53 protein-coding genes and 1 pseudogene are annotated in these 55424 nt (G+C 73.2%); 30 read left to right on the top strand and 24 right to left on the bottom strand.

Features of this window, described 5'->3' with window-relative positions; genetic code table 11:
* Nucleotides 1–140: 140 nt before the first annotated feature.
* Nucleotides 141–1106 carry an RNA polymerase sigma factor RpoD/SigA gene (locus JT721_RS17545; RefSeq protein WP_205474559.1) on the bottom strand — a complete coding sequence of 322 codons (966 nt, stop codon included), beginning with the start codon at nt 1104–1106 and terminating at the stop codon, nt 141–143.
* A 224-nt stretch (nt 1107–1330) separates the two neighbouring features.
* The gene (locus JT721_RS17540; protein ID WP_205474558.1) at nt 1331–3496 is read right to left on the bottom strand and encodes a S9 family peptidase; all 2166 of its coding nucleotides are present in this window, start codon (nt 3494–3496) and stop codon (nt 1331–1333) included.
* 34 nt (nt 3497–3530) lie between these two features.
* Here JT721_RS17540 and JT721_RS17535 point away from each other — a divergent pair, with 34 nt between their 5' ends.
* The 3 genes from JT721_RS17535 (at nt 3531) to JT721_RS17525 (ending at nt 6115) form a co-directional block, all read left to right on the top strand.
* Nucleotides 3531–4220 (top strand): 5-oxoprolinase subunit PxpA, encoded by a 690-nt coding sequence (locus JT721_RS17535; RefSeq protein ID WP_307828115.1) that lies wholly within the window; start codon nt 3531–3533, stop codon nt 4218–4220.
* Nucleotides 4221–4646: 426 nt separating this feature from the next.
* Complete coding sequence (locus JT721_RS17530; protein ID WP_205474557.1) at nt 4647–5240, top strand: allophanate hydrolase subunit 1; 594 nt, start codon at nt 4647–4649, stop codon at nt 5238–5240.
* Nucleotides 5237–6115 (top strand): biotin-dependent carboxyltransferase family protein, encoded by an 879-nt coding sequence (locus JT721_RS17525; protein WP_205474556.1) that lies wholly within the window; start codon nt 5237–5239, stop codon nt 6113–6115. Before JT721_RS17530 ends, JT721_RS17525 begins: the two co-directional genes overlap by 4 nt.
* Here JT721_RS17525 and JT721_RS17520 read toward each other — a convergent pair.
* Nucleotides 6069–7388: a DNA polymerase IV gene (locus JT721_RS17520; RefSeq protein WP_205474555.1), complete on the bottom strand. Its 1320-nt coding sequence runs from the start codon at nt 7386–7388 to the stop codon at nt 6069–6071. The genes JT721_RS17525 and JT721_RS17520 overlap by 47 nt on opposite strands.
* 247 nt (nt 7389–7635) lie before the next feature.
* Here JT721_RS17520 and JT721_RS17515 point away from each other — a divergent pair, with 247 nt between their 5' ends.
* A complete protein-coding gene (locus tag JT721_RS17515) occupies nt 7636–8526 on the top strand; it encodes a DUF4192 domain-containing protein (RefSeq protein WP_205474554.1) in 891 nt (296 codons plus the stop codon).
* 9 nt (nt 8527–8535) lie between these two features.
* Entirely contained in the window at nt 8536–10008 is a 1473-nt protein-coding gene (locus JT721_RS17510; protein ID WP_205474553.1) for a glutamate--cysteine ligase, read from the top strand.
* Between the two features lie 2 nt (nt 10009–10010).
* On the opposite strand, the gene JT721_RS17505 is transcribed toward JT721_RS17510, so the two are convergent.
* Nucleotides 10011–10466: a hypothetical protein gene (locus tag JT721_RS17505; protein ID WP_205474552.1), complete on the bottom strand. Its 456-nt coding sequence runs from the start codon at nt 10464–10466 to the stop codon at nt 10011–10013.
* Between the two features lie 136 nt (nt 10467–10602).
* On the opposite strand from JT721_RS17505, the gene JT721_RS17500 reads away from it, so the two are divergent.
* Nucleotides 10603–11172 carry an HhH-GPD-type base excision DNA repair protein gene (locus JT721_RS17500; protein WP_205474551.1) on the top strand — a complete coding sequence of 190 codons (570 nt, stop codon included), beginning with the start codon at nt 10603–10605 and terminating at the stop codon, nt 11170–11172.
* A 148-nt stretch (nt 11173–11320) separates the two neighbouring features.
* Nucleotides 11321–12760: an RNA polymerase sigma factor gene (locus JT721_RS17495; RefSeq protein WP_307828114.1), complete on the top strand. Its 1440-nt coding sequence runs from the start codon at nt 11321–11323 to the stop codon at nt 12758–12760.
* 95 nt (nt 12761–12855) lie between these two features.
* On the opposite strand, the gene JT721_RS17490 is transcribed toward JT721_RS17495, so the two are convergent.
* Complete coding sequence (locus tag JT721_RS17490; RefSeq protein WP_205474549.1) at nt 12856–13107, bottom strand: hypothetical protein; 252 nt, start codon at nt 13105–13107, stop codon at nt 12856–12858.
* 198 nt (nt 13108–13305) lie between these two features.
* Here JT721_RS17490 and JT721_RS17485 point away from each other — a divergent pair, with 198 nt between their 5' ends.
* Nucleotides 13306–13848 carry a hypothetical protein gene (locus JT721_RS17485; RefSeq protein ID WP_205474548.1) on the top strand — a complete coding sequence of 181 codons (543 nt, stop codon included), beginning with the start codon at nt 13306–13308 and terminating at the stop codon, nt 13846–13848.
* A gap of 57 nt (nt 13849–13905) precedes the next feature.
* On the opposite strand, the gene JT721_RS17480 is transcribed toward JT721_RS17485, so the two are convergent.
* On the bottom strand, nt 13906–14382 hold the full coding sequence (locus tag JT721_RS17480; protein WP_205474547.1) for a DUF456 domain-containing protein: 477 nt from the start codon (nt 14380–14382) through the stop codon (nt 13906–13908).
* Between the two features lie 342 nt (nt 14383–14724).
* On the bottom strand, nt 14725–14955 hold the full coding sequence (locus JT721_RS17475) for a hypothetical protein (RefSeq protein WP_205474546.1): 231 nt from the start codon (nt 14953–14955) through the stop codon (nt 14725–14727).
* 267 nt (nt 14956–15222) lie between these two features.
* On the opposite strand from JT721_RS17475, the gene JT721_RS17470 reads away from it, so the two are divergent.
* Both JT721_RS17470 and JT721_RS17465 read left to right on the top strand, forming a co-directional pair.
* Nucleotides 15223–17355: a type IIA DNA topoisomerase subunit B gene (locus JT721_RS17470; RefSeq protein ID WP_374220894.1), complete on the top strand. Its 2133-nt coding sequence runs from the start codon at nt 15223–15225 to the stop codon at nt 17353–17355.
* A 28-nt stretch (nt 17356–17383) separates the two neighbouring features.
* Nucleotides 17384–17656, top strand: a complete 273-nt coding sequence (locus JT721_RS17465; RefSeq protein WP_205474545.1) for a hypothetical protein — start codon at nt 17384–17386, stop codon at nt 17654–17656.
* Between the two features lie 8 nt (nt 17657–17664).
* Here JT721_RS17465 and JT721_RS17460 read toward each other — a convergent pair whose 3' ends face one another.
* The 4 genes from JT721_RS17460 to JT721_RS17445 all read right to left on the bottom strand — a co-directional run bounded on the left by JT721_RS17460 (nt 17665) and on the right by JT721_RS17445 (nt 23210).
* On the bottom strand, nt 17665–18165 hold the full coding sequence (locus JT721_RS17460) for a carbonic anhydrase (protein ID WP_205474544.1): 501 nt from the start codon (nt 18163–18165) through the stop codon (nt 17665–17667).
* 74 nt (nt 18166–18239) lie between these two features.
* Nucleotides 18240–20015, bottom strand: a complete 1776-nt coding sequence (locus JT721_RS17455; protein ID WP_205474543.1) for an MFS transporter — start codon at nt 20013–20015, stop codon at nt 18240–18242.
* Nucleotides 20012–20734 carry an LppX_LprAFG lipoprotein gene (locus tag JT721_RS17450; RefSeq protein ID WP_205474542.1) on the bottom strand — a complete coding sequence of 241 codons (723 nt, stop codon included), beginning with the start codon at nt 20732–20734 and terminating at the stop codon, nt 20012–20014. The genes JT721_RS17455 and JT721_RS17450 overlap by 4 nt, the downstream gene beginning before the upstream one ends.
* 4 nt (nt 20735–20738) lie before the next feature.
* Complete coding sequence (locus JT721_RS17445; protein WP_205474541.1) at nt 20739–23210, bottom strand: DNA topoisomerase (ATP-hydrolyzing) subunit A; 2472 nt, start codon at nt 23208–23210, stop codon at nt 20739–20741.
* Between the two features lie 89 nt (nt 23211–23299).
* Between JT721_RS17445 and JT721_RS17440 the strand changes: the two genes are divergently transcribed.
* The 3 genes from JT721_RS17440 to JT721_RS17430 are packed head-to-tail and all read left to right on the top strand — an operon-like array spanning nt 23300 to nt 27730.
* Nucleotides 23300–25981, top strand: coding sequence for a bifunctional GNAT family N-acetyltransferase/acetate--CoA ligase family protein (locus tag JT721_RS17440; protein ID WP_205474540.1), 2682 nt, complete (start codon nt 23300–23302; stop codon nt 25979–25981).
* A gap of 28 nt (nt 25982–26009) precedes the next feature.
* Nucleotides 26010–26591, top strand: coding sequence for a DUF5998 family protein (locus tag JT721_RS17435; protein ID WP_205474539.1), 582 nt, complete (start codon nt 26010–26012; stop codon nt 26589–26591).
* A 2-nt stretch (nt 26592–26593) separates the two neighbouring features.
* Nucleotides 26594–27730, top strand: a complete 1137-nt coding sequence (locus tag JT721_RS17430; RefSeq protein WP_205474538.1) for an alkaline phosphatase family protein — start codon at nt 26594–26596, stop codon at nt 27728–27730.
* 363 nt (nt 27731–28093) lie between these two features.
* Here the strand turns inward: JT721_RS17430 and JT721_RS17425 are convergent, their stop codons facing one another.
* Nucleotides 28094–28750, bottom strand: coding sequence for a thymidine kinase (locus JT721_RS17425; protein ID WP_205474537.1), 657 nt, complete (start codon nt 28748–28750; stop codon nt 28094–28096).
* Nucleotides 28751–28763: 13 nt separating this feature from the next.
* Nucleotides 28764–29207, bottom strand: coding sequence for a DUF2000 domain-containing protein (locus JT721_RS17420; RefSeq protein ID WP_205474536.1), 444 nt, complete (start codon nt 29205–29207; stop codon nt 28764–28766).
* Between the two features lie 49 nt (nt 29208–29256).
* Between JT721_RS17420 and JT721_RS17415 the strand changes: the two genes are divergently transcribed.
* The 6 genes from JT721_RS17415 to JT721_RS17390 all read left to right on the top strand — a co-directional run bounded on the left by JT721_RS17415 (nt 29257) and on the right by JT721_RS17390 (nt 34057).
* Entirely contained in the window at nt 29257–30045 is a 789-nt protein-coding gene (locus JT721_RS17415) for an AraC family transcriptional regulator (RefSeq protein WP_205474535.1), read from the top strand.
* 434 nt (nt 30046–30479) lie between these two features.
* On the top strand, nt 30480–31295 hold the full coding sequence (locus JT721_RS17410; RefSeq protein ID WP_205474534.1) for a sulfurtransferase: 816 nt from the start codon (nt 30480–30482) through the stop codon (nt 31293–31295).
* Nucleotides 31296–31318: 23 nt separating this feature from the next.
* Nucleotides 31319–31918, top strand: a complete 600-nt coding sequence (locus JT721_RS17405; protein WP_205474533.1) for a hypothetical protein — start codon at nt 31319–31321, stop codon at nt 31916–31918.
* 37 nt (nt 31919–31955) lie between these two features.
* Nucleotides 31956–33005, top strand: a complete 1050-nt coding sequence (locus JT721_RS17400; protein ID WP_205474532.1) for a hypothetical protein — start codon at nt 31956–31958, stop codon at nt 33003–33005.
* Nucleotides 33006–33256: 251 nt separating this feature from the next.
* The gene (locus JT721_RS17395; RefSeq protein WP_205474531.1) at nt 33257–33514 is read left to right on the top strand and encodes an amphi-Trp domain-containing protein; all 258 of its coding nucleotides are present in this window, start codon (nt 33257–33259) and stop codon (nt 33512–33514) included.
* 105 nt (nt 33515–33619) lie between these two features.
* Nucleotides 33620–34057, top strand: coding sequence for a VOC family protein (locus tag JT721_RS17390; protein WP_205474530.1), 438 nt, complete (start codon nt 33620–33622; stop codon nt 34055–34057).
* Between the two features lie 5 nt (nt 34058–34062).
* Here JT721_RS17390 and JT721_RS17385 read toward each other — a convergent pair whose 3' ends face one another.
* The 3 genes from JT721_RS17385 to JT721_RS17375 form a co-directional block, all read right to left on the bottom strand.
* The gene (locus JT721_RS17385) at nt 34063–34554 is read right to left on the bottom strand and encodes a hypothetical protein (RefSeq protein WP_205474529.1); all 492 of its coding nucleotides are present in this window, start codon (nt 34552–34554) and stop codon (nt 34063–34065) included.
* A complete protein-coding gene (locus JT721_RS17380; protein ID WP_205474528.1) occupies nt 34551–35105 on the bottom strand; it encodes an RNA polymerase sigma factor in 555 nt (184 codons plus the stop codon). Before JT721_RS17380 ends, JT721_RS17385 begins: the two co-directional genes overlap by 4 nt.
* 159 nt (nt 35106–35264) lie before the next feature.
* Complete coding sequence (locus JT721_RS17375; protein ID WP_205474527.1) at nt 35265–37376, bottom strand: hypothetical protein; 2112 nt, start codon at nt 37374–37376, stop codon at nt 35265–35267.
* 607 nt (nt 37377–37983) lie between these two features.
* Between JT721_RS17375 and JT721_RS17370 the strand changes: the two genes are divergently transcribed.
* Genes JT721_RS17370 through JT721_RS17360 form a run of 3 tightly spaced genes read left to right on the top strand, consistent with a single transcriptional unit; the run spans nt 37984 to nt 39989 of the window.
* On the top strand, nt 37984–38811 hold the full coding sequence (locus tag JT721_RS17370) for a hypothetical protein (RefSeq protein WP_205474526.1): 828 nt from the start codon (nt 37984–37986) through the stop codon (nt 38809–38811).
* A 10-nt stretch (nt 38812–38821) separates the two neighbouring features.
* Nucleotides 38822–39436 carry a hypothetical protein gene (locus JT721_RS17365; RefSeq protein WP_205474525.1) on the top strand — a complete coding sequence of 205 codons (615 nt, stop codon included), beginning with the start codon at nt 38822–38824 and terminating at the stop codon, nt 39434–39436.
* Nucleotides 39426–39989 carry a hypothetical protein gene (locus tag JT721_RS17360; RefSeq protein ID WP_205474524.1) on the top strand — a complete coding sequence of 188 codons (564 nt, stop codon included), beginning with the start codon at nt 39426–39428 and terminating at the stop codon, nt 39987–39989. Before JT721_RS17365 ends, JT721_RS17360 begins: the two co-directional genes overlap by 11 nt.
* A 253-nt stretch (nt 39990–40242) precedes the next feature.
* Here JT721_RS17360 and JT721_RS17355 read toward each other — a convergent pair whose 3' ends face one another.
* On the bottom strand, nt 40243–42252 hold the full coding sequence (locus tag JT721_RS17355; RefSeq protein WP_205474523.1) for an SDR family oxidoreductase: 2010 nt from the start codon (nt 42250–42252) through the stop codon (nt 40243–40245).
* A 127-nt stretch (nt 42253–42379) separates the two neighbouring features.
* The gene (sepH, locus tag JT721_RS17350) at nt 42380–43435 is read right to left on the bottom strand and encodes a septation protein SepH (protein WP_205474522.1); all 1056 of its coding nucleotides are present in this window, start codon (nt 43433–43435) and stop codon (nt 42380–42382) included.
* 126 nt (nt 43436–43561) lie between these two features.
* On the opposite strand from sepH, the gene JT721_RS17345 reads away from it, so the two are divergent.
* A complete protein-coding gene (locus JT721_RS17345) occupies nt 43562–44194 on the top strand; it encodes a trimeric intracellular cation channel family protein (protein WP_205474521.1) in 633 nt (210 codons plus the stop codon).
* Nucleotides 44195–45376: 1182 nt separating this feature from the next.
* Here JT721_RS17345 and JT721_RS17340 read toward each other — a convergent pair.
* The 4 genes and pseudogenes from JT721_RS17340 to JT721_RS17325 form a co-directional block, all read right to left on the bottom strand.
* On the bottom strand, nt 45377–46474 hold the full coding sequence (locus JT721_RS17340; protein WP_205474520.1) for a hypothetical protein: 1098 nt from the start codon (nt 46472–46474) through the stop codon (nt 45377–45379).
* Nucleotides 46471–46977: pseudogene (locus JT721_RS17335) on the bottom strand (SigE family RNA polymerase sigma factor); the annotation flags it as partial. The gene JT721_RS17340 and the pseudogene JT721_RS17335, both read right to left, overlap by 4 nt.
* Nucleotides 46978–47065: 88 nt before the next feature.
* A complete protein-coding gene (locus JT721_RS17330; RefSeq protein WP_205474518.1) occupies nt 47066–48367 on the bottom strand; it encodes a D-arabinono-1,4-lactone oxidase in 1302 nt (433 codons plus the stop codon).
* The gene (locus JT721_RS17325) at nt 48364–49608 is read right to left on the bottom strand and encodes an MFS transporter (RefSeq protein ID WP_205474517.1); all 1245 of its coding nucleotides are present in this window, start codon (nt 49606–49608) and stop codon (nt 48364–48366) included. The genes JT721_RS17330 and JT721_RS17325 overlap by 4 nt, the downstream gene beginning before the upstream one ends.
* A gap of 68 nt (nt 49609–49676) precedes the next feature.
* On the opposite strand from JT721_RS17325, the gene JT721_RS17320 reads away from it, so the two are divergent.
* The 3 genes from JT721_RS17320 to JT721_RS17310 all read left to right on the top strand — a co-directional run bounded on the left by JT721_RS17320 (nt 49677) and on the right by JT721_RS17310 (nt 52107).
* On the top strand, nt 49677–50795 hold the full coding sequence (locus JT721_RS17320) for a ferrochelatase (RefSeq protein WP_205474516.1): 1119 nt from the start codon (nt 49677–49679) through the stop codon (nt 50793–50795).
* On the top strand, nt 50792–51601 hold the full coding sequence (locus JT721_RS17315) for an inositol monophosphatase family protein (RefSeq protein WP_307828112.1): 810 nt from the start codon (nt 50792–50794) through the stop codon (nt 51599–51601). The genes JT721_RS17320 and JT721_RS17315 overlap by 4 nt, the downstream gene beginning before the upstream one ends.
* Before the next feature lie 215 nt (nt 51602–51816).
* Entirely contained in the window at nt 51817–52107 is a 291-nt protein-coding gene (locus JT721_RS17310) for a DUF4193 domain-containing protein (protein ID WP_205474514.1), read from the top strand.
* A gap of 109 nt (nt 52108–52216) precedes the next feature.
* Here the strand turns inward: JT721_RS17310 and JT721_RS17305 are convergent, their stop codons facing one another.
* Nucleotides 52217–52507, bottom strand: coding sequence for a DUF4235 domain-containing protein (locus JT721_RS17305; protein ID WP_205474513.1), 291 nt, complete (start codon nt 52505–52507; stop codon nt 52217–52219).
* A gap of 58 nt (nt 52508–52565) precedes the next feature.
* Complete coding sequence (locus tag JT721_RS17300; RefSeq protein ID WP_205474512.1) at nt 52566–53033, bottom strand: DUF3093 domain-containing protein; 468 nt, start codon at nt 53031–53033, stop codon at nt 52566–52568.
* Between the two features lie 142 nt (nt 53034–53175).
* Between JT721_RS17300 and dut the strand changes: the two genes are divergently transcribed.
* The 4 genes from dut to JT721_RS17280 are packed head-to-tail and all read left to right on the top strand — an operon-like array spanning nt 53176 to nt 55281.
* Nucleotides 53176–53604, top strand: coding sequence for a dUTP diphosphatase (dut, locus tag JT721_RS17295; RefSeq protein WP_240340982.1), 429 nt, complete (start codon nt 53176–53178; stop codon nt 53602–53604).
* Nucleotides 53601–54227: a DUF3710 domain-containing protein gene (locus JT721_RS17290; RefSeq protein ID WP_205474510.1), complete on the top strand. Its 627-nt coding sequence runs from the start codon at nt 53601–53603 to the stop codon at nt 54225–54227. Before dut ends, JT721_RS17290 begins: the two co-directional genes overlap by 4 nt.
* The gene (locus JT721_RS17285) at nt 54227–54586 is read left to right on the top strand and encodes an OB-fold nucleic acid binding domain-containing protein (protein WP_205474509.1); all 360 of its coding nucleotides are present in this window, start codon (nt 54227–54229) and stop codon (nt 54584–54586) included. The genes JT721_RS17290 and JT721_RS17285 overlap by 1 nt, the downstream gene beginning before the upstream one ends.
* On the top strand, nt 54583–55281 hold the full coding sequence (locus tag JT721_RS17280; protein WP_307828111.1) for a DUF3159 domain-containing protein: 699 nt from the start codon (nt 54583–54585) through the stop codon (nt 55279–55281). Before JT721_RS17285 ends, JT721_RS17280 begins: the two co-directional genes overlap by 4 nt.
* Nucleotides 55282–55424: the final 143 nt, after the last annotated feature.

Here is a 55424-nt window from a genome sequence, read left to right as displayed (position 1 = left end):
CCCCCCCCCCCCCCGCCCCCCCCCCCCCCCCCCCCCCCCCCCCCCCCCCCCCCCCCCCCCGGGGCCCGGAGACGCCAAGAGCCCCCGTCGGCGTGCGACGAGGGCTCCCGGGAGACGGTCCCGGCGGCGGGGGTCGGGGCTCAGGCCGCCAGGTCGGGATCGGCGATGCGGCGCAGCTTCTGCAGCGCCTCCCGCTCGAGCTGGCGCACCCGCTCGGCGGAGATGCCGTGCTTGGCCCCGATGTCGGCGAGCTTGTGCTGGCGGCCGTCGGTGAGGCCGTAGCGGGAGCGGATGATGTCGGCAGCGCGCTCGTCGAGGTGGGCGACCAGGTCGTTGAGCCGGTCGCGCGACTCGACGTCGAGCACCTCGAGGTCGGGCCCCGGCGAGGTCTCCTGGGCCATCAGGTCGCCCAGCGAGGTGTCGCCGTCCTCGTCGACGGGGGAGTCGAGGCTGACGTGCTCGCGGCCCCACGCCATCAGGTCGAGCACCCGGTCGAGGTCCATGCCGAGCTCCTCGGCGATCTCCTGCGGCTCGGGGTCGCGGCCGAGCTGGCGCTCGAGCGTGCGACGGGCGCCGCCGACCTGGTTGAGCTCCTCGACCACGTGGACGGGCAGGCGGACGACGCGCGCCTGCTGCGCGATGCCGCGGGTGATCGCCTGACGGACCCACCAGGTGGCGTAGGTGGAGAACTTGTAGCCCTTGGTGTAGTCGAACTTCTCGACCGCACGGATCAGGCCGGTGTTGCCCTCCTGGATCAGGTCGAGCATCGGCATCTGCGCCCGGCCGTACTTGCGCGCGATGGAGACGACCAGCCTCAGGTTGGCGGTGATGAACGTGTCGACGGCCTTGCGGCCCTCCTCGGCGAGCCACTCCAGCTCGGCCTCCGTGGCCGACATGGGGGCGCCGCCCTTCTTGCGACCCACCCGGCCCTCGGCCAGGAGCGCCTCGGCCATCAGGCCGGCCTCGATCGTCTTCGAGAGCTCGACCTCGGCGGCGGCGTCGAGGAGGGGGTTGCGCGCGATCTCGTCGAGGTAGAGGCCAACGCTGTCGCGGCCCTCGATCTCGCGCGTCGCGCCGGCAGTGCGTGTGGTGGTGCGAGCAGCCATGGGGAACCCTCCTTCTGCGTCGATCGCTGAGAGCGATCCACGCTGGTCACAACGCCCACGGTGACCGCGGGATTCCCCGGCCATACGTGCGCCTTCAGGAGGTAAGGACGACCGGGCGCACGGCGGAGTTGCCTCCGGCCCGTACTCTCAGGGACTTCTCAGGGCCGCCGGGGTTTGGCCGGGCGCCGGGCGGAGGTCCCGCCCGTCCGGGAGGACGGGGGACCTCAGGACGGCTCGGTTTCGGCCAGCCCCATCCGGTCCAGGATCCAGGCCAGCGAGAAGGCCCGGTCGTGCCAGGCCTTGTAGCGCCCGGAGACGCCGCCGTGGCCGGCCGACATCTCGGTGCGCAGCAGCACGTCCGCGCCGTTGACGGCCCGCTCGCGCAGCCGGGCCACCCACTTCGCGGGCTCGACGTAGAGCACCCGGGTGTCGTTCAGGGAGGTCTCGGCGAGGATCGCCGGGTAGCGCTGCTCCGCGACGTTGTCGTACGGCGAGTACGACGCCATGTAGTCGTAGACCGCCGGGTCGTCCTCGGGGTTGCCCCACTCGTCGTACTCGGTGACGGTCAGCGGCAGGCTGGCGTCGAGCATGCTGGTCAGCGCGTCGACGAACGGCACCGCGGCCACGACGCCGCCGAACAGGTCGGGTGCCTGGTTGGCCACCGCGCCCATCAGCAGCCCGCCGGCGCTGCCGCCCTCGGCCACCAGCACCTCGGGCCGGGTCCAGCCGGTCTCGACGAGGTGGCGCGCGCAGGCGATGAAGTCGGAGAAGGTGTTCTGCTTGGCGTAGAGCTTGCCGCCCTCGTACCAGCGCCGGCCCATCTCGCCGCCGCCGCGCACGTGGGCGATCGCGAACGCCGCACCGCGGTCGAGCAGCGCCAGCCGGGCGACGGAGAAGTAGGGGTCGATCGAGACCTCGTAGGCGCCGTAGCCGTAGAGCAGCACCGGCACCGGCCCGGCGTCGGCGGCGCCCTTGCGCGCCACCAGCGAGATCGGCACCCGCTCGCCGTCGTCGGCGGTGGCCCAGAGCCGGTGCTCCTCGTAGTCGTCGGGGTCGTAGCCACCGAGCACCGGCGTCTGCCGCAGCAGGGTCAGCTCGCGGGTGCGCACGTCGTAGTCGTAGACCGAGGCGGGCTTGGCCATGGTGGTGTAGCCGAGCCGGACCGTCGGCTGGCCGAAGCCGGGGTTGCTGCCCGAGCCGACGGTGTAGACCTCGTCGTCGAACTCCACGAGGTAGTCCTCGCCGAGCCCGCGCTCGTCGACCTCCCCGCCGAGCTCGATGATCCGCAGCTGGGTGAGCCCCTCGCTGCGCTGGTGGACGACCAGGTGGCCGGCGAAGGCGTCGACGTCCTCGAGCCGGACGCCGGAGGTGTGGGCCAGCAGGGGGGTCCACTCCTCGGGCGGCGTGGGGGAGACGGGCGCCCGGCCGAGCTCGAAGTCGGGGCCGGCGTGGTTGTGGAGCACCAGGAAGCAGTCCTCGCCGCCGATGACGGCGTGGTCGATGGAGTACTCCAGGCCCTCTCGGCGCGGGCTGAAGAGCTGGAGGCCGAGCTCGGGGTGCTCGGCGTCGAGGTAGCGGTACTCGCTGGTGACCTTGGAGCCGCTCACGACCACGATGAAGCGGTCGGTGCGGCTGCGGCCCACGCCCACGAAGAACCGGCCGTCGGTCTCGTGGTGCACCAGCTCGTCGTCGGCCTGGGCGGTGCCGAGCCGGTGCCGCCAGACCTTGTCGGCGCGCCAGGACTCGTCGACGGTCGTGTAGTAGAGGTGCTCGCCGGCACGGTCCCAGGTGCCGCCGCCGAGCGCGCCGGTGATCTCGTCCTCGCGCAGCTCGCCGGTGGTGAGGTCCTTGACCCGGATCGTGTAGCGCTCGTCGCCGACCGTGTCGGTGGCGTAGGCCAGCAGGTTGCCGTCGGGGCTCACGCTGGAGCCGCCGAGGGAGAAGAACTCGTGGCCCTCGGCCAGCGCGTCGAGGTCGAGCAGCACCTGCTCGCCGGGGAGCGCGGGCTGGTCGGGAGCGCAGTCCTCCGCGGGCCGCGGCGGCGTCCAGTCGTCGGGGTCGGCGACCGGCACCCGGCACGACGCGCCGTACTCGCGGCCCTCGAAGGAGCGGCCGTAGTACCAGTGGCCCCGGCTGCGGGTCGGCACCGACAGGTCGGTCTCGCGGGTGCGGGCCTTGATGCCGTCGAAGATCGCCTGGCGCAGGTCGGCCAGGTGGGCGGTGCGGGCCTGGGTGTAGGCGTTCTCGGCCTCGAGGTGCGCGCGGACCTCGGGGTCCTCCTTGTCGCGCAGCCACTCGTAGTCGTCGGTGCGCACGTGCCCGTGGATCTCGCGGGTGGTGGGTCGACGGTCGGCGACGGGCGGTCGCGGGGCGGGGTCGGCGTCAGGCATGGCCCGAACGTACCCACCCGGCTAGCGTCGTCCCGTGGCAGCCCGGACGATCGACCTCAACGCGGACCTCGGCGAGGAGGTCACCGACGACTCCGCCTTGCTGGCGGTGGTGACCAGCGCCAACGTCGCCTGCGGCTACCACGCCGGCTCGGCGGCGATCATGCGCGCCGTGTGCGCGGAGGCGGCCGAGCGCGGGGTGTCGGTGGGCGCCCAGGTGTCCTACGCCGACCGCGCGGGCTTCGGCCGGGTGGCGCGGGACGTCGCGCCCGACCTGCTGCGCGAGCAGGTCACGGACCAGGTCGGCACGCTGGCCGAGATCGCCGCGGCGGCGGGCACCGCGGTGCGCTACCTCAAGCCGCACGGCGCGCTCTACCACCGGGTGCTCGACGACGCCGAGCAGGCCGCCGCGGTGCTGGCGGGCTCGGGCGCGCTCCCTGTGCTCGGCATGCCGGGCGAGCTGCTCACGCAGGCCGGGGCCGTCGGCCGCACGGTCCACCACGAGGGCTTCCCCGACCGGGGCTACGGCGACGACGGGCGGCTGCTGCCGCGCGACCACCCGGACGCGCTCGTCGGCGACCCTGACGAGGTGGCGACCCGGGCGCTGCTGCTGGCCGAGAACGTCGACTCGCTGTGCGTGCACGGCGACTCCCCGGGGGCGGTCGAGCACGCTCGTGCCGTACGCCGGGCGCTGGCCGACGCCGGGGTGGAGCTGCGCGGCCTCTGAGGTCCAGACCGGATCTCCACAGCGGCGCCGGCGTGCTGTGGAGAACGGCCCGTGCCTGTGGACGACAGCCGCCGGGTTGTGGACCGGCCTGTGGGAACGCGGGAATGTCGGGGCATCGCCCCGAAACCCTTGCGCGGCGCCGCCAGGCCGCCGTAGAACTCTCCCTACCGATTCACCCGGCGGCTCGCCGGCGGGGGAGTCGGGACCAGGCAGGAGCAAGGATCCGCACCCCGGGGAGACCCGGGGCGTCGGCCCGGTGACGGGGTCGGCGGGGTCGGAGCGGCGGCCTGGTCGAGGCGGACGTCACCGCAACTGCCTCGAGCCGAGGGCCTCTTGACGCTCATACCGTCAAGAGGCCCTCACCCATTCGTGCCCACCTCGGCGCCGGTCCATCCGTGGGCGCCTCCTGACCGCCACACTGGTGGGGTGCAGGCCCTCCCGTTCGGTGAGCGCTCCTTCCTGGTGGAGGTGCCCGACGCCGTGGCCGCGCTCTCGCTCGCCCGTTGGGTACGGGCGAGCGGGCTCGCCGTGGTCGACGTGGTGCCGGCCGCGCGCACGGTGCTGCTCGACGGGGTGGCCGACCCCGACGGCGTCGCCGCGGTGCTGGGCGCGTGGCGCCCCGAGGAGCGGGCCGAGCCGGGTCCGCTGGTCGAGCTCGCGGTCGTCTACGACGGCGCCGACCTCGACGACGTGGCGCAGCGCTGGGGCACCGACGCTGCTGGTGTGGCCGAGCGGCTGGCCGGCACCGAGCTGGTCGCGGCGTTCAGCGGGTTCGCCCCCGGCTTCTCCTACCTCGCCGGGCTGCCGGACCGGCTCGCGGTGCCGCGGCTCGCGACGCCGCGCCCGCGGGTGCCGGCCGGCTCGGTGGCGGTGGCCGACACGTGGTGCGGCGTCTACCCCACCGCCTCGCCCGGCGGCTGGCGGTTGCTCGGGCACACCTCGGCCGAGCTCTGGGACCCCAGCCGCGACTCCCCGGCGCTGCTCGCGCCCGGCACTCGGGTGCGGCTGGTGCCGGCATGAGCGGGCTGCTCGTCCTCGACGCCGGGGTGCTGACCACGGTGCAGGACCGCGGCCGCCCCGGCCTCGCCCACCTGGGCGTGCCGCGCGCCGGACCGCTCGACGCCCCGGCCGCCGCGCTGGCCAACCGGCTGGTCGGCAACCCCCCGGACGCCGCGCTGCTCGAGGTGACCCTCGGCGGGCTGGCGGTCCGGGCCGACGCGGGCCGCTGGGTGGCGGTGACCGGCGCCCCGGCGCCGGTGACCGTCGACGGCCGTGCCCGGGGGAGCGCCCGCCCCGAGTGGCTGCCGGCCGGCGCGGAGCTGCGGCTGGCGGCACCGCCCTCCGGGGTGCGCACCTACGTCGCCGTCGCCGGCGGGATCGAGGTCGAGCCGGTGCTCGGCTCGCGCGCCACCGACACCCTGGCCTGGGTCGGGCCACCGCGGGTCTCGTCGGGCGCCGTGCTGCCGCTGGGACCGGCGGTCGGGCGACCCGAGCCGGTCGACACGCCCCGCGAGCCGGTGCCCGGCCCGGTGCGGCTGCTGCCCGGGCCGCGGGCCGACTGGTGCGGGCCCGACCCCGTCGGGTCGCTGTGCGCGGCGTCGTACGTCGTGACGGATGACTCCGACCGGGTGGGGCTGCGGCTCGACGGGCCGCCGCTGCCGCGCACCCGCGAGGGCGAGCTGCCCAGCGAGGGGATGGTGCTCGGCGCGGTGCAGGTGCCGCCCGACGGGCGCCCGGTGGTGTTCCTCGCCGACCACCCCGTGACCGGCGGCTACCCGGTGGTGGCGGTGGTGCACCCCGACGACCTGTGGGTCTGCGGGCAGCTGCGGCCCGGCGACCCGCTGCGGTTCACGCGGGCGGGGCGTCCTCCGGCGCGGGGTGGCGCCACGCGCTGAGCGCCGGGTCGTCGAGCGGGAGGCTCAGCACCGGCCCGGCCGGCGACTCGGCGGTCTCGAACCGCACGGTCACCACGCCCCGGCCAGAGCCCCACACCCACCCCCGGCCGTGCTCCTCGTGCACGACGTCCATCCCGGGCGACCAGGTGGGCCGCGACGACGGCGGCAGCTCGACCGCGACCGGCTCGTCGTCGTCCTCGGTCTCGCCGAAGAGGTCCTCCTGCACCCAGTCGGCCAGCCCCGAGACGCCCACGCCGAGCAGGCGTACGCCGCCGCTGGTGTCGAGGTCGGCGAGCAGGCCGCGGGCCAGCTTGGCGATCGTCGCCGTCTGGTCGGTGGGGGAGGAGAGCGTGGTCGACCGGCTCAGCGTGGTGAAGTCGTGCAGCCGCACCTTGATCGACACGGTGCGGCCGGACAGCCCGCTCTTGCGCAGCCTGGTCGCCACCTCGCCGGCCTGGCGGGTGAGCAGGTGGGCCATCAGCGAGCGGTCGGCGAGGTCGGTGTCGTAGGTGCCCTCGACGCTCACCGACTTGGCCTCGCGCTCGGCCACCACCGGCCGGTCGTCCTGGGCGCGGGCCAGCTGGTGCAAGCCGGTGCCGTGGGCTCTGCCGACCAGGCCGACCAGCTCGTCGAGGCCGACCGCCTCGAGGTCGGCGACGGTGTGGATGCCGGCCCGGCGCAGCCGCTCGGCGGTGGCCGGCCCCACGCCGGGGATCACCGAGACGTGCATCGGGTGCAGCAGCGCGCGCTCGGTGCCGGGCGGCACCACCGTGAGCCCGTCGGGCTTGTGCAGGTCGGAGGCGACCTTGGCGATGAACTTCGAGGTGCCCACCCCGACCGAGGCGGTCAGCCCGCCGGTGGCCTCGCGCACCCGCCGCCGCAGCTCCTCGGCCACGGCGGTGACCGTCTCGACCTCGAGGTCGGGCAGCCCGGCCTGCGCGAGGTCGACGAACGCCTCGTCGAGCGAGAGCGGCTCGACGAGCGGCGAGAGCGCACGCAGCTCGGCCATCACCCGGGCGCTGGCCTCGCGGTAGGCGTGGAACCGGCCGCTGAGGAACGCCGCGTGCGGGCAGCGGGCCCGGGCCTCGCGGGTCGACATCGCCGACCGGACGCCGTAGGTGCGGGCCTCGTACGACGCCGTGGCCACGACCCCGCGACCGCCGACCCCGCCCACCACGACCGGCTTGCCGCGCAGCGACGGCTTGTCGCGCTGCTCGACCGCCGCGAAGAAGGCGTCCAGGTCGAGGTGGAGCACGGAGGCCTGGGCACGCACAGGCGGAACCTACCTCGCGGCACCGACGGGCCACCTGGCCTCCACAGCGACCCCCCGGACGCCGTCCTCCACAGGCGCGACCCGGCCGGGTGCGCCGGTCGGCGCGACCGGGGAGCGTCGGGCCATGACCACGCCTCCGCCGCCCTCGTCCTCCCGCCGTCCGTCCCCGGCCCGCCCGCCCTCCCAGTCGGGCGGTCCGGCCCGTCCGAGTCGTCCTGCGCGTCCACCAGACCGGCGCGCGACGCTGGTGCTGCGCTCGCCCGACGACGTGCTGGCTGCCGTGCCTGTGCTGCTCGGCTTCGTGCCACGCGAGTCGGTGGTGCTGCTGACCTTCGGCGGCACCGACGCCTTCCACGCGCGCATCGACCTGCCGGCCGGCCCCGAGGAGGTCGAGCCCACCGTGGAGCTGCTGCTCGAGCCGGCCCGGCGGCACCGGGTGGAGCGCGCGATCCCGGTGCTCTACACCGACGACGAGGCGCTCGCCCGCACGACCAGCGACGCACTCGGCGAGGCGCTGGAGGCGGCCGGCGTCGACGTCCCCGACCGGCTGCGCTGTGCAGGTGGCCGGTGGTTCCGGCTGCTGCCGGGCTCGACGGTGCCTGCCGAGGGGGTCGCGCTCGACCCCGCCGTCCACCCCTTCGCCGCCCAGGCGGTGCTCGACGGTCGGGTCACCCACTCCTCCCGCGAGGAGCTGGCCGCCACCCTCGACCCGCTGCCCCGCCGGCCGGTGCGTGGACTGACCGCGCTCACCGTGCCGTTGGCCCCGGCCGGCGTCGAGCAGGCGGTGCGGTCCGCGCTCGACGACGGCCGGTTCAGCGACCTCGACCTCGCCTCGGTGCTCGTCTCGCTCGACGACCCCGCCGCCCGCGACGCCGCCTGGGGCTGGGTGTCGCGCGACGAGGCCCGCGACCACGTGCGGCTGTGGGGCGACGCCGTGCGGCGCGCTCCCGACGACCTGGTCGCCGGGCCGGCGGCGGTGCTGGGCCTGGTGGCCTGGCTGGCCGGCGACGGCGCCCTGGCCTGGTGCGCGGTCGACCGGTGCCTGGCCGTGCAGCCGCGCCACTCGCTCGCGCTGCTGGTCGCCGACCTGCTCGGCCACGCGGTGCCGCCGTCGACCTGGTCACCGATGCCGCCGTAGGGTCGGGCCATGGGAGCCGAGGTCGACGCGCAGGAGTTCTCCCGGGCCGATCGCACGCGGCACCGCGAGAAGGTGCGGCGCTGCCTCGACGTGTTCGCCCGGATGCTGCGCGAGGAGCGCTTCGACACCGACGACCCGCTCACCGGGCTGGAGGTCGAGCTCAACCTGGTCGACGAGGCCGGCGACCCGGCGCTGCGCAACAGTGAGGCGCTCGAGGCGATCGCCGACCCCGACTTCCAGACCGAGTTGGGCCAGTTCAACATCGAGATCAACGTCGCGCCCGCGTCGCTGCGCGAGGGCGGCCTGACGACGTTCGAGGAGAGCCTGCGCCGCAGCCTCAACGACGCCGAGACGAAGTCGGCCGCCGTCGGCGCCCACCTGGTGATGATCGGCGTGCTGCCCACCCTGGCCGAGGGCCACATGGGCGTGCACTCGATCAGCGCCAGCTCGCGCTACCTGCTGCTCAGCGAGCAGATCCTCGACGCGCGCGGCGAGGACATCAGCATCGACATCGCCGGCACCGCACCCGGTGAGCGGCTGCGCACCACCGCCGACTCGATCGTGCCGGAGGCCGCCTGCACCAGCACCCAGTTCCACGTGCAGACCTCCCCGGACGACTTCGCGGCGTACTGGAACGCCTCCCAGGCGATCTCGGCGATCCAGCTCGCCCTCGGCGCCAACTCGCCCTACCTGCTCGGCAAGCAGCTGTGGCGCGAAACCCGGATCCCGCTGTTCGAGCAGGCCACCGACACCCGCAGCGAGGAGCTGAAGGCGCAGGGGGTGCGGCCGCGGGTCTGGTTCGGCGAGCGGTGGATCACCTCGGTCTTCGACCTCTTCGAGGAGAACGTGCGCTACTTCCCCGCGCTGCTGCCGATCACCGAGGAGGAGGACCCGCTCGCGGTGCTCGAGTCCGGGGGCACGCCCGAGCTGGCCGAGCTGCGCCTGCACAACGGCACGATCTACCGCTGGAACCGACCGATCTACGACGTCGCCGACGACGTCCCCCACCTGCGCGTCGAGAACCGGGTGCTGGCCGCCGGGCCGACCGTGGCCGACACGATCGCCAACGCGGCGTTCTACTTCGGGCTGGTGCGCAGCCTGGCCGCGAGCGAGCGCCCGATCTGGTCGCAGATGTCGTTCAGCGCCGCCGAGGAGAACTTCCACGTCGCCGCCCAGCACGGCATCGACGCCCAGGTCTACTGGCCCGGCGTGGGGCAGGTGCCGGCCACCGAGTTGGTGCTGCGCCGGCTGCTGCCGCTGGCCCACGAGGGGCTGGCCGAGTGGGGTGTCGAGACCGAGGTCCGCGACCGGCTGCTCGGCATCATCGAGCAGCGCTGCCTCCAGCACACCAACGGCGCCGACTGGTTCGTGCGACGGATGGCCGAGCGGGCCGACCAGGAGCGCTTCGACGCGCTGCGCGCCACGCTGCTCGACTACCGCGACCGGATGCACTCCAACGAGCCGGTCCACGCCTGGGACTGACCTCAGCGGCGTCGCAGCCGCTGCCAGCGGCGCTGGGTCCCCGACCGCGGGTCGCGCCAGCCGTGGCGGTTGACCACCACGAAGACCAGCGCCAACCCGGCCTCGAGGTGGGCCGCCCGCGCGGCGGCCAGCCACCGCGCGTCGACGTCCTGCACCTCCTCGAGCGGGCCGGTGCGGGTCAGCCAGACCAGCGGCCCGGGCGTCGGCAGCGTGGGCGCCCGCACCCGGCGCAGCATCGCGGCCAGCACGTCGGTGCGCAGGGCGTGGTCGGTCGGCTCGTCGGGACGGACCGCGACCACCGCCTCCGCGGTGCGCGGCTGCCCGACGTGCACCAGCGGGGGGTGCACCCGTCGCGGCTCCGAGGTCGCCAGGTCGTAGGCCGCGGTGCGCAGCAGCCGGGCCAGCGGCCGCGGCAGCGGCTCGACCAGCCCGTCGTCGTACGCACCAGGGAGCGGCATGGCGCCAGCCTCGCCCAGTCCGGGCGCGCGGGCGCCGCTCCTCCACAGGCCGTGACGTCGCGTCGCGGAGCGATGAGTCCGCGGCCGGAGCCCGGTCGGCCTCACCGACCACCCCACCGGCAGGCAGGATGGAGCCATGGCGATCCACATCACCGGCGACGCGAGCGCCGACCAGGTGCTGACCGACTCACCGTTCGCGCTGCTGGTCGGCATGATGCTCGACCAGCAGTACCCGATGGAGCACGCCTTCCGCGGGCCCGCCAAGGTGCTGGAGCGGTTCGGCTCGATCGAGCCCGCGGCGATCGCCGCGGCCGACCCCGAGCAGTTCACCGCCCTCTGCTCCACCCCGCCGGCGATCCACCGCTTCCCGGGCTCGATGTCGGCGCGGCTGCAGGAGCTGGCGCGGGTCGTGGAGGAGACCTACGACGGTCGCGCGGAGCGGCTCTGGACCGAGGCGGACGACGGCAGGGACCTGCTCAAGCGGGTGATGGGGCTGCCCGGCTTCGGCAAGCAGAAGGCCCAGATCTTCGTGGCCCTGCTGGCCAAGCAGCTCGGCGTCCGGCCCGACGGCTGGGAGAAGGTCGTTGGTGACTACGCGCTCGAGGGGCACCGGTCGGTCGCCGACGTCGTCGACCCGGACTCGCTGCAGAAGGTGCGCGACTTCAAGAAGCAGAAGAAGGCCGCGGCCCAGGCCCAGGCCGGCTGACCCGCCGGGGGAGTGCCCGAGTTGCCTTGGCGGCATGGCAGAATGACGACCAGGCCTTGACGACACCGGGCCTTGTTGCGCCCTGAGGCGCAGAACCCCCGGTGTCCGAATGGTCGTCCGGCGCAGGCTTCCAGGCAAGTTACGAGAGGTGTTCGTGTCCTCGAACGCACGCAAGCTCCCCACCGAGGTGCTCAGCCACCCCGCGATCGTGTCCCTGGTCCAGCAGGGGACCGCCACCGGCAGCCTCACCCCCGACCAGGTACGGCGGGCCAGTGACGAGGCCGCGGTCGAGCCGCGTCACCTCAAGGCGCTGCTCGCCCACGTCTCGGCGCTCGGCATCGTCGTGCAGGTGCCGGTCGTGACCGGCAAGGTCGCTGCGGCGCGGGCGTCGACCCCGGCCAAGACCGCCAAGGCCGCCCCCGCCAAGAAGGCCGCGCCGGCCAAGAAGGCGGCGGCGAAGAAGACCGCGGCCGCACCGGCCGAGCCCGCGGTGGAGGTGCCGGTGGCGCCCGCGGTCGGTCCCGACGGCAAGAAGCTGCTGCCCGACATCCCGGACGAGCAGTTCGAGAAGGACGTCAAGGCCGACCCCACGATCGTGGAGGACGAGAAGGAGGCGACGTTCGTCGTCTCCCAGGCCGACGAGACCGACGAGCCGGAGCAGCAGGTCACCGTCGCTGGCGCGACCGCCGACCCGGTCAAGGACTACCTCAAGCAGATCGGCAAGGTCTCGCTCCTCAACGCCGAGATGGAGGTCGAGCTCGCCAAGCGGATCGAGGCCGGCCTGTTCTCGGAGGAGAAGCTGGCCAAGGGCGGCAAGATCTCGCCGAAGACGCTCGAGGAGCTCGAGTGGATCGCCGAGGACGGCCGCCGGGCCAAGAACCACCTGCTCGAGGCCAACCTGCGCCTCGTGGTCTCGCTGGCCAAGCGCTACACCGGCCGCGGCATGCTCTTCCTCGACCTGATCCAGGAGGGCAACCTCGGCCTGATCCGTGCGGTCGAGAAGTTCGACTACACCAAGGGCTACAAGTTCTCGACCTACGCGACGTGGTGGATCCGCCAGGCGATCACCCGCGCGATGGCCGACCAGGCCCGCACCATCCGGATCCCGGTGCACATGGTCGAGGTCATCAACAAGCTCGCCCGCGTGCAGCGGCAGATGCTCCAGGACCTGGGCCGCGAGCCCACCCCGGAGGAGCTGGCCAAGGAGCTCGACATGACCCCCGAGAAGGTCATCGAGGTCCAGAAGTACGGCCGCGAGCCGATCTCGCTGCACACGCCGCTCGGCGAGGACGGCGACTCCGAGTTCGGTGACCTGATCGAGGACTCCGAGGCCATCGTCCCGGCCGACGCCGTGTCGTTCACGCTGCTCCAGGAGCAGCTGCACGCCGTTCTCGACACGCTCTCGGAGCGCGAGGCGGGCGTGGTCAGCATGCGGTTCGGCCTCACCGACGGCCAGCCCAAGACCCTCGACGAGATCGGCAAGGTCTACGGCGTGACCCGCGAGCGGATCCGCCAGATCGAGTCGAAGACCATGTCGAAGCTGCGGCACCCGTCGCGCTCGCAGGTGCTGCGCGACTACCTCGACTGAGCACCCGTCCCGACCTACGACGAGGGCCCGACCGCACGCAGCGGTCGGGCCCTCGTCGTACGTCCGGAGGCGGCCGGACGCCGGGTCTCAGCGGGTCAGGGGAGCAGGTCGACGCCGCGGCACAGCCGCAGCTCGTCGCGGAGCTTGTAGGGCACCGGGCGGCCGCTGCGGGCCAGGGCGGTGGCGTACGCCTCCAGCGCCACCGTCAGCCGGTGGTGGGCGTCGCGGACCTCGCTGCGCTGGCGCTGCGGCCGCGAGCGGACCTCGGCGAGCGAGCGGCGGGCCCGCTGCAGCTCGTCGAGCAGGCGACCCAGGGAGGGCGCCTCACGTGCGTCGGTCGTGGTCACGGCCAGCCTCCCCGTCCGCCGGCGACCCGGGCGGAGTGCTCGGGCTGGCGGGGCACCACCGTACCCCGGATCGCGGACCCCGGGGGGTCGCGCGGACGACGCGCCGCTGCGCCACGCTGCAACCATTGCGTGACCGCGAACGTCTTCCGTGGTGACATCGATCCAGCACCCAGAGTTCCGTCCACCGAGGAGAACCCCGTGATCACCACCCTCCGCCGCGTCGCGCTGGGCGCGACCGCCGTCATCGCCCTCACTCTCGGCGCGACCGGCGTCGCGTCCGCCGAGCAGGTCGTCCTCGACGACCCCGCCGACGCCACCGCCTCGCCCACCGACATCCGTCGGGTCTCGGCCGACCACACCGCCAAGGAGCTGTTCGTCAAGGTGCGGTTCGCCGCGCTGCCGAAGAAGGGCGCCTCCGGCATCTCGGTCTACGTCGACACCGACCGCGCCCGGAAGGGCCCCGAGCTCCGGCTCGTCGGCGGCCTCTTCGACGGCACCGACTACCAGCTGGTGCGGGTCAAGGCCTGGAAGGACGCTTCCAACCCGCTCTCGTGCCCCCACATCATGCGGCTCGACCGCGGCACCAAGCAGGCCAAGGTGCGCATCTCCGCCAAGTGCCTCGGCGGTGCCGACGAGGTGCGGGTCGGCGTGCGGATGACCGACGACAGCGACGGCTCGCACCCGGTCACCGACTGGCTGAAGAAGCCGCGCGGCTGGACCCGCTGGCTCGCGACCGACTGACCCCCCTTCGTCGTACGACCGCGCAGGCCCGGGCCCAGCGGCCCGGCCCTGCGCCGTTCAGGTCGCGAGGACGCCGACGACCCAGGTCGCGGCGGCCAGCAGGCCCGCCGCCAGCTCGATCAGGATGCTCAGCCCCACCGCGCGCAGCGCCGCCTTGGTGGACGGCCAGGCCCGCGCGGCGCCGACCCGGCGTCGTTCGGCGAGGTAGACGCCCAGCACGAACCCGAGGAAGAGCCCCACCACCGGGACGACGAAGAAGCCCACCACGGCCAGGAGCGCCCCCGCCCACTGCGTGGACGCCGGGATGCCCTGCTCCTTGAGGCGCCGCCCCGGCACGAGGTACTTGACCACGGTGCCGACAGCCAGCAGCGCGGTCACGATGGCGAAGACCGCCCACGCCGTACCGCTGCCCACCTCGATCGCCCAGACCAGCACCGCTCCCAGCACCAGCACCGACCCCGGCAGCACCGGCACCAGGATCCCGACCAACCCGATCGCGATCACGACCGCGACCAGGACCTCCGTGACGCTCATGGCCCGACCCTTCCACAACCCGCAGCGTCGGAGGACCAGGTGCCGGCGGCGGGATAGTCCCTGACGTTTCCGGGCCCTCGCGGGCCCTTCGACCCCGAGAACGTCAGGGACTATCCCGGTGGGCCGCCCGGGGAGGGGCTGGGAGGAGCGGCCGGGGGCGCGGTAGTCCCTGACGTTCTGGTCGCCTGCAGGGCCCTGAGGGGGCCATTTCGTCAGGGACTATCCCGTGGGCCGGCCGGAGTGCGACCACAGGTGGGTGACGGCCAGGCCGGAACGCAGGGAAATGACGACGACCCCGGACCGTGGAGGTCCGGGGTCGTGCGAGTCGTCGGGGTGGTCTGGTCAGCGCTCGTCGTCGGGCGCGGGGGCGGGGGTGTCGCCGAGCTTGTGCGTCTCGTCGACGATGGTGGCGGCGACCTGCTTCAGCTTGTCACCGTGCTCGCGGGCGTGGTGGGCGCAGAAGAGGAGCTCGCCACCGGACTGGAGCTCCACGCGGAGGTAGGCCTGGGCTCCGCAACGGTCGCAGCGGTCCGCCGCGGTGAGCGGAGTGCTGGGTGCAACGGCAGTAGTCACATCGGCCTTCTTTCTCGATCTTCTCGGTATCGGGTGCAACGTAGCCCGAGGCCCCAAGATTCCCCGTGCTGCGTGTCACCTGACACGTTGATCCAATCACGGAGTCAGGTATCCCGTGGTCAGGTTTTCATGCCGCGAACAACCTCGTTCCCGAACCGTGACCTGGACCACGGATGCTGCGGTGCTGCCGGTGGTGCTTGGTGCGCCCACCGTAGACCCGGGCACCTACAGGCGTGCCTCCATGTCGCTGCGGCGTGTCGCGGGTAGATTCGGGGACGTACCCGAGGACCGCGTCCGACCCACGTCCCACCCCGCACCGACGCCCGCAGGAGCCCCCCGATCGACAACACCTACAACGCAGCGCACCTACTGGTCCTGGAGGGCCTGGAGGCCGTCCGCAAGCGGCCGGGCATGTACATCGGCTCGACCGACACGCGCGGGCTCATGCACTGCCTGTGGGAGATCATCGACAACGGCGTCGACGAGGCGCTGGCCGGCTCCGCGCAGCGGGTCGAGGTCACGCTGAACGCCGACGGCTCGGTCGAGGTCTACGACGACGGGCGCGGCATCCCCACCGACAAGGAGCCCAAGACCGGGCTCCCCGGCGTGGAGGTGGTGGCGACGAAGCTGCACGCCGGCGGCAAGTTCGGCGGCGGCTCCTACGTCGCCACCGGCGGCCTCCACGGCGTCGGCCTCTCGGTCGTCAACGCGCTGTCGTCGCGGATGGACATCGACGTCGACCGCTCGCCGAGCCAGCAGGGGATCAGCTTCCGCCGTGGCGTGCCGGGCGTCTTCGACGGCGACGGTCCCGACGCGCCGTTCACGGCGAGGTCCGGCCTGACCCGCAAGGGCAAGCGGGTGGCCAAGGGCCGCAGCGGCACCCACATCCGGTTCTGGCCCGACCGGCAGATCTTCACCCCCGACGCCACCTTCGAGCTCGAGGGGCTGCTGGGCCGGGCCCGGCAGACGTCGTTCATCGTCCCCGGCCTGGAGCTGGTGATCCGCGACCTGCGCGGCGACACCCCCACCGAGGAGAAGTTCCGCCACGACGGCGGCATCGCGGAGTTCGCGGAGTTCCTGGCCGCCGACGAGCCGGTCACCGAGGTGCTGCGGCTGCAGGGCACCGACACGTTCAAGGAAACCGTGCCGCTGCTCGACGAGCAGGGCCACATGACGCCGCAGGAGGTCGAGCGCGAGCTCGCCGTCGACGTGGCGCTGCGCTGGGGCACCGGTTACGACACCGAGCTGCGCTCGTTCGTCAACGTCATCGCCACCCCCAAGGGCGGCACCCACGTCAGCGGGTTCGAGCAGGCCGTGACCCGCACCTTCAACGACGTGATGCGCGCCGGCAAGGTGCTCAAGGTCAACGACGACGACGTGGTCAAGGACGACGTGCTCGAGGGGATGACCGGGGTGGTCACCGTCCGGCTGGCCGAGCCGCAGTTCGAGGGCCAGACCAAGGAGATCCTCGGCACCCCCGCGGCCCGCACCGTCGTACGCCGGGTGGTGGCCGCGGAGCTCAAGAAGTTCCTCACCTCCAGCAAGCGCGGCGAGAAGGCCCAGGCCAAGCTGGTGATGGAGAAGGTCGCCGGCGCCGCCAAGACCCGGATCGCCGCCCGCCAGCACAAGGAGACCCAGCGCCGCAAGAACGCCCTGGAGTCCTCGGCCCTGCCGGCCAAGCTCGCCGACTGCCGGGCGGCCGACAACGAGCGCACCGAGCTGTTCATCGTCGAGGGCGACTCCGCGCTCGGCACCGCCAAGCTCGCGCGCAACTCCGAGTTCCAGGCGCTGCTGCCGATCCGCGGCAAGATCCTCAACGTCCAGAAGGCCTCGGTGGCCGACATGCTCAAGAACGCCGAGTGCGCCTCGATCATCCAGGTGGTCGGCGCCGGGTCGGGTCGCACCTTCGACCTCGAGGCGACCCGCTACGGCAAGATCATCTTCATGGCCGACGCCGACTCCGACGGCGCCCACATCCGCTGCCTGCTGGCCACGCTGTTCTTCAAGTACATGCCCGACCTGATCGCCGAGGGCCGCGTCTACTCCGCAGTGCCGCCGCTGCACCGGATCGAGATCTCCAACCCCAAGAAGGGGATGGACAAGTACGTCTACACCTACTCCGACGACGAGCTGCAGCGCCGCCTGGCGGAGCTGAAGAAGAAGAACGTCGCCTGGAAGGACCCCGTGCAGCGCTACAAGGGTCTCGGCGAGATGGACGCCGACCAGCTGGCCGAGACCACCATGGACCCGCGCCACCGCACCCTGCGCCGCCTCACCGTCGACGACGCCGAGGCGGCCACCACCGTCTTCGAGCTGCTGATGGGCAGCGAGGTCGCGCCGCGCAAGGACTTCATCGTGCAGGGTGCCTACGCCGTCGACGTGGAGAGCCTCGACGCCTGACCGGCCGTCGACCTGCCAGGAGGGCCACGTGACCCACCACCCCGACGACAGCGACTGGGGCGCCCGCACCGCTGCATGGGCGCTCGGCACGGCCGCCGTCACGACGGCGCTGGGGGCGTGGGCGCTGTGGAGCCGCGGCGCGGAGGCGCGCGAGCTCCACGAAGTGGGTCGCTACGACTCCGGCGCGATGGTGCTGCTGGTCCTGGCGGTGGCGCTGGCGATCGCCGCGATCACGGTCGCGGCGAGGGTCACCATGGCCGAGTCCCCGGCCGAGGAGCCCCAGGTCGACGACTTCCCCTGAATACGGGGTCAGATCTTGCGGTCGAGGCGGCCGGTGTCGACGTCGTAGACGAAGCCGCCGACCCGCACGGCGCCGCCGACGAACGGGTTGGCCCGCACGGCGGCGACGTCCTGCTCGAGGCGGGCGTACTGGTCGCCCACCGACGGGAAGTGCTGCCCGGAGGCGTCGACGCCGGAGGCCTCCTCGACGGCGGCCCGCAGCTCCTCCTCGGTGTTGCTCGCCACCGCGCACTTGGTGTGCTCGACGATCAGCACCCGGGAGACGTTGAGTAGGTTCACGCCGAGGATGATCCCCTCCATCGTGTGCTCGGTGACCCGGCCGCCCGGGTTGCGCAGGATCTTGGCGTCGCCGAGGTCGAGGCCGAGCATCCGCAGCGGCTCGATGCGGGAGTCCATGCAGGTGACGATGAGGACGCCGGCCCGGGCGCGGCCGCTGAGCCCGGTGGGGACGAAGGTCTCGGCGTACTCGGCGTTCGCGGCCAGCAGGTCGTCGAAGTCGGTGTCGGGCACGTCAGGAAGGTAGCGGAGCCGGGCGGTCGGCGGCGCGGCGTCCCACGTGAGGTTCCCCACGGCCTCCGCCACGTTTACGGAACGACGAAACGGGCCACGGGCCCCGTCGCTCGGGTCTCCGCGCCGCGGAACAGCAGCAGCGCCAGCACCGCCGCGACGAGCGCGCAACCCATCGCGCCCAGGAACACGGTGTGCTCCTGGGCGATGCCCGCCGCCTGCTGGAGGTCGCGGTAGCGGTCGCACATCGTCGGGCGGCCGCACTCCTCGAGCACGGTGCCGAGCGAGTCCTGCTCGGCGTAGAACCGGCGCAGGCCGAGGGTGGTGAGTGCCGAGATGCCGACCAGCATGCCGACCATCCGGGCCACCACCACCATCGCCGACGCCAGGCCGTGCACGGCGGCGTCGGTGGTGGCCAGCACCGCGGCGTTGACCGGCGCGAGCGCGAGGCCGAAGCCCAGGCCGCACAGCACCAGCGCAACGTTGACCGAGGGGCTCTCGAGCGCGTCGGCGTCCCAGCGCGACATCAGCAGGAAGCCCACCGCCGAGAGCACCATCCCGGCCGCCGTGATCACCCCGGCCGGCACCCGGCGGGTGAGGTAGCCGCCGACCACCGCACCCACCGGGAGGGCGACCAGGAAGCGCACCAGCACCAGCGCGGCCAGCAGCTGGGAGTCGCGGTACGTCGTCGTGCGGGCGAAGATCGGGATGTCGATGAGGGCACCGATCAGCGCGGCCCCGATGAAGAAGCTGACCAGCACCGCGCCCCAGGCCGGCGTGCGGGCCAGCGCGCCGCGGGGCACCAGCGGCGACTCGGCGCGGCGCAGGTGGAGCGCGAAGGCGAGCGCGGCGAGGGCGGCTCCGGCGAGGTACCAGAGCCCCCGGTCGGAGAAGACCTGCACCTGCGGGTCGGCGGTGGCGAAGGCCAGGATCACGCCGCCGAGGGCGATGCCGAGGAAGAGCGCGCCGGTGAGGTCGGCCTCCCGGCTGCTGCGCCACCAGCCGCGCAGGTCGACCACCGGGCGCCGGGCGGTCAGGCAGCGGACGACGAACAGCGCCAGGCCCAGCGCCATCACGACCCCCACCGGCGTGAACCAGCGGTTGGAGCCGGCGAACGGGATGAACAGCCGGCCCCAGTCGAGGTCGCGCACCAACGACGGCGGCCGCACGAACAGCAGCCCGCCCGCGAGCGCGGCGAGCGCCAGGAACAGCCAGCCGGCGACGTCGGGCGGCGCGTCCGGGCGGTCACCGGCGGTGCCCGCCGGATCGGCCCGGCGCAGCGACCGGATGGCCACGGCCAGCACGCCGCCCACCAGCATGTTGATGCCGAAGATCACCTGCCAGTCGGCGAACGCCAGCACCGCGGCGCCGAACAGCGGGCCCAGCACGCTGCCGATCTCCTGCACCGCCGAGACGATGCCCAGCGGCACGCCGCGGCGCTCCGCGGGGTAGAGGTCGGCGACCAGCGCGAGCGTCGCCGGCACCAGCCCGCCCCCGCCCACGCCCTGGAGGAACCGCCCGGTCACCATCGTCGGCAGGTCGAAGGCCAGCGCGGTCACCAGCGACCCGAAGGTGAAGACCACCAGCGCCGCGACCAGCACCGGCAACCGCCCCCGCAGGTCGGCGATCCGTCCGATCAGCGGCAGGATCGCGACGTAGCCGAGCAGGAAGCCGGAGATGATCGGGGCCGCCTGCTGGAGGTGGTCGACCGGGATGCCGACCGCGCCCATCATCTCGGGCAGGGCGAGCACGACGACGTAGGTGTCGGCGGCCGCGAAGGCCACGGCGACCGCCGCCAGGCCGAGCAGCAGCCGCGAGCCCGACCGCAGCCCCTCGACCGCCCGGTCGCTCACGGGGCGGCGATGTCCTTCTCGGTGCCGTAGTCGCTGAGGCCGAGCACGTAGGTGAACGGCTCCTCGCCCTCGACGAACGCCCCCGTCACGGCCGCCTCGCGCAGCTCGCCGGCGTCGGTGATCGTGTAGACGACCTCGAAGTCGCCGGTGGCGGTGGGGATCACCGGTGCGACCGCGGTGCCCGGCACGCTGCCGGTGTACTCGGTGAGGATCTCCTTGTTGTCGCTGCCGCCGCGCACCGAGTCGCCCTTCTCCAGGCCGGTGGTCGCGGCGAACATCGCCGAGAAGCCCTCGCCCGGGGTCATCAGCACCGTGGGGTCGGGGGCGCCGTACTCGGCGGGGTCGATGGCCGTCCAGTCGGGGAGCAGCAGCGAGTTGCGGGCGTACGTCGTGCCGTCGACCGCGATCACCTCGGCGTCGGCCGGGAGGCCGTTGACGCTCAGCTTGAAGGTGCCCTCGAACGCCGCCGGGTGGACGCCGACGCCGGTGGCCGAGGTGACGCCGGTGGCCCCGGACGGCAGGTCGTCGGTGGTGAGGCTGACCTCGACCCCGCTGGTCTCGTCGAACGTCCGCTGGGCGGTGGCGATCGCCTCCTCGGCGCTGAGCCCGCCGCCACCACCACCGTCGCCCCCGTCGTCGCCGCTGCAGGCCACCAGGGCCGGGGTCAGGAGCAGGGCGGCGGCCAGCGCGAGCCGGCCGCGCGACGGGGGTCGCAGCATGCGGTCAGCCTTGCACACCGGTGCCCGCCACCAGGCTGGCGACCGGCCCCGCGCAGGCCGCGATCGGCTGGCTGCCGGGCAGACCCGAGCCGTCGCGCCGGCCGGTGGGCTCGGGCAGGTCGACCGGAGCCCCGCTGGCGGCCGAGGCCCGCGCCGGGCCGGGGCCCGCCCAGGCGAAGACGAGGGTGTCCTCGCCCTTGAGGAACCGGTGGGCGCGGACGCCGCCGGTCGCGCGGCCCTTGCCGGGGTAATCGGTGAACGGCGCGACCTTGACCGCGCCCGGCTCGGTGCCGGGCAGCGCCGTCGAGGAGCCCGAGGAGGTGACGACCACCGCGTCGCCCGCGTCGAAGGCCCCGAAGAACACCACCCGCTGGCCGGCGGCCAGCCGGACGCCGGCCATGCCGCCACCCGAGCGGCCCTGGGGCCGCACGCCGTCGGCGCCGAAGTGGAGCAGCTGGGCGTCGGAGGTGATGAAGCAGAGCGTCTCGGTGCCGGTGGCCAGCTCGACCGCGCCCACGACCTCGTCGCCGTCGCCGAGCCGGATCACCTCCCACTCGTCCTTGGCCAGCACCTCGGGGTTGACCCGCTTGACGACGCCCTGGCGGGTGCCGAGCGCGAGACCGGGGCCGTCGGCGCGCAGGGCGGTGAGCGCCAGCGCGCGCTCGCCGGCGTCGAGCGAGAGCAGCTCGCTCAGCGGCACCCCGCCCTGGAGGTTGGGGTCGTTGGCCGACGGCGGGATGGCGGGCAGGTCGAGCACGCCCAGCCGTAGCACCCGGCCGCGGCTGGTGAGCACGCCGACCTCGCCGCGGGCGGTGGTGGCGACCGCCGACACCACGACGTCGTGGTTGGTACGCCCGCCGCCGCTGCCGGGGGCCTCGGCCGACGACGACCGGGCGAGCAGGCCGGTGGCCGAGAGGTAGGCGAAGCACGGGTCGTCGGCGACCTCGAGCGGCACCGCCGAGGACGTGACGGTGGTGCCGGCCGACTCGAGCAGCACGGTGCGGCGTGGGGTGCCGTAGGTCTTGGCGACCTCGGCGAGCTCGTCGGAGACCACCCGGCGCAGCAGCGCGTCGTCGTCGAGGATCGCCTGGAGCTCCTCGATCTCGCGGCGCAGGGTCTCCTGCTCCTTCTCCAGCTCCAGCCGGCTGAACCGGGTGAGCCGGCCCAGCTGCATCTCGAGGATGTAGTCGGCCTGGAGCTGGGAGAGCTCGAAGACGCTCATCAGGCGCTCCCGGGCGGCGGGGCGGTCGTCGCTCGTGCGGATCACCTCGATCACCTCGTCGATGTCGAGCAGCGCGACGAGCAGGCCGTCGACGAGGTGGAGCCGGTCGGCCTTCTTGTCGCGGCGGAACGTCGAGCGGCGGCGCACCACGTCGAAGCGGTGGGCCAGGAAGACCTCGAGCAGCTCCTTGAGGCCCAGCGTGCGCGGCTGGCCGTCGACCAGGCAGACGTTGTTGATGCCGAAGGTGTCCTCCATCGGAGTCAGCTTGTAGAGCTGCTCGAGGATCGCCTCGGGGTGGAAGCCGTTCTTGACCTCGATGACCAGGCGGGTGCCGTTGGCCATGTCGGTGAGGTCCTTGACGTCGGAGATGCCCTGCAGCTTCTTCGACTGCACCAGCACCTTGATCCGCTCGATGACCTTCTCGATGCCGACGCCGTAGGGCATCTCGGTGACCACGATGCCCTTGCGCCGGCCCATGGTCTCGACCCGCGCGGTGGCTCGCATCCGGAAGGTGCCGCGCCCGGACTCGTAGGCGTCGCGGATGCCGTCGAGGCCGACGATCTTGCCGCCGCCGGGCAGGTCGGGGCCCGGGATGAACCGCATGAGGTCGTCGAGCGTCGCCTTGGGGTGCTTGACCAGGTGGCGCAGCGCCTGGACGACCTCGACCAGGTTGTGCGGCGCCATGTTGGTGGCCATGCCGACCGCGATGCCGGTGGCGCCGTTGACGACGAGGTTGGGGATCGCCGCGGGCAGCACGCTCGGCTCGAGCTCGCGGGAGTCGTAGTTGGGTCGGAAGTCGACGGTGTCCTCGTCGATCGAGGCGGTCATCGCGACCGCGGCCGGGCCCATCCGGCACTCGGTGTAGCGCATCGCGGCCGGCCCGTTGTCGGGGGAACCGAAGTTGCCGTGACCGTCGACGAACGGCAGCCGCATCGACCACGGCTGCGCCATCCGCACCAGCGCGTCGTAGATCGCGCCGTCGCCGTGGGGGTGCAGCCGGCCCATCACCTCGCCGACGACGCGGGCGCTCTTGACGTGACCGCGGTCGGGGAGCAGCCGCATGTCGTTCATCGTGTAGAGGATCCGGCGCTGCACCGGCTTGAGCCCGTCGCGGGCGTCGGGCAGGGCCCGGGAGTAGATGACGGAGTAGGCGTACTCGAGGAACGACGCCCGCATCTCGTCGCCCACGTCGATGTCGAGGATGTGCTCCTCGAAGTCGTCGGGGACGTCCTGCTTCGTCGTACGTCGTGCCATGGCGTCATTGTCCCCTGCCCGGTCGGCCGCGGCGGCCGGGGCACGCCGGGACGACGTGGGCGCCTCGGCAGCACGGTAGATTTCGGCGCGTGACGACGACGGCCTTCCCAGCGCACTGGGAGTCCGACGTCCTGCTCCGCGACGGGCGCACCGCCCACATCCGGCCGATCGGCCCCGACGACGCCGAGCTGCTGGTCGAGTTCTACGGCCGGGTCTCCGACGAGTCGAAGTACTACCGCTTCTTCTCGCCGATGCCGCGGCTCTCCGACCGCGACGTCGCGCGGTTCACCCAGGTCGACCACGTCGACCGGGTGGCGTTCGTGCTCACCCTCCAGGGCCGGATGATCGCCGTCGGCCGCTACGACGTGGTCAGGCCGGGGGAGGCGGAGGTCGCGTTCCTCGTCGAGGACCAGCACCAGGGCCGCGGGATCGCGCAGATCCTGCTCGAGCACCTCGCCCAGGCCGGCCGCGAGCGCGGCGTCGACCGGTTCGTCGCCGAGGTGCTGCCCGACAACCGCCGGATGATCCAGATCTTCCGCGACGCCGGCTACCGGGTGGCCAGCGAGTACGAGGAGGGCGTGCTCGTGCTGGAGTTCTCGATCACGCCCACCGACACCGCGATCGGGATCATGCAGGGCCGCGAGCACGAGGCCGAGGCCGCCTCGATCCACCGCTTCTTCAACCCGCGCTCGGTCGCGGTGATCGGCGCCAGCCGCCGCCAGGACACCATCGGCCAGGCGCTGATCCGCCACCTGGTCACCGGCGACTTCACCGGCCGGGTCTACGCCGTCAACCCCACCGCCGCCGCGGTGTCGGGCATGCCGGCCTACAAGTCGGTCACCGAGATCCCCGACGACGTCGACGTGGCGGTGGTGGCGGTGCCGGCCGACGCGGTGCAGGACGTCGTGCTCGACTGCGCGGCCAAGGGCGTGCACGGGCTGGTCGTCATCTCCAGCGGCTTCGCCGAGACCGGCGAGGAGGGCCGTCGCCGGCAGCGGCGCCTGGTGGGGCTGTCGCGCTCGTACGGTCTGCGGCTGATCGGACCCAACGCGCTCGGCATCATCAACACCGACCCCAACGTCTCGATCAACGCCTCGCTGGCCTCGCTGATGCCGCCGCGCGGTCGCGCCGGGTTCTTCTGCCAGTCCGGCGCGCTGGGCTCGGCGATCCTGGAGAAGGTCAACAACCGCGGCCTCGGCCTCTCGACGTTCGTCAGCGCCGGCAACCGCGCCGACGTGTCGGGCAACGACCTCCTGCAGTACTGGGAGGAGGACGACTCGACCGAGGTCGTGATGATGTACCTCGAGTCGATCGGTAACCCCCGCAAGTTCTCCCGCATCGCCCGCCGGGTCTCGCGGCGCAAGCCGATCGTCGCCGTCCGCTCCGGTCGCACCACGCAGGGCGTGCCGATGGGCCACGCCGTACGCCGGATCGCCGCGCCGCCGCAGGCCGTCGACGCGATGTTCCGCCAGGCCGGCGTGATCCAGGTCGACACCCTCGAGGACATGTTCGACGTCGCCCAGCTGCTGGCCCACCAGCCGCTGCCCCGCGGGCGCCGGGTCGCGGTGGTCGGCAACTCCGACGCCCTCGGCCTGCTGGCCGCCGACGCCGCCGCCGCGGTGGGGCTGGTGGTCAACAAGTCGGTCGCGCTCGACGCCGAGCCCAGCGCCGAGGACTTCGAGGACGCCCTCGACGCCGCGATCGACGACCCCGAGGTCGACGCGGTGGTCGCGGTCTACATCCCGCCGCTCAACGTCTCGGGTGAGGACATCGCCAACGTGCTCGCCGCGGTGGGCGAGCAGAGCGACAAGCCGCTGGTCTCCTCGTTCCTCGGTGCCGAGGGCGTGCCCGAGCTGCTGCGGGTGCCCGACGTCGCGGGGTCGACGGCGGGGCGCGGGTCGGTGCCGTCGTACGCCGCGGTGGAGTCGGCGGTGCGCGCGCTGGCCCGGGTGGTCGACTACGCCGCGTGGCTGCGCGCCCAGGACCCCGATGTCGAGGTGGCCGAGGTCGACTCGCGCGCCGCCCAGGCGGTGGTGACCAAGGCGCTGCGCGCCCACCCCGACGGCGTCGACCTCGACAACGAGCAGCTCACCGAGCTGCTGGCCGCCTACGGCATCGAGCTGTGGCCGGTGGTGCCGGTGACGACGCTGCGCGCCGCCCAGGCCGCCGGCCGCGCGCTCGGCTGGCAGGTGGTGCTCAAGGCCACCGCCGGCCACCTGCGCGAGCGCCCCGACATGGCCCACGTGCGCCGCAACATCGAGTCGGCGGCCGCGATGCGCGAGGCCTGGAACACGCTGCGCGCCGAGATCGGCGCCCCCGAGGACGTGGGGTTCGTGGTGCAGAAGCGCGCCGCGCCCGGCGTACCCGTGACGATCCGGAGCATCGAGGACCCGCTGTTCGGGCCGGTGGTCTCGTTCGGCATCTCCGGGCCGGTGATCGAGCTGGTCTCCGACGTCGCCTACCGGGTGCCGCCGCTGGTGGGCCGCGACGCCGCCGGGATGGTGCGCGAGGTGAAGTCGTCGCCGATGCTGTTCGGCTACCGCGGCGCGGAGGTCGTCGACGTGGGGGAGGTCGAGCGGCTGATCCAGCGCGTCGCCCAGCTGCAGAACGACCTGCCGCAGGTGAGCTCGCTGGAGCTGTCGCTGGTGCTCGCCCACAGCGAGGGCGCCGCCGTGCTCAGCGCGGCGGCGCGGGTCGAGCCGGTGAGCGACCCGCGCTCCGACTCGTTCGTGCGCCGGCTGCCCGGCCCCCCTGGGGACACGCTCACCTGAGCCTGCGGGTGCGTGACAGACTGCGAGCATGCCGACCCGCACCGACGAGCAGGACCACAGCGTGGAGCTGCGCCGGGCCATCGACCGCACGGGCTACTACCCCGAGGTCGTCGCCGACGGCGTGGAGGCGGCGGTCGCGGGGGAGCGGGTGGTGCAGTTCTTCGTGCACCACGAGCCGACCTTCGAGCGCGACGAGGTGCGCCGCCACCTCAGCGTCGTGGTGCTCACGCCGTCGCGGCTGATCCTGGCCCACACCGACGAGCACGACGGCGACGACCTGCTCCCCGAGCCCTACACCTCCACCTCGACCGAGGCGGTGCGGCTCAGCGCCGTCCGCTCGGTGGTGGTCACCCGGATGGTCGCCAACCCCACCTCGGGACCGTCGCGGCCCGCCGAGGTCGTCATGACGATCGGCTGGGGCGGCGTGGGCCGCCTCGACCTCGAGCCCGCCGGGTGCAACGACCCCAACTGCGAGGCCGACCACGGCTACACCGGCGTGCTCGCCCCCGACGACTTCTCGCTGCGGGTCTCGGCCGCGGCCGACGGCACCGACGCGGTCTCCGGCCTGCTCGCCTTCGCGGAGGCCCTGTCCGCGCGCACCCAGTCCTGACCGTGGACGCCACCGGCCGCAGCGCGGGCTTCGTCGAGCCCGCCTACGGCGACCGCTCGCTCGGCGACGTGGTGCCCGCCGTGGGCCGGGCGCTCGGGGTGTCGCTCGACGGCACGACCTCGTCGTTCGAGCTGCCCGACGCGGCGGCGTACGTCGTGTTCCTGGTCGACGGGCTCGGCGCCCGGCTGCTGGAGCGCCACGGCCACGCGGCGCCGTACCTCTCGGGGCTACTAGCCTCGCAGCGGCCCGGCACGGCCGGCGTACCGTCGACGACGGCGACCAGCCTCACCTCCCTCGGCACCGGCCTGGTGCCCGGCGCCCACGGCCTGGTGGGCTTCACCAGCCGGATCCCCGGCACCGACCGGCTGCTCAACGCGCTGCTGTGGGACAAGGACGTCGACCCGCTGGCCTGGCAGCCGCACGCCACGGCGTTCGGCCGGTTGCAGGCCGCCGGACTGCCGGTGACGGTGGTCAACAAGGGCGAGTTCCGCGACAGCGGCCTGACCGTCGCGGCCCAGCGCGGCGCCGACTACGTCAAGGCCGACCGGGTCGGCGAGCGGATCGCGGCGGCCGTCGCGGCGTCGGGGCGGGGCCGCTCGCTGGTCTACCTCTACGAGGGCGACCTCGACTGGACCGGCCACCGCTACGGCGTCGCCTCGCAGCAGTGGCTGCAGGAGCTGGCGATCGTCGACGCCCAGGTCGAGCAGCTGCGCGAGGCGCTGCCGGCGTCGGTGCGGCTGGTCGTGGTCGCCGACCACGGCATGGTCGACGTGCCGGTCGAGCACCGGATCGACGTCGACGAGCACCTCGAGCTCCGCGACGGCCTGGTGCTGTTCGGCGGCGAGGCCCGCTTCCGCCACCTCTACTGCCAGCGCGGCGCCGTCGACGACGTGGTGGCGACCTGGCGCGGCTTCCTGGGCGACCGCGGCGAGGTGCTGACCCGCGACGAGGTCGTGGCGACCGGCTGGTTCGGCGACGTCGCCCCCTCGGTGCTGCCCCGCCTCGGCGACGTCGTGGTCGCGATGCGCGGCGACCACGCGGTCTTCTCCACCACCGACTTCGCCTACGAGATGACCCTGGTCGGCCTGCACGGCTCGCTCACCCGCGACGAGATGGAGATCCCGGTCCTCGTCGACTGAGCACCGGTGCGTGCGCTGGTCGAGGTGCGAAGGCCGCCAGGCCCGAGCCTCGAGACCCGGTGAGCCGAAAGCCCTCCGCCGTGGACGGAGGGCGTTCGGCCGGCGGGGGTTTCGAGGCTCGCTCCGCTCGCACCTCAACCAGCGCCGGTGGTCGAGCAGCGAGCGCCAGCGAGCGTCGTCGAGACCGGGTAGGACGAAAGCCCTCCGGTGGGGACGGGAGGGGGTTCGGCCGCCGGGGGTTTCGAGACAGTCGCTAGCGCGACTTCCTCGACCACCGGTGGGCCACCGCTGGTTGAGGAGGGACGAAGTCCCGTCTCGAAACCCCGTACGACGACAGCCCTCCCGTGACCACCGGGGACCGGGTCAGCCGAACGGCAGCGGCTCGGGGGCCATGCTGACCGCCTTGGCGCGGGCGGCGGTGAGCCGGCGGCGGTGGTGCTGGCGGCACAGCACCTCGTAGGCGACCTCGGTCTCGGCCTCGGAGGCGGACTGGTCGACGTCGCCGACGACGATCACCTCGCCCTCGACGACCATCACGCCGTTCTCGGTGCGGGCGTTGTGGGTGGCGCGCTTGCCGCACCAGCACAGCGCCTCGACCTGGAGCACGTGGGTGCGGTCGGCGAGCTCGACCAGCCGGGCGCTGCCGGGGAAGAGCTCGGAGCGGAAGTCGGTGAGGATCCCGAAGGCGAACACATCGATCTGCAGCTCGTCGACGACCTTGGCCAGCTGGTCGATCTGGTCGCGCGTGTAGAACTGGCACTCGTCGCAGATGACGTAGTCGATCCGGGCGCCGCGGGTGAGCGAGTCGACGACGTAGCGCCAGAAGTCGAACTCCCCGTCAACCTCGATCGCCTCGTGGGTCAGGCCCAGCCGGCTCGAGAGCATCGCCCGGCCGGCGCGGTCCATGGCGGTGAAGATCCGGCCCACCCGGCCGCGGGCCGCGTGGTTGTGGTTGGTCTGCAGGGCCAGGGTGCTCTTGCCGGAGTCCATGGTGCCCGTGAAGAAGTGCAGTTCCGCCACGGGCGGCATCCTGTCACGGATGCAACCGCGCGCCCTTGACGGTCTTGTCGACCGCGTTGCGGGGGCCGTGCAGAGCGACCCCGACCAGCTCGAGGTCGTCGCGACCGACGGCTGCGACCGCCGCCCGGTTGTCGCGATCGTTGCCGGTGCGGAACATGTCGCTGGTGTAGATCGCCAGCGCCAGCTCGCGCCGCAGCGCCCGCTCGTGCACGGTGCGCAGGGTCGCGGCGTTCGCCTCGAGCACGACGACCGGCTGCCGGAGCAGGGAGAGGTACGCCGTGCCGTCGGCGTCGGCATAGGGCTCGCCCATCAGCACCGGGTGGTTGCCGGCGATGCCGCTGGTGACGAACGCCGTGACGTTGAGCCGCTGCCAGGTCTCCAGGTCGTCGCGCACCACCACCGCGATCTTGGTGTCGAAGCGGACGGGGGCGTCGGGGTCGGTGACGTCGAGCTCCATGGCGCCAGGCTGGCCGCTCGGGGCCGGGCCGGTCTTGTACGTTCCTGACATGGCGGCGGAGCGAGTGACGGCCTGGCGCCCGTCGGTGCCGGGCGTGAGCGAGGTGCTGCACGCCCACTTCACCGAGCATGCCTACCCCGCCCACGTCCACGAGCAGTGGACGGTGCTGCTGGTCGACTCCGGCGGCGTCGACTACACCCTCGAGCGCGAACGGCAGCAGGCCGTCGCCGGCCGGGTGAGCGTGCTGCCGCCCCACGTCAGCCACGACGGTCGCGCCGCCAGCGCCGGGGGCTTCGACAAGCGGGTCGTGTACGTCGACGACAGCTGGCTGCCCGAGCGGCTGGTCGGCGCCGCCGTCCGGTCGCCGGCGCTGGCCGACCCCGCGCTGGCCCGGGCCGTGTCGGCACTGCACCCGCGGCTGGCGCAGCCCGGCGAGGCGCTCGAGGCGGAGTCGCGGCTGGCGCTGGTCGCCGACCGGATCGCCCGCCACCTCGGCACCGAGCCAACCGGCCCGTCCGGCCGCGACGCCGGCCTGGCCCGCTGGGTGCGCGACCGGCTCGACGCCGACCCGGTGCCGACGCTGCAGGACCTGGCGGCCGAGGTCGGCGCCTACCCCAGCCACCTGGTGCGGGTGTTCCGTCGCGAGTACGGCCTCCCGCCGCACTCGTTCGTCATCGGCCGCCGGGTCGACCGGGCCCGCCGCCTGCTGCTGGCGGGCGAGCCGATCGCGGAGGTGGCGGTCGCGGTGGGCTTCCATGACCAGTCCCACCTGACCCGCCACTTCCGCCGGGTGCTGGGCGTCCCGCCGGGCCGCTACCGCTCCTCGGCGGGTCGCTGACCAGCGGTGTGCGCTGGTCGAGGTGCGAAGGCCGCTAGGCCTGAGCCTCGAGACCCCGTGAGACGGAAGCCCTCCGGTGGGGACGGTCGGAGTGCGGGTGCGCGGGTTTCGAGGCTCGCTCCGCTCGCACCTCAACCAGCGCACACCGCTGGTCGAGGTGCGAAGGCCGCTAGGCCTGAGCCTCGAGACCCGGGCGAGGCGAAAGCCCTCCGGTGGGGACGGTCGGCGTGCCGGTGCGCGGGTTTCGAGGCTCGCTCCGCTCGCACCTCAACCAGCGCACACCGCTGGTCGAGCAGCGAGCGCCAGCGAGCGTCGTCGAGACCCGGTGAGACGAGCGCCCTCCGGTGGGGACGGTCGGCGTCCAGGTGCGCGGGTTTCGAGGCTCGCTCCGCTCGCACCTCAACCAGCGCGGGCCCACCCGGCAGGATGGACCCATGGCCGGACCGCTGATCTCGACCGTCGACCTCGACGACCTGCTCGGTGCCGGGGGAGTGACGCTCCTCGACGTGCGCTACCGGATGGGCGGGCCGCCCGGCCGGCCCGACTACGTCGCCGGGCACATCCCCACCGCGACGTACGTCGACCTCGACACCGACCTCGCCGCGCCTCCGGGCCCGGGCGGGCGGCACCCGCTGCCGGAGCCGAGGGTCTTCGAGCTGGCGATGCGCGCGGCCGGGGTGTCCGACGACCGGCCGGTGGTCGCCTACGACGACTGGCAGGGGCACGCCGCCGGCCGCGCCTGGTGGCTGCTGCGCCACCACGGGCACGACGACGTGCGGGTGCTCGACGGCGGCTGGTCGGCCTGGCTGGCCGACGGCGGCGCGATCCAGGCCGGTGTGACGCTGCCTCGGGCCGGCGACTTCACGGCTCGGCCCGGGCGGCTGCCGGTGGTCGAGGCCGACGAGGTGCTCGACGTGCCGGTGCTGGTCGACGCCCGGGCCCCCGAGCGCTACCGCGGCGAGAGCGAGCCGGTCGACTCGGTGGCGGGGCGGATCCCGGGCGCGATCAACGTGCCGACGGTGACCAACCTGCGCGTCGACGGCCGGTTCCGCAGCGCCGAGGAGCTGCGCGCCCTCTACGCGGCCGCCGGGGTGACGGGGGAGGAGGACGTCGCGGTCTACTGCGGCTCCGGCGTCACCGCCACCCACGACCTGCTCGCCCTCGAGGTGGCCGGCATCCGCGCCGCGCTCTACCCCGGGTCGTGGAGCGGCTGGATCACCGACCCCGAGCGGCCGGTCGAGCGCGGCTGAGGCGGGCCGCGAGGTCCAGACCGGTGGAACGCCGACCCGGACCACCGCGTCCCACCGGCGTGCGCCCGCTCCGCCGACTCCTGGCCCTGCCCCTGCTGATCGCCGCGACCCCGGTCGCGCTCGCCACCACCACGGCGCCCGCCTCCGCGCTGTCGTGCGTCGGCCCCAAGATGGTGCTCGCCGACGCGACGTTCGCGTACGCCGGTGAGATCGTCGAGCGCGACGGTGACGACATCCGGGTGGCCGTCGACGAGGTGTGGAAGGGCACCCGGGTGCCCGACGAGCTGTGGCTGCGGCTCGAGCTGGTCGAGTGGTTCGGCGCGACCGAGCTCAGCCCCGGCACCCGGCGGGTGTTCGCACCGTCGTCGGGCCCGCACGGCGAGCCCACGGTCAACCCGTGCTCGACCTGGCTGGCGGACCAGAGTGACGTCGTCTCCCGCCGGCCGACCACGGTCACCGAGCCGGTCGCCACCTCGGCGCCGCCTGCCGCCATCCCGGAGCCGCTGCCGGTCGACGAGGGCCTGCCCGCCGTACCGCTGGCCGCCGGCACCGGCGGCGCGGTCGGGCTGATGCTGATCGTCGCCGGGGGACTGGCGCGCCGGGGGCGCGCGCGTCAGGCCTGACCAGCCTCCGGGCGCGGCCCTGCCGTACGGTCTGGGCGTGCCCTCCGCCGCAGAGTCCGCCCCCGAGTCCCTGGCCCGCGAGCTGCTCGACGCGCAGGTCCGCCACCACCTCGAGCGGCTGACGGGGGACCAGCTGGCCGGCACGGTCGCCAGGTTCGCCGGGACGCTGCTCGACGCCTCGGGGGAGCACGAGATCGGGGCTCTGGTCGACCGCGAGGCGCTCACCGACGTGGTGGTGCGCGCGCTGGCGACGGTGCCGGGCAGCGCCGCGGTGGCGGCGATCGTGGAGATGGCGGTCGACGTGGCGCACGAGGGCCCCGCGACGCCGTACCCCCTCGGCGAGCTGGTCGAGCGCGACCGGGTGGAGGCGCTGGTCGACGAGCTGCTGGCGCTCACCCCCGTGGTGGAGCGGGCGCTGGAGCGGCTGACCGCGAGCCCGCTGGTGGGGGCGGCGGCGTCGCGGTTCATGGGTCGGATCGTCGGCGAGGTCGTCAACGCCAACAAGGCGGTGGCCGACAAGGTGCCGGGTCTCGGGTCGATCGTGTCGCTCGGCACCAGTGCCGCGTCGCGGGTGATGGGCGCCGCCGACAAGCAGCTCGAGGGGCTGCTGGGGGAGACGATGGGCAAGGGCGGCACCTACGCCGTCAGCCGGCTCAACAAGATCGTCGTCGAGACGCTGCGCGACCCCACCACCCGCGAGGCGGTGCTGCAGGTCTGGGACCTGGCCGCCCAGGAGCCGGTGGTCGGCACCGGCCGGCGGCCCGGCCGCGACGAGGTGTCCGGGGTGGTCGACGCCGTGCACGACCTGGTGGTCGGCGCGCTCGCCACCGAGCACGTCGCCGAGCTGGGCGCGGTGGTGGTGGAGGCGTTCCTCGAGCGGTTCGGCGGCTACAGCCCGACCGAGCTGCTGGCCGAGCTCGACCTCGATCGCGACCAGCTCGTCGCCGACCTGGTGCGACTGGCGCCCCCGGTGGTCGAGGCACTGCGGGAGTCGGGTGACCTGGAGCGGCTGGTGCGCGAGCAGCTGGCGCCGTTCTGGACGTCGCCCGAGGCGCTGGCGATCCTCGACCGCCCCGACCCGGTCTGATCCCCGACATCTTCTCGGCAGCGCTGTCGTCTCGGCCGGGCGCGGCCGCCGACCAGGACACCGCCGTCGACCGGGCCGCGAAGGCCTCGAAGGCGCTCGGCTCGCGGATCGAGGTGCGGGCGCTGCAGGAGGCGCCCGAGGAGGCCTGACCCGGCGGCTGGACGATCGGTCGACCGGGTGCGGCGGCGCTCGCTAGCGTGGCCTGCACCCGGCGGCCGCTCCCAGGGCCGCCCTCCCGAGAGCGAGTGGACATGGCCAAGGCCGAGCGCGACGTCGAGCGGATCTACAGCACCGAGGAGGTCGTGGCGAAGCTGCGGCGCCTCGCCGACGCGTTGGAGAGCGGCTCGTCGTTCCGCATCCAGGTCGCGGGCGAGCGGTTTCGGGTGCCGGCGCGCGCGGTGTTCTCCGTCGAGCACGAGCGCGGCGAGGACGAGGAGGAGGTCGAGTTCCAGCTGAAGTGGCCGCTCTCCGAGGAGTCCGACGACGCCGAGGGCGATGCCGTCGTCTGAGCCGCTGCCCCAACCTCGAGGGGGCGTTCGCGAGCCCGTGGGCCGCGTGCCCCTGAGGCCGTTGCCCCGATGCCAGGGCCGGCAGGGATGGGTAGCGTGAGCCGCATGCCGATCTCGCTCGAGAACGTCGCCATCGCCGTTCGCGACCTGGAGGAGACGATCGCCTTCTTCACCGACCTCGGCCTCACGGTCATCGGTCGTGACGAGGTGAGCGGCGCGTGGACCGACACCGCCGTCGGCCTCGACGGCAACCACGCCAAGATCGCGATGCTGCAGACCCCGGACGGCCAGGGCCGCCTCGAGCTGTTCGAGTACCTCCACCCCGACGCCATCGAGACCGAGCCGACCCAGCCCAACGAGATCGGCATGCACCGCGTTGCCTTCCTCGTCGACGACCTCGACGCGTCCCTCGAGATCGCCGCCCGGCACGGCTGTCACCCGCTCCGGGGAGTGGGCACCTACGAGGACGTCTACCGGCTGACCTACGTCCGCGGCCCGAGCGGGATCATCGTGATGCTGGCCGAGCAGCTGACCGGATCCTGAATCGACTACTTGCGAGGACCAGGGAGAGCTGGTCGACCCAGGCGCGTGACCACCCGTCGCAACCGAGCGCGCCAGACGTAGGCACGGACCAGCGACAGCACCGCGAGGGCGACCAGCGTGCCGCAGGCCAACAGTGGTGGCCAGACCTCGGAGTCGCGGGCATGAGCAGAGACGGCGACGACCACGGTCGTGACGGACGTCGACAGCACGGCGATCCAGCCGGCGATGACTCTCTCCCTCGCGAAGAGGGGGGCGCGGTGAAGGACCAGCCAACCGCCGTACACCGCCCAAGCGACGCAGGCGACCAGCAACACCCCGAACGCCACGTCCGTGCGGGCAGGGAGGCCGGGCTCGGTGACCCAGAGAGACCCGAGCGCGACGCCGCCCGACGACCCGAGGATGAGCGGCACGGCACCGCGCAGCCGCCGTCGCGGTGTCAGTTCGTTGCGGAGTCGGCCCGTCAGGACGTCGACGGACAAGCTGTCGTGGTCGGTCATGTCGTGTCCCCTCGGGTCTGAGTTCCTGCTTCCAGTTCGACGCGCAGGAGTCGGCGAGCACGATGCAGGCGGGACTTGACGGTGCCGACCGGCACCCCGCACGCCACGGCACAGTCCTCGACGGCGAGATCAGCGACGTAGAAGAGCAACACCGCTTCGCGTTCCGCGGCGGGGAGGGCGCGCATCGCGCGGACCAGTTCCTCCCGATCGAGCATGCCGGCGATCGGGTCGGTCGTGTCCGTCTCGCCGACTGGCGGCCCCTCGCTCACCAGATCCGTCAGCGTCTCTTGGCGGGCGTACTCCGCGCGAAGCCGGTCGGCGCACGCGCGTCGAGCGATGCTGAACAGCCAGGGCGCGAACTTGTCCGGATCGCGGAGCCGGGGCAAGCCACGCAGCACGCGGACCCAGATGTCCTGGGTCACGTCGTCGGCGCGGCGATCGTCCAGCATTCGGCGGACGTACGTGTGGACGCGGTCGTGCCAGGTCGTCACCAGTTCGGTCAGCGCCTCGGGCTCACCCAGCTGGCACCTCGCCACAAGCATGTCGCTCATGCCACCACCCCTCTCGAGGTGTTGAGTCGAGCGGAGGTGCCGTCAGGTTCGCGCTCACAGTGCCAGGTTGACGTGTCCGAGAATGTCAGCGGGAGCTGAACGAGGTATGGATCGAACAGGGGTATGCCGTGTCGTCGCGGTGGTCTCGACCGGGCCGACCTACCGCGGCTGCGCCTCGTCGTTCGTCGCGTCGCTCGTCTCCTCCCGAGCGGCGTCCACGGGGTCGGGGTCGGTGCTGTCGAGGGCTGCCGGGGCGACCGGCGCGGCATCGGCCCGTGCTCGTCGCCGGCGGGCGCGTCCGCGAAGCAGCGCGCGGCCGAGCAGCGCCGAGCCGGCCAGCAGCGCCAGCCCGCCGGCGAGGAGACCGCCACCCACGAGCGTGCTCCGGTCTGCGGCGTCGGAGGCCGCGCCCGCCGCGGTGGTGGCGCCGTCGAGGTCACCCTCGGCCAGGAGGTCGCCGGCCTCGGCGGCCTTGTCATCGATGCCGAGCACGAGGGCACCCAGGGCCGCCACGGGGTTGCGCGACTCGGTTGCAGCCGCGTCGGCCGTGCCCACGGCATCGACCGCCGTCGCCGCCCGGGGCAGGGTGTCGGAGAGGTCGTCGAGAGCCGCGGCGCTCTCGGCGTCCTGGTAGAGCGCGACCACGGACTGCGGAAGCTCCATGTCGTGGCGCTGGGCGGCGTCCTGGACCTCGATGACGACCGGCCCGAGGTCGGCAACCTGCGTGAGGGCTTGCTGGGCCTCGTCGAACTCCCAGTCGGTCATCGCCTCCCGAACCTCGAACGGCGGCACCCACTCGCCGTCGGCGTCGTCCACCTCCTCGTAGTCCGCGAGGGCACGCCGGCGGTCCTGGAGCAGCTTGCGCTCCTTCGGGGTGAGCACCCACGTGCTCATCGTCTGGGGCGCCCCGTCGGCGTGGCCCAGCACCTGCACCAGGTCGAGGAACCGTCGCCAGTCGGTGCGGACGGCCGTCAGGCGAGTCTCGCCGGAGACGGCGTAGGCGCTCTGCCTGGCGACGGCTGCGGCCAGCACCGTGCTGCGGGTTTCGTCGTCCATGCCGCCGAGCAGCGCCTCCATCGCGCGGTGCGACGCGGGGTAGCCGTAGCCGTCGGTCGTCTGGACGCGCCCACCCATGTCGCCCCACGTGTTGAGCTGCACGGCCTGCTTGCTCGTGGCCGAGACCGGCTTCCGCCGAGCCGGCTCGTCGCCCTGGGTCGCGACGGCCCGAGCGGCGAGGTACTGGGCGATCCCTTCGTAGAGCCACCGCGCCTCGAACGACGTCGGCGAGGCCCAGGCGTGCAGGAGCTCGTGGTAGAGCAGCTCCGGGTCGAGCCTCTCACCGATCACGATGGAGTTCTCCGAGCTGTCGAACCAGCCGTCGTAGCCGCGGACGTTGGCGGACAGGTCCTCGCGGACCGTGGTCAGCCCACCCGGCCACGGGGTGCCGACCAGCTCCTCCAGCACCGGGACCCCCGCCTTCATCCGCGAGGCCACGAACTGCAACCAGCGCTCGTCGTCGCTAAAGGCCAGCACCTCCACTTCCTGGTCGCCGAGCTCCACCGTCGTGGTGCGCGAGATGTCGAGGTCGCGAGCCGACACCACCGCCCAGAAGCCGGAGTCACCGGTGTCGGGCGTCGCGGTGTAGGTGACGGTCTTGCCGCCCTTGCCGTCGTCGAAGGCGTCGGTGGTCGCGTCGAAGCTCATCGATGCGGGCAGCACCACCTCGACGGTGTTCTGGCCGGCGTCGCCGCGTCCGTAGACGGCGAACGTCGCATAGCCGGGCCCGACCCGAGTCTGGTTCTTCGAGCGAGGCTTCTTGCCCTTGAGGACGAACGAGACGGTGATGGTGCGACTCTGACCGTAGAGCAGGTTGGAGGGGAAGCGGATGGTCGCGAGCGCCGTGCTCGGGTCCTTCGTGGGCTCCTGGGTCACCGAGAGCGGGGAGCCGTTGGAGACCGCCCTCAGCTGGGCCGCCTCGGCGGGGACCGGGATGGTCATGGAGGGCAGGTAGAAGTACTGGATGTAGCTGCCGGTCCGGACGCTCGGCCGCTCGTTGCGTACCGTGATCGTCATCGTGGCCCGGACCACCTCCTTCTCGGCCTGGAGGACGTAGCGGCTGGTGGACTCGACATCGAAGCCGTCTTCGGCGTGGGCCGCGGGGGCAGCCAGCGCCACGGTGGCGGCAGCGACCACGAGACCTCGGCGTCCGCGAGCGGCGTACGTCGTCGATCGCTGCTGGCCGGCTGAGGCCGCCGAGCTGCTGATACGCATGAGTTCCCCCGTTTCGGTGCCCGGACCTCGGATGGCGACTGGCAGCGACAGGGTTGACATTGTGCATTGTTTGGCGCCCACGCGCCGCTCGATGTCCGGATCCGCGGGTGCCGACCGTCGGCGGCTGTTGAGCGGCGAAAAGGCGCACCTTGAAGTGAAACCGATCGGTGCAGCAGTCCCGTCCTCGTACGCGTTCAGCTTCGCTGTTGAACGGGTTCTGTCTGAGTTGCCCGGTGCATATCTTCAACGCCGTGCTCGTCATGCGAGGAACGATTTCCGAGCTGATTGAACGTAACTGCCGGCCCATAGGCCGGCGTGTCGTCCAGAGTTTGTCGGCGTGTGCTGATACGACGGAATGCGACGGCGTAGCAGTGCCGTCACACCCGGCGTTCCTTCCCCAACGCCAAACGTTGAAGAGGACGCCAGCAATGCTCACCAGTCACAGGAACGTCACGCCAAGCGCTCCGCACGTTAGCGAGTGGGCTAGCCCGCGCGCGAGCGACACGCCGAGAGTCGGCTCACTACGCGCCAGAACTCCCGGGTCCCGAAGCCGGGACACAAACATCCCCGCGCCGCCCTCAGGTGTCGATGGCGGGACGTTCCATCGATGAGCGGCTACACCCGCGCCGACTTCGGCACGACCGTCCGCAACGACTTCGACAACCGGCGCGCCCAGAGCAACATGCTGCACACCGACATGATGGAAAAGTCGCTCCAGGCCAGCGCCGGGACACTCGTCGAAGCACGCGCACTCGGACACCCGGACTTCGAGCACCTGCCCGTCGGCGCGAAGGCCACCGCGCCGATGGTCGCCGTCTTCCTTGACCTGACGAACTTCACCGGCCGCACGTTCTGGGACGATCAAGAAGAGACAGCTGACCTCGCCCACGCCGTGCTGTCCGGCTTCATCAAGACCGTCATCGACTACGGCGGGCACCCGCTCGGACTCCGAGGCGACGGCCTCTTCGCGGGCTTCAGCCCCGGGGATCCCGCGTTCGCCGCCACCATGGCCCTGAGCGCCTGCGCGTTCGCTCTCGACGGCGTGCAGAACGAGGTCAACCCCTGGCTCGACCAGCGTGAAATGGCCCGCGTGCAGGCGCGAGCGGGCCTCGACTACGGACCGGTCACCTTTGTCCGCACCGGCAACCACGACAGCAGCGAGATCAACCCCATCGGGTTCGCTGCCAACTTCGCAGCCAAGTGCGAGAAGAAGGCGAACTCGTGGGAGGTCGTCGTCGGGCAGGGACTCGCCGGCCTTCTGCCCGGCTACCCGCACTTTGACGAGCACGAGGACTCGCCCAAGGAGTACCAGCGCGACTACCAGAAGGCGTACTACAAGTTCTTCAACTACCGCTGGCGCAACACACTGCAGCACCTGACCGGCGTTACCGAGTCCCTCGGCGGCACACCCACTTCGCAGATCTACGGCCGCTAAGGAGACCGACATGTCCATGCCCGCACTGCTCAGCCACTTCGGCATCAACACCGCCCGCTACGTCACCTCGACCGGCGAGGTCGTCTTCGACGGTGTCAGCAAGGTCGCCAGCGGCTTCACTCACGCCGTCCACGGCGCTGTCACCCCGGTCGCGAAGCACACGTTCCACGGCGGCGACGAGGAACCCGACGACGGTCACGATGGGCCCACCGCGTGGTGGGACGACGAGGCCGAGATCAACCGCCATGTCGAGGCGATGGAGAAGGCGTTCCCCGACTTCGTGTACCTCCCGGACGATGACGGGTCCGGGCCGTGCTGGGGAGGCATCATCGACACCGGACGCGGCAAGTTCGAGGTCGGGATCTTCCCGCGCCGCGACCAGGGCCTCCCGCGCCTCGTGGTCTTCAACAAGCGCCTCGGTGCACAGGCCGGTCGCCGCTGGCAGTCCGCACCGCACCTGTACATCAATGGCAACCTTTGCGTCGCCGACCACGATGACTGGGTTCCAACCGAACACACCGTGGCTACTGCTGCCGCGTGGGCCGCGCACTGGCTCGCCGCCTACACCGAGTGGCGCATGAGCCGCCGGTGGCCGGTCGAGGGGGTGCACGCGGTTGCTTTTTAGTCGCAAGAACCCAAAGCCCGGCCCGACGCCGCCGCCCGAGGACAAGGCCGACGCGAAGCCCGCCGACGGCGGCTTCCAAGCCATGGATCAGATGGCGAACTGGGTCCGGTTCGCCGACACCAAGGCCACCATTCTCACCGCCGGGCTCGGTGTCGTCCTCACCATGCTGATGACGAACGCCGACACCATCACGAAGGCGATGAAGGAGGGGTGCCCGGCGGCGTACGTGGTCGGCTCACTGTCCGGGCTCGCCCTGATCGCAGGCGGCGACACCCTGTTCTGGCTCGTTCGCGCGATCGGACCGCAGAGCAAGGTCGCGTACAACACACTAAACCGGTTCGCCTGGCCATCGCTTACGAAGGCCACGGCTACCCAAATCATCGACCACGCACGCACCGTCGACGTTCGCACCGACGCCTGGCAACAGGTCATCGACCTCTCCGTGCTCGCTAACCGGAAGTTCGACGCCTGTGGGCGCGCAGTCAAGGGGTTTGCCGTCCTTGTAGTTGCCGGCGTCGCCGCCGTGTCCGCAGCCATCGGGTTCACCGGATAAAGCGGTCCGCCTGCAGGACGCCTCAGCCCGCACGCACCACCTCGATCGGCTGCGAGCGATTGCGGCTCTCTAGGGACGTCGCGCGGCTCGGGTCACCTGGACGACACGCCGGACGGCGCTCCACGGTCCTATCGAGCCGCCCGGCGCTCTTAGAGCGGACTCTCTCAACCCAATGAGAGAGATGTGACCCGAGCGTGAGCCCGACCAACCTGCGTGCGTCATTCTGGGCGGAACGACACATCGCAGTGCCGACCTACCAGTGAATGCCCTTGAACATCCGGGCCAGCATGATCTGCTCCGACTCGCGGGAGCCGGGCTGGCCGGAGGCGCCCTTGGCGGCGGCGGAGTCGGGGAACACGTGGTAGGCCATGTTGAGGATGCGGAAGGCCAGCTTGGGGGCGACGGTGTGGGCGACGGCGCCGGCGTTGCCGAGGGCGGTGTTGATCTCGTGGGGGCGCTCGACCATGGCCCGGATGACCAGGTCGGCGGCCTGGGCGGGGGAGATGGTGGGGAACTTGTCGTAGATCTTGGTCGGCGCGATCATCGGCGTCCGCACCAGCGGCATGTGGATGCCGGTGAAGGTGATGCCGTCGCCGACCAGCTCGGAGGAGACGACGTTCGACCAGGAGTCGAGAGCGGCCTTGGAGGCGACGTACGCCGAGAAGCGGGGCGGGTTCGTCTGCACGCCGATCGAGGAGATGTTCACGACGTGGCCGCGCTTCTGCTCCTTCATCTTCGGGATCAGCCCCATGACCAGACGGATCGCGCCGAAGTAGTTGAGCTGCATGGTGCGCTCGAAGTCGTGGAAGCGGTCGTGGGAGAGCTTCAGTGAACGGCGGATCGAGCGGCCGGCGTTGTTGACGACGAAGTCGACCGACGGCAGCTCCTCGGCCATCTGCTCGCACAGCCGGTCGATGGCCTCGAGGTCGGAGAGGTCGCAGGGGTAGACGTGGGCCTGGCCGCCGCGCAGCTCGATGGTGGCCCGGGTCTCCTCGAGCTTGTCCTTGCCGCGCGCCACCAGCACCGGCACGCCGCCGGCCTGCGCGACCTTGAGCGCGGTGACCTGGCCGATGCCGGAGGAGGCGCCGGTGATCACGACGTACTTGCCGGTGAGCGCCTCGCGGGCGGCGGCGTCGCGGGCGGTGGACTGGTCGAGGTTCTCCTCCCAGTAGGTCCACAGCGTGCGGGCGTAGGACTCGAGGTCGGGCACCGAGATGCCCGAGCCGGCCAGCGCCTTCTCGGTGGCGCGCGAGTCGAAGACCGCGGTGAACGACGTGTGGGCGAGCACCTCGGCCGGGATGCCGAGCCGGCCGACGGTCTGGTCGAGCACGGCTTGCACCGGCGCGGCCTTGACCAGGTTGGTCAGCACCGTCGAGGGGCGCAGCGCGCGGGGCACCAGGCCGAGCGGGCCGGCGCCGGTGACCCGGCGGTCGAGCGGCGTCGCGAACTGCGGCGCGCCCGCGGCCGCGCAGAACGCGTTGACCATGTCGACCACCGGCTGCGGCTCGGGGTTGACCAGGTGGAACGCCTCGCCGTCGCGGTCGGGGAGGTGGGCGAGGTGGTCCATCGCCTTTGCGACGTAGTCGACCGGCACCACGTTGGTGTCACCGAGGTCGACGCCCACGAGCGGCAGCCACGCCGGCAGGTGGTCGCGCATCAGCTTCATCAGCGGGAAGAAGTAGTAAGGCCCGTCGACCTTGTCCATCGCGCCGGTCTGGGAGTCGCCCACCACGATCGACGGCCGGTAGACGCGCCACGGCACCGGGCACTCCTCGCGCACGATCCGCTCCGACTCGTACTTCGTGCGGTGGTACGGCGACGGCAGGTGCTGACCCTCGGCGAACATCGACTCGTCGAACCGGCCGTGGTGCTCGCCGGCCGCGGCGACCGAGGAGACCTGGTGGAAGCAGCCGGGTCGCAGCTCGGCGGCCAGGTCGAGGGCGTTGCGGGTGCCGCCGACGTTCATCGCCTCGTTGGTGGCGTCGTCGGCGGTCATGTCGTAGATGGCGGCGAGGTGGAAGAAGTGGTCGATCGAGTCGGCGTGCTCGGCGACCCAGTCGGGGTCGACGCCGAGGCCGGGCTCGGCCAGGTCGCCGATCACCGGGGTGACGCGGTCGGAGCCCCAGCGCTCGATGAGCGTCTCCATCCGGGCGAGGGAGCCCTCGCGGCAGAGCACGTGCACGGGGCCCTCGCGGTGGTCGACCAGCTCCTGGACGAGGTGGCGCCCGATGAAGCCGGTGGCTCCGGTCACGAAGTAGCTCATGGCGGCGAGGCTACTCGTGCGGTGGGGTTGTGGGGAGGGTTCGTGGCTGCGGCTGGTTCTCGGCTCGCTGGGTTTCGAGACGGGACTTCGTCCCTCCTCAACCAGCGAGCTTCAACCAGCGGTGGGGCTATTGCTGGTCGCCGCCGCCGAACATGATCTCGTCCCAGCTCGGCACCGAGGCGCGGCCGCCCTTCTTGCGCACCGTACGGCGCGCCGGGGGCTCGGGGGCCTCGGCAGGCTCCTCGTCCTCGGTCTCGACGTCGGTGGGCTCGGCGGGCGGGCCGTCGAGGAGGGCGTCGAGCGGCACCTCGCCGCCCAGCTCGCGGATCGCGGCGGCGGTCTCGGTGAGGTCGGCGGTGGTGGCGCGCGGGTCGACGGGTTGCTCGGGCTCGACCGGGGCGCGGTCGGCCGGGGCGTCGCTGGTCAGCTCGATGGCGTCGGTGCCGAGCGGCAGCTCGTCGGCGGGCACGACGCCGAGGCGGCGGGCCCGGGCCTGCTCGAGGTCGTCGCGCACCGGCGACTCCAGCAGCGGGTCGGGGCCGTCGCCGAGGTCGCCCACCAGCCAGCGGGCGTCGTCGTCGTCGAGCACCACGAAGTTGCCGGGCTGGTCGAAGACGAAGTGAGCGGTGCCGCTGCGGCGCTCGGACTCGTAGCGGCCGGTGAGCATCCAGCGGCCGTCCTCGCGGCGCCAGGCGTCCCAGGTCACGGTCTCGGGGTCGACGTTCTGGGCGCGCAGGTGAGCCTCGATCGCGTCGCCGAGGGTGCGCGCGCTGCCCGACCCCTCGCCCGCCGGACGGCGGATCGAGGAGCGCTGGGCGCGCTGCGCGACGTGCTCGCGCTCGGCCATCACCGGCGCCGCGAACGGCATGATCTTCTCGACCGTGCTGTGGGCGGCCCGGGCGACCTCCTCGGGGGACTCGCCGGCCCGGATGCGTGCCTGGATGTCACGGGGGCGCAGGGTGCTGTCCATCTGGATCTCCAACTGGCCGAGGCGGGCTGAGTCGCCGCGGAGGGCGGCCCGGAGGGCGGCGTCGATCTCGAGGGTGAACTCCTCGCCGTGGGCGTCGACCAGGAGGAGCCGCCGGCCGTCGCCGCTCACGCCGCCGAGCGAGAGCCGGCTGCCGCGGGGTCGCTCCGGCCGCGGGCCCTGCGGCGTCTGCTGGGGCAACTCGTGAGCCGACATCCCTGTCCTCGTCCTGTCTCCGGTGTCGCCGAGCCTACGTCAGCGCCGGCCCCGACCGACGGCACCGCACCGGCGTGCCCGCGCTGCATTTCTGCAGGCGAGCGGGGTCCTCGGTAGCCTCCGGAGGTGCCGGTCAACGACTCGACGATCCTCGTGGTGCTCGACCTGGTCGGCATCTTCGTCTTCGCCGTGTCGGGTGCGTTGGTCGCCGTGCGCAAGGACCTCGACGTGTTCGGCGTGCTGGTGCTCGCGGGTACGACGGGCCTGGGCGGCGGCTTCCTGCGCGACGTCCTCATCGGCGCGACGCCGCCGGCGGCGCTCGCCGACTGGCGCTACCTGCTGGTGCCGGTCGCGGCCGGCCTGGTGACCTTCGTCTTCCACCCGGCGGTGGGGCGGCTGGAGCGGCCGGTGACGGTCTTCGACGCGTTCGGGCTGTCGTTGTTCTGCGTGGCGGGAGCGGTCAAGGCGCTGGAGTACGGGCTCGGGCCGGTGCCGGCCGCGCTGATGGGGATGGTGACCGGGATCGGCGGCGGGATGGTGCGCGACGTGCTCGCCGGGCGGGTCCCGGTGATCTTCCGCGGCGAGCTCTACGCGACGCCGGCGCTGGCAGGTGCGGCGGTCGCGGTGGTGGGAGTGCGAGCCGACTGGCCCGGCCTGGTCACCACGGTCGCCGGTGCGCTGGTCTGCCTGGTGTGGCGGCTGCTCGCCGTCTGGCGGGGCTGGCACGCGCCGATGCCGTCGGGCCCGGCGAGCGTCTGAGGGGTCTCGCTGGTCGAGCAGCGAGCGCCAGCGAGCGTCGCCGAGACCCGGTGAGCCGACCGCTTGCCGTTGTGGGTGGCTCCGGGACGGGGCTCGGGCAGGGGCTGGCTGTTGGTGGGTGGGGGTGCGGGGGGCCGCGCGTGGTGGGGCACTGCGGCTGCTGCGCGCCGGACGTCGTTCGGCACTCGTTGCCGTGTCGCCGGACGCTGCTGGCTTGTCCCCAGGTCCGCTGCGGCGCCACGCCGCCGTCTACGTGCCGGACGCCGCCCGCCGCTCCGCTGCCTCCGTGCCGTGCGGCGCGGCACGCCGGCGCGCGTACTGCTGGTCGAGCAGCGAGCGCCAGCGAGCGTCGTCGAGACCCGGTGAGCCGGCCGCTCGCCGTTGCGGGTGGCTCCGGGGACGGGGTTCGGGCAGGGGCTGGCTGTTGGTGGGTGGGGGTGCGGGGGGCCGCGCGTGGTGGGGGCACTGCGGCTGCTGCGCGCGGGACGTCGTTCGGCACTCGTTGCCGTGTCGCCGGACGCTGCCCTGCGGTGCCCGGCGCTCGTTGCGGGGCCACGCCGCCTACGTGCCGAACGCCGCCCGTCGCTCCGCCGCCTCCGTACCAGCGGCGCGGCACTCCGGCGTGCGTGCTGGTCGAGCAGCGAGCGCCAGCGAGCGTCGTCGAGACCCGGTGAGACGGCCGCTCGCCGTTGCGGGTGGCTCCGGGGACGGGGTTCGGGCGGGGGTTGGCTGTTGCGGTGGGGGGTGTGGGGTGCCGCGCGTGGGTGGGGCACTGCGGCTCCTGCGCGCCGGACGTCGTTCGGCACTCGTTGCCGTGTCGCCGGACGCTGCCCTGCGGTGCCCCGGCGCTCGTTGCGGCGCCACGCCGCCGTCTACGTGCCGCACGACGCCCGCCGCTCCGCCGCCTCCGTGCCGTGCGGCGCGGCACGCCGGCATGCGGTGGTCGAGGTGCGAAGGCCGCTAGGCCTGAGCCTCGAGACCCGGTGAGCCGGGAGCCCTCCCGTTCCCACCGGAGGGCGGTCGGTTGGCGGGGTTTCGAGGCTCGCTTCGCTCGCACGTCAACCAGCGCGGGGCACCGGAGGGCGGTCGGCCGGCGGGGGTTTCGAGACAGTCGCTAGCGCGACTTCCTCAACCAGCGGTCGGCGCCACGCGCGACTCCCGCAACACCGACCCCCCGGCAGGTCAGTCGGCGGCGGGTTCGCCGACGGGGAGGGCGAGGCCGGCGGCGCTGAGGTCGTCCCAGGAGCCGAGGTCGGGGACGGCGACGGTGCAGGTGCCGGCCGGGACCACGCAGGTCAGGAGCTGCACCGGGTCGGACTCGCGGGCCTGGGCGATCATCACGACCGTCTCGTCGTCGAGGAACTCGTAGCCGGTCGCGAAGCCGGGCAGGTCGAAGGAGACCCGGGTGCCGTCGGCGGTGGCGAAGACCGAGGGCTCGTCGGCGTCGACCGAGACCCAGGTGCCGTCGGGGGAGAGGGCGCCGGCGCTGCCGTAGACCTGCGGGAGGGTCAGGCCGCCCACGCGGGTGCCGGCGTCCCCGCCGTCGGTGACGGTGAGGCCGTCCTCGACCGCGAGCAGGCCGAAGCCGTTGCTCTGGTCGGCGTCGACGACGGTCGCCTCGCCCGAGCCGAGGTCGGTGCGCACCAGGCCGCGGGCGTCGCGCCACCAGGCGTCGTCGCCGTCGAGCGCCGCGAAGTAGGCCGGGTCGTCCTCGTCGGCCAGCTCACCCATCCCCGCCGAGGTCTCGCCCTCGAGGGTCCGGGTCTCGCCGGTGGCGAGGTCGTGGACGACGAAGACCGGCGCCCCGTCGCTGGCGTCGACCCAGCCGACCCGCGAGCCGTCGGTGTCGCCGACCAGCCGCGCCGCCTTCGCGGACGTGCTGCCGACCTCGGTGATCGTGCCGTCGACGAAGGAGAAGACCGCGCCGCCGGTCGCCACGAACGCGAAGCCGGCCGAGGTGCGCACGTAGGAACGGACCTCGTGGCCGAGGTCGACCGAGCTCGTCGGGGTGTGGAGCCGGTCGCCGGTGACCCAGGTGACCTGGTCGGTGGGCAGCGGGTCGGTGGCCACGGGCGTACGGCGGTCGCCGCCGTCGTCGCCGGTCGCGAGGACGACGCCACCCGCGGTGGCGGCGACCAGCGCGGCGGTGCCCAGCAGTGCGAACCCGCGGCGGGTGCGGCGCCGGCGGTCGCCGGTGCGGGTGATCGCGTCGAGGTCGGGGGCGGCGAAGTCGACGCCGTCGGCGTCGTCGTGCAGCAGGCTCTTCAGGGTCTCGGTCATCGGGAGATCACGTCCTCCAGGGGCAGCTCCGCGGCGTCGCCGAGGCTGGCCCGCAGCTTGGTCAGGGCGGCGGAGACCTGGCTCTTGACCGTGCCCACGGCACAGCCCATCGCCTCGGCGGTCTGCGCCTCAGTCAGGTCGTCGTAGTAGCGGAGCACCAGCGCGATCCGCTGCCGCGGGGGCAGCGCCGCGAGGGCCGTGCGCAGCAGCTCGCGCCCGGCGACGGCGTCGTCGTGGCCGGCGACCTGCCGCTCGGGCAGCCGCTCGGTGCTGCGCTCGTTGTTCCAGGCCTTGCGGCGGAACCAGGAGATCGCGGTCGTCGTGATCGCCTTGCGGGTGTAGGCCTCGGCGTTGCCGCGGTCGCGCAGCCGGGGCCACGCGACGTAGGTCTTCGTCAGCGCCTCCTGCACCAGGTCCTGGGCCAGGCCGACGTCGCCGACCATGAGGTACGCCGCGCGGTGCAGCGCGGGCGACCTCGCGGCCACGAACTCCGCGAACTCCGCGCGGTGGGCTTCCCGGGCATCTCACTCCTTCATCGGGCGGTCACTCGTGCACCCAGACGCGGTGGGGCGCCGGAAAGGTTCGGCCGGGTCAGTCCCCGAGCACCCGGCGCAGGTGGTCGTTGGCGAAGACGCGGTCGGGGTCGAGGCGGTCGCGGACGGCGAGGAACTCGTCGAACCGGGGGTAGGCCGGGGCCAGGTCGGCCGCGGCCATCGTGTGCACCTTGCCCCAGTGGGGCCGCCCGCCGGCCTCGCGCAGCAGCGGCTCGAGCAGCGCGAAGTAGTCGCGGTGCTCGGCGCCGCGGTGGGTGTGGAAGGCGAGGTAGAAGGATTCGCGACCGCCCGCGGTCGACAGCGCGATGTCGTCGGCGGGCGCGACCCGGATTTCCACCGGGAAGCTGATCGTCAGGTCGCTGGCCTCGACCAGGCGCCGCGCCTCGCGGAGCACGTCGAGCCCGTCGGCGCGCGGCACGGCGTACTCCATCTCGCGGAAGACCACGTCGCGCCGGGCGGTGAAGACCTTGTGGGGCACGTCGCTGTAGGTGCGGGCGCCGAGCAGCCGCGCGTTGACCCGGTTCATGGTCGGGATCACCCGCGGCGCGCGGTTGGCGGCGGCGGTGAGTGCGCCGAACGCGGTGTTGGCGAGGAAGTCGTCGTCGAGCCACGAGCGCCAGCGCGGCAGCGGGCGCGCCTCGTCGAGGTCGACGTCGAGCCGGTCGTTGCGCTTGGTGAGCATCCGGTCGGTGTGGGGGAACCAGTACATGTCGACGTGGTGGCTGGTCGCCGTCATCTCGTCGAACGTCGCCAGCGCCTCGTCCCACGCCATCGGCTGCTCGGAGGCCTCGAGCACGAACAGCGGCTCGACGGCGAAGGTGATCGTGGTGATCACCCCGAGTGCGCCGAGCCCGACCCGGGCGACGGCGAAGACGTCGGGGTGCTCGTCGGCGCTGGCGCGCAGCACCTCGCCGGTGCCGGTGACCAGCTCGACGGCGACGACCTGGGCGGCCAGCCCGGCGGCGGTGCCGCCGGTGCCGTGGGTGCCGGTGGAGATCGCGCCGGCGAGGGTCTGCTCGGCGATGTCGCCCATGTTGTGCAGACTCAGGCCGAGCCGCTCCAGCGCGACGTTGAAGTCCGCGAGCCGGGTGCCGGCGCGAGCGGTCACCGTCATCGCCTCGCGGTCGACGGCCATGACGCCGGTGAGCGCACCGGGGGTGAGCAGCGTGTCGGGAGCGGCGGCGATCGCGGTGAAGCTGTGGCCGGAGCCGACCATCTTGACCGTGGTGCCGGCCTCGCGAGCGGCGCGCACCTCGGCGACGACCGCCTCGGTGCCGTGAGGCGCCAGGGTGGAGGTCGGATCGGCGGTCACCAGCCCCGACCAGTTGGTCCAGGTCACCGCAGCACCCCTCCCGGCGCCTCGAGGTCCTCCTCGGACGCCGGGGCGTCGGACCGCTCGGGCGGCAGGGTCAGCGCGGCGAGTGCGGCGACCAGCCCGGCGCCGAAGGAGACGAGGTACGCCGCGGAGGCGCCCCGGTGGTCGACGACGAACCCGCTCAGGGTGGCGCCCGGCGCCACCCCGGCCACGATGCCGGTGTGCATGATCGACATCCCCTCGGTGAGCCGGGCCGCCGGCACGGTGCGCTCGATCAGCGAGAGCGACGCGATCAGGGTGGGGGCGATCGCGACGCCGCCGCACAGCAGCAGCACGCCCATCACGGGCATCGACTCCACCAGCACCAGCGGCGACATGGCGGCGGCCATCGCCAGCGCACCGACCTTGACCCGCACCGAGGGCCCGCGGCGCCAGGAGATCGCGCCGCTGACCAGCCCGGCCAGCAGGCTGCCCAGCGCCCAGAGCGCGAGCAGCACGCCGGCGTACTGCTTGGCGTCGCGCTCGTCGGCGAACGCGACCGTGGTGACCTCCGCGGCGCCGAACAGGATGCCGAGCATCGCGCCCACCACGCCGAGCGGCGCCACCGTGCGCCACGGCATCCGGGGCCGGTCGCCGGAGGTGCGGTCGTGGGGATGGGGCGGCGGCGCCGTGCCGCGCTGGGCGGCGAAGGCCAGGCTGCCCACCACGCCGGCCACGATGCCGGTGCCGATGCCGACCACGGGGTCGATCGAGGTGGCGAGCACCGTCACCAGGATCGGGCCGAGGATGAAGACCGCCTCGTCGAAGACCGCCTCGAGCGCGAACGCCGTCTGCACGTCGGTCGGCTGCTCCAGCACGTGCGCCCACCGGGCGCGCACGCACGAGCCCACCGGCGGCAGCGAGGCGCCCCCGAGGGCCGCGAAGGCGTAGCTGGTGGCGATCGCCCAGTCGGCCTCGACCGACGTCACCAGCAACGACATGCTCACGCCGAAGACCACGCTGGCCGCGGTGAGCACCGGAGCCTGGCCGAGCCGGTCGACGAGCCGGCCGAGGAAGATCGTGACGACCGCCTGGGCCACCATGTAGGCCGCCGAGACCGCGCCGGCGATGCCGTAGGAGCCGGTGCCGCCCTCGACCAGGAGCACGATGCCCAGGCCCACCATCGAGATCGGCAGGCGCGCGAAGAGACCGGTGACCGAGAACAGCATCGCGCCGGGCTCGGCCAGGACCCGGCGGTAGTTGGAGAACGCGGACGTGCTGGCCATCGGACCGTCACCGTAGGCCGTGGAGGCCGCACTCAGCCAATCCATATCGCGCTCCTACGATGGCCAGCATGGAAGCCGTCCGCCCGGGGGTCAGCCCCGACGTCCGTCCCTACGACGCGCTGCTGCTGGTGTCGTTCGGCGGGCCCGAGAAGCCCGAGGACGTGGTGCCGTTCCTGGAGAACGTCACCCGCGGCCGCGGCATCCCCCGCGAGCGCCTCGAGGAGGTGGGGGAGCACTACTTCCTCTTCGGCGGGCGGTCGCCGATCAACGACCAGAACCGGTCGTTCCTGGCGGCGCTGCGCGCCGACCTCGCCGAGGCCGGCATCGACCTGCCCGTCTACTGGGGCAACCGCAACTGGGACCCCTACCTCACCGAGACCGTCGCGCAGATGGCCGCCGACGGCGTCACCCGGGCCGCCTGCTTCGTGACGAGCGCCTACTCGTCGTACTCCAGCTGCCGGCAGTACCGCGAGAACCTCTACGACGCCGTCTCCGGTGTCGAGGGCGCACCGGTGCTCGACAAGCTGCGCCACTACTTCAACCACCCCGGCTTCGTGGAGCCGGTCGTCGACGGAGTGCTGGCGGCGCTGGCCGACCTGCCCGGCGACGTGCGCGACGGCGCCCACCTCGCGTTCGTCACCCACTCGATCCCCGACACGATGGCCGCGGCCAGCGGGCCGGACGGCGACGGCTACGTCACCCAGCACCTCGACGTCGCCGCCGAGGTCGCGGCCCGGGTGGGGGCTGCGACCGGGGTCGACCACTCCCACGCGCTGGTCTACTGCTCGCGCTCGGGGCCGCCGCAGGTGCCGTGGCTCGAGCCCGACGTCAACGACCACCTCGAGGCGCTGCACGAGGGCGGCGCGTCGGCGGTGGTGATGGTGCCGGTGGGCTTCGTCTCCGACCACATGGAGGTCATCTACGACCTCGACACCGAGGCGCTGGCCACCGCCGAGCGGCTCGGGCTGCCGGCCCGGCGCTCGGCGACCGCGGGCGACGACCCGCGGTTCGTCGCCGCGGTGCGCGACCTGCTGCTCGAGCGAGCCGCGGCCGAGCGGGGCGAGGACGTCGCCCGGGCCGCGGTGGGTGCCCTCGGTCCGACCTGGGACCGCTGCCCGGGCGGCTGCTGCGCCAACGCCCGGTCGCCGCGCCCGGCCCTGTGCGGGGCCGACGGGGTCGACGCGTGAGCCGCGAGCTGCTCGAGGTCGCGCTGACGGCGGCCCGCGCCGCCGCCACCCTGGTGACCGAGCGAGCCCGGGGCGGCGTCGAGGTCGCCGCGACCAAGTCGAGCTCTGTCGACGTCGTCACCGAGGCCGACCGCGCCTCGGAGGAGCTGATCCGCGCGCTGATCGCGGAGGACCGTCCCGACGACGCGTTCTTCGGCGAGGAGGGCGACTCCGTGGCAGGCAGCACCGGCGTCCGCTGGATCATCGACCCCATCGACGGGACGGTGAACTACCTCTACCAGCTCCCCGAGTACGCCGTGTCGATCGCCGCCGAGGTGACCGACGCCGACGGGCCGCGCGTCGTGGCCGGGGTGGTCGTCAACGCCGCGACGGGCGCGGAGTACACCGCCTGGGAGGAGCCCGACGGCCGGCTGTGCGCCGAGCGCGACGGCCGCCCGCTCGCCGTACGCGGCCCGGCGCCGCTGTCGGAGCGGCTGGTCGGCACCGGCTTCTCCTACGACGCCGGCGTCCGTGCCCAGCAGGCGGCCGCCCTGGTGCGGCTGCTGCCCCGGGTGCGCGACGTACGGCGGATGGGCTCGTGCGCCCTGGACCTCTGCCACGTCGCCGAGGGCACCCTCGACGGCTACCTCGAGGAGGGCGTCAACCTCTGGGACCACGCCGCCGGGGCGCTGGTGGCGCAGGGGGCCGGGGCCCGGTTCGCCACCACCACCGGCGTCGCCGGGCGCACGCTCGTGGTCTGCGCCCCGGAGCACGGTTTCGAGGAGCTCTGGGCGGCCGTGCACGAGGCCGGGTTCGCGGCGCCCTGACGCCCGGTGAGGGGGTAGGACGCCTCTGAGGCATGGCCTGCGACACATCTGGGCACTGCAGGTCGCGTCGAGGAATAGCCGGGTGTCGGACGCTGTTCTGGCGCACGTCCGATACCGGTGTGTGCCTCCCTCAGCCGATGGTGCACAATCTGCGGCGCCGTACAGCGCTGTCCGGCAGGGCACCACATGGTTGACGGCCGAAGGGAGTGAGTGACATGGCGACCGACTACGACGCCCCGCGCAAGAACGAGGAAGACCAGTCCGAGGAGAGCATCGAAGAGCTCAAGGCGCGCCGTCACGACAAGAACTCCGGCAAGGTCGACGAGGACGAGACCGAGGCAGCTGAGTCGTTCGAGCTGCCCGGCGCCGACCTCTCGCACGAGGAGCTCGCCGTCGAGGTGAAGCCCAAGCAGGAGGACGAGTTCACCTGCATGAGCTGCTTCCTGGTCCACCACCGCAGCCAGCTGGCGGACCAGAAGAAGATGATCTGCTTCGACTGCGCCTGACCCTCGCCCGAGAGGTGGGAGCCCCTCGGGTCAGGAGCCGGAGCCGACGTGACGACGGCCGCCCCTCGGGGCGGCCGTCCGTGTCATTTCCGGGCTTGCTGCTGGAGAGCTACTCGCCGTCCTTGCGCAGCGACGGCGGCAGGTGCCCGGTCGAGCGGCGGTAGTAGCTGGCGGCCCGGCGCTGGGCGAACATCCGGGCCAGCGCGATGATCGTGCCGCTGACCGTGGCCCACAGCACCGCCTCCCAGATGTCGACGTCGGGGTCGGCGGGGTTCTCGGGCGGCTTCTTGCCGGTGGCGGCCTTCCACGAGGTGTTGAGCCCCTTGCGCGCCACGGCGGCCGCGCCCAGCGCGGCGCCGACGGAGAACGCCGACCAGACCTTCGAGCTGTCGGATGCCATGCCGTGACCCTACCCAGCGCCGAAGGCGGCGATACGCCGCGGGCGCAGGTGGGGAGCCTCAGGAACGGGCTGCGCCGGAACGCAGGGCGGCGATGGCGCGGGCCAGCTCGTCGGGGTGCCGGCTCGACACGAGCCAGTACGGCGTGGGGTCTGCGGGGTCGACGACCTCCACCCGCACGGCGCGCTTGAGGTAGGGACGCAGCAGGAGGTAGGCGCGCGCGTCGGCCTGCACCCCTGCGGCCCGGCGGGTCTGCTCGGCGTCGAGGGCGACGGCCTCGCCGACGTACGCGCCGCCGATCCGCGCCCGGCCGGCGGTGAACCATTCGCCGTCGACCCCGACCCGCACCCCGCCGTAGGAGAGGAACGCCGAGACCACCAGGCCCACCGCGACCGCGGTCACGACCCAGGCGAGCACGCCGGGCACGGCGACGACGACCGCGAGCCAGAGGCTGGCCACCAGCATCGTGGCCTGCACCCACCAGCGCAGCGGCACGCCGAGGCGCTCGCTGTAGGCCGGGGCATCCACGGCGAAGAGTTTCCCATCCCCGGGTGCGGGTGCCCGCGTCGGGTGACGTCGGTAGGGTCCGCCCGTGACCGAGACCCCTGATCCCGGGCCCACGACGTCGCGGCTGCCCGTGCCGGTGGTGCGCCTGGACCCCGGGCTGCCGCTGCCGTCGTACGCCCACCCCGGCGACGCGGGCGCCGACCTCCACACCACCGTCGACCTGACCCTGGCGCCGGGGGAGCGCGCGCTGGTGCCGACCGGCATCGCGCTGGCGGTGCCCGAGGGGTTCGTGGCGCTGGTCCACCCGCGCTCCGGGCTGGCCGCGCGGCACGGCCTCTCGATCGTCAACACCCCCGGCACGGTCGACGCCGGTTACCGCGGGGAGATCAAGGTGCTGCTGGTCAACCTCGACCCGCGCGAGCCGGTGGAGCTGCGCCGCGGCGACCGGGTCGCCCAGCTCGTGCTGCAGCGGGTCGAGCAAGCGGCGTTCGTCGAGGTCGAGGCACTGCCGGGGTCGGCGCGTGGCGCCGGGGGTTACGGTTCTACCGGCGGCTTCGGACCCGCCGCAGACCCAGGGGAGAGCACCACGTGAAGTTCCGCCGCAAGAACACCGCCGGCCCGAGCGTCGACGAGATCACCGCTCCGGCCGACGACGTCGTCGAGGTGCCCGCCGCAGGCCCCTACGACGCCGACGAGCTGCCGGCCGACGACCCCGAGCGCATCGACCTCGGCTCGCTGCTGGTCGCCCCGCCCGCCGGGCTCGAGCTGCGGCTCCAGGTCGACGAGGCCTCCCAGCAGGTGCAGGCGGTACTGCTGGCCAGCGAGCGCGGCATGATCGAGCTGCGCGCCTTCGCCGCCCCCCGCAACGGCGACCTGTGGGGCGAGGTGCGCCCCCAGATCGCGGCCGACATGTCCCAGCGCGGCGGCACCGCCACCGAGCAGGAGGGCCGGTTCGGCCCCGAGCTGTCGTGCTCGATGACCGTCACCGACAGCGAGGGCCGCACCGGCACCCAGCCGTCGCGGGTCGTCGGCATCAACGGCCCGCGCTGGCTGCTGCGCGCCACCCTCCTCGGCGAGCCGGCCATGGACCCCGCGAAGGCCGGGCCGTGGGAGGACGCGCTGGCCTCGGTGGCCGTGCGCCGCGGCGAGCAGGCGCTGCCCCCGGGCGAGCCGCTGCCGGTCACCATGCCGCCGCAGGCCCGCCGGGTGGACTGATGGGCAAGAGCCGCCTGCGGCGCACGATCTCCTCCTGGGCCAGCAGCAGCGACCAGCACGACCGCGACCTGCGTCGCACGATGGTGGCCACCGGCGTCGACCGGATCGCCTCGGCGCCCGACCGCGAGCCGGTGCGGATCCGCGGCACCCTGCGCACGGTCACCCTCCGCCCGCGTGGTGGCGTACCGGCGCTCGAGGCGGAGATGTACGACGGCACCGGCGCGATCACCGTCGTGTGGCTCGGCCGCCGCCGGATCGCCGGGATCGACCCCGGCCGGGCGCTCGAGGTGCGCGGCCGGATCGGCGCCCACGACGGCCACCGGATCATGTACAACCCGCGCTACGAGCTGATGCCGTGAACGCCCCCACCGGCGAGACCGTCGAGGCCGTCGTCCGCGCCCAGCTCGCCAAGGCGTTGGGCGGGCGGCGGGGGATGGTCGAAGCCGCCGTGCCGACGGTGGTGTTCACCGCGCTCTGGCTCACGACCCGCGAGCTCCGGCTGGCGCTGGCGGTCAGCATCGCCGCGGCCGTCGTGCTGCTGGTGGTGCGCCTGGTGCAGCGCTCGACGGTGCAGTTCGTCGTCAACGCGCTCGTGGGCATCGGGATCGGGTGGCTGTTCGTCACCATGGCCGCCCGCAACGGCGGCAGCGAGGACGAGCAGGCGCTCGCCTACTTCCTGCCCGGCATCCTCTACAACTCCGGCTACACCGTGCTGCTGGCGCTCAGCTGCCTGGTCGGCTGGCCCCTGGTGGGGTTCATGGTCGGCAGCGTCACCGGCGACCCGACCGCTTGGCACGACGACCGCCAGGTCGTCCGGTTGTGCGCGCGGCTGACCTGGCTGCTGGCCCTGCCCTGCCTGGTCCGCGTGGTCGCCCAGGGCCCGCTGTGGCTCGCCGGCAACAGCAGCGCCATCGACGCCGACACCGTGGTGGCGATGCTCGGCGTGCTCAAGATCGTGATGGGCTGGCCGCTCCAGCTCGCCGCCCTCGGGGCGATGCTGTGGGTGCTCGGCCGCAACCGCACGCCGATGCAGCCCTCTCCTGCTGCTGGGTGAGCCGACCGCTGGGCGTTGGTCGAGGTGCGAAGGCCGCTAGGCCTGAGCCTCGAGACCCGTTGAGCCGACCGCCCTCCCTGGGGGAGCGACTCCGCGGACGGGGCTCGGGCGCGGGCTGACTCCGGGTGGTGTGATCCGGGCGG

It is taken from the genome of Nocardioides sp. SYSU D00038 (assembly GCF_016924665.1).
Taxonomy (GTDB): Bacteria; Actinomycetota; Actinomycetes; order Propionibacteriales; family Nocardioidaceae; genus Nocardioides.
Note: the sequence above shows the minus strand (reverse complement) of the source record. Positions and strands in the feature narration are given on the sequence as shown.

Coding starts and splice junctions, on each gene's coding strand:
- JT721_RS17545 (WP_205474559.1), bottom strand. CDS start 1,106: ATGGCTGCTCGCACCACCACACGCACTGCCGGCGCGACGCGCGAGATC.
- JT721_RS17540 (WP_205474558.1), bottom strand. CDS start 3,496: ATGCCTGACGCCGACCCCGCCCCGCGACCGCCCGTCGCCGACCGTCGA.
- JT721_RS17525 (WP_205474556.1), top strand. CDS start 5,237: ATGAGCGGGCTGCTCGTCCTCGACGCCGGGGTGCTGACCACGGTGCAG.
- JT721_RS17510 (WP_205474553.1), top strand. CDS start 8,536: ATGGGAGCCGAGGTCGACGCGCAGGAGTTCTCCCGGGCCGATCGCACG.
- JT721_RS17505 (WP_205474552.1), bottom strand. CDS start 10,466: ATGCCGCTCCCTGGTGCGTACGACGACGGGCTGGTCGAGCCGCTGCCG.
- JT721_RS17500 (WP_205474551.1), top strand. CDS start 10,603: ATGGCGATCCACATCACCGGCGACGCGAGCGCCGACCAGGTGCTGACC.
- JT721_RS17480 (WP_205474547.1), bottom strand. CDS start 14,382: ATGAGCGTCACGGAGGTCCTGGTCGCGGTCGTGATCGCGATCGGGTTG.
- JT721_RS17450 (WP_205474542.1), bottom strand. CDS start 20,734: ATGCTGCGACCCCCGTCGCGCGGCCGGCTCGCGCTGGCCGCCGCCCTG.
- JT721_RS17445 (WP_205474541.1), bottom strand. CDS start 23,210: ATGGCACGACGTACGACGAAGCAGGACGTCCCCGACGACTTCGAGGAG.
- JT721_RS17435 (WP_205474539.1), top strand. CDS start 26,010: ATGCCGACCCGCACCGACGAGCAGGACCACAGCGTGGAGCTGCGCCGG.
- JT721_RS17420 (WP_205474536.1), bottom strand. CDS start 29,207: ATGGAGCTCGACGTCACCGACCCCGACGCCCCCGTCCGCTTCGACACC.
- JT721_RS17415 (WP_205474535.1), top strand. CDS start 29,257: ATGGCGGCGGAGCGAGTGACGGCCTGGCGCCCGTCGGTGCCGGGCGTG.
- JT721_RS17410 (WP_205474534.1), top strand. CDS start 30,480: ATGGCCGGACCGCTGATCTCGACCGTCGACCTCGACGACCTGCTCGGT.
- JT721_RS17395 (WP_205474531.1), top strand. CDS start 33,257: ATGGCCAAGGCCGAGCGCGACGTCGAGCGGATCTACAGCACCGAGGAG.
- JT721_RS17390 (WP_205474530.1), top strand. CDS start 33,620: ATGCCGATCTCGCTCGAGAACGTCGCCATCGCCGTTCGCGACCTGGAG.
- JT721_RS17385 (WP_205474529.1), bottom strand. CDS start 34,554: ATGACCGACCACGACAGCTTGTCCGTCGACGTCCTGACGGGCCGACTC.
- JT721_RS17380 (WP_205474528.1), bottom strand. CDS start 35,105: ATGAGCGACATGCTTGTGGCGAGGTGCCAGCTGGGTGAGCCCGAGGCG.
- JT721_RS17375 (WP_205474527.1), bottom strand. CDS start 37,376: ATGCGTATCAGCAGCTCGGCGGCCTCAGCCGGCCAGCAGCGATCGACG.
- JT721_RS17370 (WP_205474526.1), top strand. CDS start 37,984: ATGAGCGGCTACACCCGCGCCGACTTCGGCACGACCGTCCGCAACGAC.
- JT721_RS17365 (WP_205474525.1), top strand. CDS start 38,822: ATGTCCATGCCCGCACTGCTCAGCCACTTCGGCATCAACACCGCCCGC.
- JT721_RS17355 (WP_205474523.1), bottom strand. CDS start 42,252: ATGAGCTACTTCGTGACCGGAGCCACCGGCTTCATCGGGCGCCACCTC.
- sepH (WP_205474522.1), bottom strand. CDS start 43,435: ATGTCGGCTCACGAGTTGCCCCAGCAGACGCCGCAGGGCCCGCGGCCG.
- JT721_RS17340 (WP_205474520.1), bottom strand. CDS start 46,474: ATGACCGAGACCCTGAAGAGCCTGCTGCACGACGACGCCGACGGCGTC.
- JT721_RS17325 (WP_205474517.1), bottom strand. CDS start 49,608: ATGGCCAGCACGTCCGCGTTCTCCAACTACCGCCGGGTCCTGGCCGAG.
- JT721_RS17320 (WP_205474516.1), top strand. CDS start 49,677: ATGGAAGCCGTCCGCCCGGGGGTCAGCCCCGACGTCCGTCCCTACGAC.
- JT721_RS17310 (WP_205474514.1), top strand. CDS start 51,817: ATGGCGACCGACTACGACGCCCCGCGCAAGAACGAGGAAGACCAGTCC.
- JT721_RS17305 (WP_205474513.1), bottom strand. CDS start 52,507: ATGGCATCCGACAGCTCGAAGGTCTGGTCGGCGTTCTCCGTCGGCGCC.
- JT721_RS17285 (WP_205474509.1), top strand. CDS start 54,227: ATGGGCAAGAGCCGCCTGCGGCGCACGATCTCCTCCTGGGCCAGCAGC.